The sequence below is a fragment of the Morganella sp. GD04133 genome (assembly GCF_029835375.1).
In the GTDB taxonomy this organism is placed as follows: domain Bacteria; phylum Pseudomonadota; class Gammaproteobacteria; order Enterobacterales; family Enterobacteriaceae; genus Morganella; species Morganella morganii_B.
The window spans coordinates 57672-115342 of sequence record NZ_JAODZS010000005.1 but is presented as its reverse complement, the minus strand read 5'-3'; the positions used below and the strand labels follow the sequence as shown (position 1 = coordinate 115342).

50 protein-coding genes and 1 pseudogene (2 of these 51 cut by a window edge) are annotated in these 57671 nt (G+C 50.7%); 32 read left to right on the top strand and 19 right to left on the bottom strand.

What is annotated here, in order from left to right; all coding sequences use genetic code 11:
- The 20 genes from N7387_RS03615 to N7387_RS03520 all read left to right on the top strand — a co-directional run.
- Window positions 1–55, top strand: partial view of a helix-turn-helix domain-containing protein gene (locus tag N7387_RS03615; protein ID WP_279796972.1) — the end only. It extends 416 nt beyond the left edge of the window; only the last 55 of its 471 coding nucleotides appear in the window; its start codon lies off the left edge, out of view; it ends in the stop codon at window positions 53–55.
- A complete protein-coding gene (gene sctC, locus N7387_RS03610; RefSeq protein WP_279796971.1) occupies window positions 39–1664 on the top strand; it encodes a type III secretion system outer membrane ring subunit SctC in 1626 nt (541 codons plus the stop codon). The genes N7387_RS03615 and sctC overlap by 17 nt, the downstream gene beginning before the upstream one ends.
- A gap of 1 nt (window position 1665) precedes the next feature.
- Entirely contained in the window at window positions 1666–2718 is a 1053-nt protein-coding gene (gene sctW / locus N7387_RS03605) for a type III secretion system gatekeeper subunit SctW (RefSeq protein ID WP_279796969.1), read from the top strand.
- 22 nt (window positions 2719–2740) lie between these two features.
- On the top strand, window positions 2741–4801 hold the full coding sequence (locus N7387_RS03600; protein ID WP_279796968.1) for an EscV/YscV/HrcV family type III secretion system export apparatus protein: 2061 nt from the start codon (window positions 2741–2743) through the stop codon (window positions 4799–4801).
- A gap of 22 nt (window positions 4802–4823) precedes the next feature.
- Window positions 4824–5234, top strand: coding sequence for a Type III secretion system protein BsaR (locus N7387_RS03595; RefSeq protein ID WP_279796966.1), 411 nt, complete (start codon window positions 4824–4826; stop codon window positions 5232–5234).
- Window positions 5235–5236: 2 nt separating this feature from the next.
- On the top strand, window positions 5237–6529 hold the full coding sequence (gene sctN / locus N7387_RS03590) for a type III secretion system ATPase SctN (protein WP_279796965.1): 1293 nt from the start codon (window positions 5237–5239) through the stop codon (window positions 6527–6529).
- Window positions 6510–6890 (top strand): hypothetical protein, encoded by a 381-nt coding sequence (locus N7387_RS03585; protein ID WP_279796963.1) that lies wholly within the window; start codon window positions 6510–6512, stop codon window positions 6888–6890. The genes sctN and N7387_RS03585 overlap by 20 nt, the downstream gene beginning before the upstream one ends.
- A 425-nt stretch (window positions 6891–7315) precedes the next feature.
- On the top strand, window positions 7316–7873 hold the full coding sequence (locus N7387_RS03580; protein WP_279796961.1) for a hypothetical protein: 558 nt from the start codon (window positions 7316–7318) through the stop codon (window positions 7871–7873).
- Window positions 7874–8084: 211 nt separating this feature from the next.
- Complete coding sequence (locus tag N7387_RS03575; RefSeq protein ID WP_279796959.1) at window positions 8085–8744, top strand: FliM/FliN family flagellar motor switch protein; 660 nt, start codon at window positions 8085–8087, stop codon at window positions 8742–8744.
- The gene (locus tag N7387_RS03570; RefSeq protein WP_279796957.1) at window positions 8741–9403 is read left to right on the top strand and encodes an EscR/YscR/HrcR family type III secretion system export apparatus protein; all 663 of its coding nucleotides are present in this window, start codon (window positions 8741–8743) and stop codon (window positions 9401–9403) included. The genes N7387_RS03575 and N7387_RS03570 overlap by 4 nt, the downstream gene beginning before the upstream one ends.
- Before the next feature lies 1 nt (window position 9404).
- Window positions 9405–9671, top strand: a complete 267-nt coding sequence (gene sctS, locus N7387_RS03565; RefSeq protein ID WP_108656053.1) for a type III secretion system export apparatus subunit SctS — start codon at window positions 9405–9407, stop codon at window positions 9669–9671.
- Window positions 9672–9677: 6 nt separating this feature from the next.
- Window positions 9678–10436 (top strand): type III secretion system export apparatus subunit SctT, encoded by a 759-nt coding sequence (sctT, locus tag N7387_RS03560; protein WP_279796955.1) that lies wholly within the window; start codon window positions 9678–9680, stop codon window positions 10434–10436.
- Window positions 10429–11499, top strand: coding sequence for an EscU/YscU/HrcU family type III secretion system export apparatus switch protein (locus N7387_RS03555; RefSeq protein WP_279796953.1), 1071 nt, complete (start codon window positions 10429–10431; stop codon window positions 11497–11499). Before sctT ends, N7387_RS03555 begins: the two co-directional genes overlap by 8 nt.
- Before the next feature lie 83 nt (window positions 11500–11582).
- Window positions 11583–12050, top strand: a complete 468-nt coding sequence (locus tag N7387_RS03550) for a tetratricopeptide repeat protein (protein WP_072868954.1) — start codon at window positions 11583–11585, stop codon at window positions 12048–12050.
- Complete coding sequence (locus N7387_RS03545) at window positions 12047–13330, top strand: hypothetical protein (protein ID WP_279796949.1); 1284 nt, start codon at window positions 12047–12049, stop codon at window positions 13328–13330. Before N7387_RS03550 ends, N7387_RS03545 begins: the two co-directional genes overlap by 4 nt.
- A gap of 15 nt (window positions 13331–13345) precedes the next feature.
- Complete coding sequence (sctE, locus tag N7387_RS03540) at window positions 13346–15064, top strand: type III secretion system translocon subunit SctE (protein ID WP_279796947.1); 1719 nt, start codon at window positions 13346–13348, stop codon at window positions 15062–15064.
- A gap of 267 nt (window positions 15065–15331) precedes the next feature.
- Complete coding sequence (locus N7387_RS03535) at window positions 15332–15850, top strand: hypothetical protein (protein WP_279796945.1); 519 nt, start codon at window positions 15332–15334, stop codon at window positions 15848–15850.
- Window positions 15851–16154: 304 nt separating this feature from the next.
- A complete protein-coding gene (locus N7387_RS03530; protein WP_279796943.1) occupies window positions 16155–17429 on the top strand; it encodes a bifunctional O-acetylhomoserine aminocarboxypropyltransferase/cysteine synthase in 1275 nt (424 codons plus the stop codon).
- Between the two features lie 49 nt (window positions 17430–17478).
- Window positions 17479–18282 (top strand): MetQ/NlpA family ABC transporter substrate-binding protein, encoded by an 804-nt coding sequence (locus tag N7387_RS03525; protein WP_279796941.1) that lies wholly within the window; start codon window positions 17479–17481, stop codon window positions 18280–18282.
- Between the two features lie 382 nt (window positions 18283–18664).
- Complete coding sequence (locus N7387_RS03520) at window positions 18665–19258, top strand: LemA family protein (RefSeq protein WP_262881828.1); 594 nt, start codon at window positions 18665–18667, stop codon at window positions 19256–19258.
- A gap of 51 nt (window positions 19259–19309) precedes the next feature.
- Here the strand turns inward: N7387_RS03520 and N7387_RS03515 are convergent, their stop codons facing one another.
- Window positions 19310–22402 carry a MexW/MexI family multidrug efflux RND transporter permease subunit gene (locus N7387_RS03515; protein ID WP_279796938.1) on the bottom strand — a complete coding sequence of 1031 codons (3093 nt, stop codon included), beginning with the start codon at window positions 22400–22402 and terminating at the stop codon, window positions 19310–19312.
- The gene (locus tag N7387_RS03510; protein ID WP_279796936.1) at window positions 22402–23514 is read right to left on the bottom strand and encodes an efflux RND transporter periplasmic adaptor subunit; all 1113 of its coding nucleotides are present in this window, start codon (window positions 23512–23514) and stop codon (window positions 22402–22404) included. The genes N7387_RS03515 and N7387_RS03510 overlap by 1 nt, the downstream gene beginning before the upstream one ends.
- Before the next feature lie 152 nt (window positions 23515–23666).
- Between N7387_RS03510 and soxR the strand changes: the two genes are divergently transcribed.
- The 5 genes from soxR (at window position 23667) to N7387_RS03485 (ending at window position 28950) form a co-directional block, all read left to right on the top strand.
- Window positions 23667–24158: a redox-sensitive transcriptional activator SoxR gene (soxR, locus tag N7387_RS03505; RefSeq protein WP_046894693.1), complete on the top strand. Its 492-nt coding sequence runs from the start codon at window positions 23667–23669 to the stop codon at window positions 24156–24158.
- 136 nt (window positions 24159–24294) lie between these two features.
- The gene (locus N7387_RS03500) at window positions 24295–25254 is read left to right on the top strand and encodes a mechanosensitive ion channel family protein (RefSeq protein ID WP_279797008.1); all 960 of its coding nucleotides are present in this window, start codon (window positions 24295–24297) and stop codon (window positions 25252–25254) included.
- An 82-nt stretch (window positions 25255–25336) separates the two neighbouring features.
- Complete coding sequence (locus N7387_RS03495) at window positions 25337–26194, top strand: MerR family transcriptional regulator (RefSeq protein WP_262860140.1); 858 nt, start codon at window positions 25337–25339, stop codon at window positions 26192–26194.
- Between the two features lie 296 nt (window positions 26195–26490).
- Window positions 26491–27648, top strand: a complete 1158-nt coding sequence (locus N7387_RS03490; protein WP_279796931.1) for an aminotransferase class I/II-fold pyridoxal phosphate-dependent enzyme — start codon at window positions 26491–26493, stop codon at window positions 27646–27648.
- A 30-nt stretch (window positions 27649–27678) separates the two neighbouring features.
- Complete coding sequence (locus N7387_RS03485; RefSeq protein ID WP_279796929.1) at window positions 27679–28950, top strand: MFS transporter; 1272 nt, start codon at window positions 27679–27681, stop codon at window positions 28948–28950.
- A 54-nt stretch (window positions 28951–29004) separates the two neighbouring features.
- Here the strand turns inward: N7387_RS03485 and N7387_RS03480 are convergent.
- The 6 genes and pseudogenes from N7387_RS03480 to N7387_RS03455 all read right to left on the bottom strand — a co-directional run bounded on the left by N7387_RS03480 (window position 29005) and on the right by N7387_RS03455 (window position 35554).
- A pseudogene (locus N7387_RS03480) lies at window positions 29005–30936 on the bottom strand (TonB-dependent receptor).
- Window positions 30937–31064: 128 nt separating this feature from the next.
- Window positions 31065–31910 carry a ModD protein gene (modD, locus tag N7387_RS03475; protein WP_279796927.1) on the bottom strand — a complete coding sequence of 282 codons (846 nt, stop codon included), beginning with the start codon at window positions 31908–31910 and terminating at the stop codon, window positions 31065–31067.
- The gene (locus N7387_RS03470; protein ID WP_279796925.1) at window positions 31907–32746 is read right to left on the bottom strand and encodes a class I SAM-dependent methyltransferase; all 840 of its coding nucleotides are present in this window, start codon (window positions 32744–32746) and stop codon (window positions 31907–31909) included. The genes modD and N7387_RS03470 overlap by 4 nt, the downstream gene beginning before the upstream one ends.
- Before the next feature lie 2 nt (window positions 32747–32748).
- Complete coding sequence (locus N7387_RS03465; protein ID WP_279796922.1) at window positions 32749–33516, bottom strand: ABC transporter ATP-binding protein; 768 nt, start codon at window positions 33514–33516, stop codon at window positions 32749–32751.
- The gene (locus N7387_RS03460) at window positions 33513–34526 is read right to left on the bottom strand and encodes an iron ABC transporter permease (protein ID WP_279796920.1); all 1014 of its coding nucleotides are present in this window, start codon (window positions 34524–34526) and stop codon (window positions 33513–33515) included. Before N7387_RS03460 ends, N7387_RS03465 begins: the two co-directional genes overlap by 4 nt.
- Window positions 34523–35554, bottom strand: coding sequence for an ABC transporter substrate-binding protein (locus N7387_RS03455; RefSeq protein WP_279796918.1), 1032 nt, complete (start codon window positions 35552–35554; stop codon window positions 34523–34525). The genes N7387_RS03460 and N7387_RS03455 overlap by 4 nt, the downstream gene beginning before the upstream one ends.
- A 201-nt stretch (window positions 35555–35755) precedes the next feature.
- On the opposite strand from N7387_RS03455, the gene gntR reads away from it, so the two are divergent.
- The 4 genes from gntR to N7387_RS03435 all read left to right on the top strand — a co-directional run bounded on the left by gntR (window position 35756) and on the right by N7387_RS03435 (window position 40029).
- The gene (gene gntR / locus N7387_RS03450) at window positions 35756–36751 is read left to right on the top strand and encodes a gluconate operon transcriptional repressor GntR (RefSeq protein WP_262860132.1); all 996 of its coding nucleotides are present in this window, start codon (window positions 35756–35758) and stop codon (window positions 36749–36751) included.
- A 170-nt stretch (window positions 36752–36921) separates the two neighbouring features.
- The gene (gntK, locus tag N7387_RS03445; RefSeq protein WP_262860131.1) at window positions 36922–37464 is read left to right on the top strand and encodes a gluconokinase; all 543 of its coding nucleotides are present in this window, start codon (window positions 36922–36924) and stop codon (window positions 37462–37464) included.
- The gene (gene gntU, locus N7387_RS03440) at window positions 37461–38798 is read left to right on the top strand and encodes a gluconate transporter (RefSeq protein ID WP_279796914.1); all 1338 of its coding nucleotides are present in this window, start codon (window positions 37461–37463) and stop codon (window positions 38796–38798) included. Before gntK ends, gntU begins: the two co-directional genes overlap by 4 nt.
- Before the next feature lie 169 nt (window positions 38799–38967).
- Window positions 38968–40029: a methyl-accepting chemotaxis protein gene (locus N7387_RS03435; RefSeq protein ID WP_279796912.1), complete on the top strand. Its 1062-nt coding sequence runs from the start codon at window positions 38968–38970 to the stop codon at window positions 40027–40029.
- A 2-nt stretch (window positions 40030–40031) separates the two neighbouring features.
- Here the strand turns inward: N7387_RS03435 and N7387_RS03430 are convergent, their stop codons facing one another.
- The 5 genes from N7387_RS03430 to N7387_RS03410 all read right to left on the bottom strand — a co-directional run bounded on the left by N7387_RS03430 (window position 40032) and on the right by N7387_RS03410 (window position 44743).
- Window positions 40032–40589 carry a hypothetical protein gene (locus tag N7387_RS03430; RefSeq protein WP_279796910.1) on the bottom strand — a complete coding sequence of 186 codons (558 nt, stop codon included), beginning with the start codon at window positions 40587–40589 and terminating at the stop codon, window positions 40032–40034.
- Window positions 40586–41176, bottom strand: coding sequence for a ComF family protein (locus N7387_RS03425; RefSeq protein WP_262860127.1), 591 nt, complete (start codon window positions 41174–41176; stop codon window positions 40586–40588). Before N7387_RS03425 ends, N7387_RS03430 begins: the two co-directional genes overlap by 4 nt.
- 184 nt (window positions 41177–41360) lie before the next feature.
- Window positions 41361–42317 carry a PfkB family carbohydrate kinase gene (locus N7387_RS03420; RefSeq protein WP_279796908.1) on the bottom strand — a complete coding sequence of 319 codons (957 nt, stop codon included), beginning with the start codon at window positions 42315–42317 and terminating at the stop codon, window positions 41361–41363.
- A gap of 9 nt (window positions 42318–42326) precedes the next feature.
- Window positions 42327–43727, bottom strand: coding sequence for a cytosine permease (locus N7387_RS03415; protein ID WP_279796905.1), 1401 nt, complete (start codon window positions 43725–43727; stop codon window positions 42327–42329).
- Window positions 43724–44743 (bottom strand): ADP-ribosylglycohydrolase family protein, encoded by a 1020-nt coding sequence (locus N7387_RS03410; protein ID WP_279797006.1) that lies wholly within the window; start codon window positions 44741–44743, stop codon window positions 43724–43726. Before N7387_RS03410 ends, N7387_RS03415 begins: the two co-directional genes overlap by 4 nt.
- 249 nt (window positions 44744–44992) lie before the next feature.
- Here N7387_RS03410 and N7387_RS03405 point away from each other — a divergent pair, with 249 nt between their 5' ends.
- Together N7387_RS03405 and N7387_RS03400 are read left to right on the top strand one after the other, a co-directional pair.
- On the top strand, window positions 44993–45730 hold the full coding sequence (locus tag N7387_RS03405) for a GntR family transcriptional regulator (RefSeq protein WP_279796903.1): 738 nt from the start codon (window positions 44993–44995) through the stop codon (window positions 45728–45730).
- An 846-nt stretch (window positions 45731–46576) separates the two neighbouring features.
- Window positions 46577–48178 carry a glycosyl hydrolase family 18 protein gene (locus N7387_RS03400; protein WP_279796901.1) on the top strand — a complete coding sequence of 534 codons (1602 nt, stop codon included), beginning with the start codon at window positions 46577–46579 and terminating at the stop codon, window positions 48176–48178.
- Window positions 48179–48495: 317 nt separating this feature from the next.
- Here the strand turns inward: N7387_RS03400 and hisS are convergent, their stop codons facing one another.
- From hisS to hdcC, 4 genes are all read right to left on the bottom strand, one after another.
- Entirely contained in the window at window positions 48496–49767 is a 1272-nt protein-coding gene (hisS, locus tag N7387_RS03395; protein ID WP_025152528.1) for a histidine--tRNA ligase, read from the bottom strand.
- Between the two features lie 10 nt (window positions 49768–49777).
- Window positions 49778–51220, bottom strand: a complete 1443-nt coding sequence (locus N7387_RS03390) for an amino acid permease (protein WP_274370717.1) — start codon at window positions 51218–51220, stop codon at window positions 49778–49780.
- A gap of 203 nt (window positions 51221–51423) precedes the next feature.
- A complete protein-coding gene (locus tag N7387_RS03385) occupies window positions 51424–52560 on the bottom strand; it encodes a histidine decarboxylase (protein WP_262860121.1) in 1137 nt (378 codons plus the stop codon).
- Window positions 52561–52610: 50 nt separating this feature from the next.
- Complete coding sequence (gene hdcC, locus N7387_RS03380; protein ID WP_262881809.1) at window positions 52611–53972, bottom strand: histidine-histamine antiporter; 1362 nt, start codon at window positions 53970–53972, stop codon at window positions 52611–52613.
- A gap of 423 nt (window positions 53973–54395) precedes the next feature.
- Between hdcC and N7387_RS03375 the strand changes: the two genes are divergently transcribed.
- Entirely contained in the window at window positions 54396–56297 is a 1902-nt protein-coding gene (locus N7387_RS03375; RefSeq protein WP_279796896.1) for an ATP phosphoribosyltransferase regulatory subunit, read from the top strand.
- Between the two features lie 45 nt (window positions 56298–56342).
- Here the strand turns inward: N7387_RS03375 and N7387_RS03370 are convergent, their stop codons facing one another.
- Complete coding sequence (locus tag N7387_RS03370) at window positions 56343–57569, bottom strand: SGNH/GDSL hydrolase family protein (protein WP_262881807.1); 1227 nt, start codon at window positions 57567–57569, stop codon at window positions 56343–56345.
- Window positions 57532–57671: the final stretch of an SGNH family hydrolase gene (locus tag N7387_RS03365; protein ID WP_262881806.1), read on the bottom strand. It continues 1051 nt past the right edge of the window; only the last 140 of its 1191 coding nucleotides appear in the window; its start codon lies beyond the right edge, outside the window; its stop codon occupies window positions 57532–57534. The genes N7387_RS03370 and N7387_RS03365 overlap by 38 nt, the downstream gene beginning before the upstream one ends.

Here is a 57671-nt window from a genome sequence, read left to right as displayed (position 1 = left end):
ATTTGGCATGTCTCCCCGGAAAATAAGGAATTTAAATCATGCGGTTAAAAAATAGCGCCGGGGGACTGTTTGGTCTTATTCTTTGTCTGCTTTCTCTGCCGCTCATGGCGGAGCAAACAGTGTTATACGAAAAAAAACCACCGCGTCAGGAGCAGTATGTGGCGAAAGAAACACGGCTGGATCATTTTTTTGATGCGCTGGCCGGAAAGCTGGATGTCATGATGATTTCGTCGGACGCGGTGAAAAAGAAGAAGATTTCCGGCACCTTTGATTTATCCGACCCGCAGGCCGCACTGTCACAGATGCTGAAAACGATGGCACTGGTGTCATACCGGGAAAACCGCACCCTCTATATTTACAGCAGCAATGAGATTGAATCATCGATGCTGACGCTGAATGCCATCACCCGCCATGAACTGACGGCTTTTCTGAAACAAACCGGGTTGTTTGACGCGCAATATCCGCTGACATCCGATCGTCAGCAGCGGATTTTATATGTCACTGCGCCCCCGCGCTATCTGACGCTTATCCGTTCTGCGGTGGATGCACTTGAGGCTCAGTACAGTGTGCAGGAACAGGGGATTTCACCGGAGGATGAGCATATTCAGTTGGTTAAGCTGGAAAACAGTTTTGTGCAGGACCGCGAAATCACGTCGCGGGGAAAAAGTCTGGTATTGCCGGGGGTGGCGTCAGCATTGCGGGAGTTACTGGACTCAGGGCCGGCGGCAAAAACCGGACTGGTGCCGCAGGATGCAGAACAGGGCGATATTCAGCCGGCTGAAACCGTCTGGCTGGGCGGTGAGCGGGTGCGGATTGTGCCGTTACAGGGGGAAAACAGCCTGTTGTTAAAAGGGAGCCGCAATGCCCTGCACTTAATCAATCAACTGATAAAGCAACTGGATGTTGCCAAACCGCAGATCGAATTATCATTGTGGATTATTGATGTATCAAAAAACGAAGCTGACCAACTGGGGATCAACTGGCAGGCCGATTACGGTACCGGAAAAATGAAGGTGTCATTTAATCTCAGTGAGCTTAACCAGTTCACCGGTTTTTCCTTCTTCAGCAAAATCAGGGCATTGTCTGCGAAAGGGCAGGCCAATATGGTCTCCCGGCCGATTATCCTGACTCAGGATAACACCCCGGCGGTTTTTGATAATAACACCACGTTTTACAGTAAGTTACAGGGAGAGCGCACATCATCCCTGGAAAGCATTACTTATGGTACAAAAGTGAGTGTGACGCCGCGGATCGCCAATCAGCGGAAATCCGTGGAGATGATTATCGAGCTTGAAGATGGCGCACAGAAAAAGGACGCTGACGGAGCAGGCGGAGAAGACGCATTGCCGGTGATTAACCGCACCAATATCAGCACGATAGCCAGGGTTGCTCAGGGCAATACACTGCTGATTGGCGGGTACACGCGGGAAAACAGCCACCGCCATAATGACAAAATTCCGCTGCTGGGCGATATTCCGCTGGCAGGCCGGTTGTTTCAGTTTGAATCAGTAAAGACAGAAAAAATGGTCCGGCTTTTTCTGTTACAACCCCGTATTCTGCAACAGGATTTTTTCAGCGACACAGAAATTACCGGTCATATTCCGTTTAATCATGAGAATAAACAAGGTATTAAGATGATGCAGACACTGAAACAGGGCTATTGATATGATCAATAGCGTATCCGGCGCAGCGGCGTTCCGTCCGTCAGCAGCACCACAAAAACAGGCGGGTGATGTGGCGGCGGAGCAGCGCCCGGCGGAAAATCAGGCAGAAAATCATGCCGAACAGATGATGGATGTGATGGATGACATGGCGATGGCGCTGTCACAGTTTAACCGGCGGCAGTACGGCAAAGATGACAATATCAGTCAGTTACCGGCGTCAGAGCAAAAAAACAGTGCGGAGGGGACAGAGACAATACTGGATCGGGTTGTGCAGTGGTTTGCGGCTTGCGGACGTTCTGTCCGTGAGTTTCTCGATTATGTGCGCAACCTGTTTCCGGACCCCAGTGATTATGTTATGGCACTGCGTTCCTTATTGCGTAAGTTGCCGTTTTCGGCGGAAGAAGCGGCTGAAATTGATGCGGAAATTGAGCAGTTACTTCATGGTGAGTTTGCGCAGGAAACGCGGGCCGGAATCAATATCGCACTGAAAATCCGCCTGCACGCACCGGTGACACAACTGGATTGCGCACAGCTGAGAATGGTGTACCGCAGCTACATCAGCTGGAAATTCGATATTTTGTATTTGTGGAAAGTGTGGCTGGAGCAGTACCGGAAAAGCCGGGTCAGAAGCCTGCTGAATTATGTCCGCGACTCGCTGGTGTGTGATATGGCGGCGGCGCTGCCCAGTTGCAGTCATCACAGTGAGTTCGGGGAGTTGACCGCCCGGTTGCATACCCTGAATCAGCTTATTTCCCTGAATGATATGTTTCATCAGAAAATTTCTTCTCTGAATTGTACAGAACCGGTACTGGCGGATGAGCCCCGGCTGAACCAGTTACTGATTTCCGGGCTCGGTGACGCAGAGGCATTTCAGACGGAAACCGAATCGTTGCTGGCGGCGGCAGAAGATGACAAAAACAGGCCGCTTATTTTACAGCGCCTGATTGTGATTTTTGGTGAGATACCGGATGTTCTTTTTTTGCAGGAAGCAGGGAAAGAGCAGGTGGTTTCTTTTCTGAAAGCCCTTATGAGCAAAACTATTAATATCTTATAACTTTCACCGGCAATGGATTGCTATGCTGACAACTTTTATCAATGCAGTGAAAAGCAGGCCGGAGATCGCGGTACTGCTGATTATGGTGATGGTCATTGCCATGCTGATCATTCCGCTGCCGAAAATGCTGGTCGATTTTCTCATCGGGCTGAACATCGTCATTTCTATCCTGATGTTACTGCTCTCTTTCTATATCACCCGGATTCTGGGATTTACCTCTTTTCCGGCACTTCTGCTGATCACCACGCTGTTCCGGTTGGCATTGTCGATCAGCACCAGCCGCCTGATCCTGCTGGATGCGGACGCCGGGAATATCATTCAGTCATTTGGTGAATTTGTTATCGGCGAAAATATTGTGGTGGGTTTTGTTATTTTCGCCATTGTCACCGTGGTGCAGTTTATTGTTATCACCAAGGGCTCGGAGCGGGTGGCGGAAGTGGCGGCACGTTTCTCTCTTGACGGTATGCCCGGCAAACAGATGAGTATTGATGCCGATCTGAAATCCGGCCTGATTGATAACGAAGAAGTGCGTAAACGCCGTAAAGAGCTGGAGCAGGAGAGCCAGATGTACGGCGCGTTTGACGGTGCGATGAAGTTTATCAAAGGGGATGCGATCGCCGGTATTGTCATCATTTTTGTGAATTTTGCCGGTGGAATCGGCATTGGTGTGGCGCAAATGTCGATGCCGTTCAGTGAGGCACTCAGCACTTACACGTTGCTGACGATCGGAGATGGCCTGGTGGCGCAGATCCCGGCGCTGCTGATTGCTATCAGTGCCGGGTTTATCGTCACCCGGGTCAGCGGTACCAATCAAAATTTAGGGGCCAATATTGTCAGTGAGCTGTTTTCCCACGACTTTACCCTGATTGTCACCGCGATACTGGCACTGTGTATGGGGATGCTGCCGGGATTTCCGGCGGGTGTTTTCGGCCTGCTGGCGGCCGGACTGATGTTGTTTTACGGAATGCGGCTCAGACAAAATAAGCAGAAGCAGACCTCTGATCCGGCACAAACCCGCACTGACACTCTTTCTCAGGCAGTATCTGTGTCGTCTGCGGATGATTTTTCGCCGCGCGGGCTGACGGCGGAAAATAACGAAGCTATTCCGCTTATCATCACACTTCATCACCGTTATCAGGTGTTGTTTGAAAAACAAAACATGACAGCGTGGCTGCAGGAGGAGTTTGCCTTCCGTTACGGTTTCTTTTTGCCCGCTGTCATTATCAATTACAGCCGCGAAATACCGGAACATAAAGCCGTGGTGTTAATCAATGAAATTCAATCCGGGGTTATTTACAGCTATCCGGATCGCTGTCGGATCACTGAAATCAATGGTGCTCTTGATTCACTGAATATTGAATCTGAGAGTATTGATCAGGAAGGCGGGGAAAAAACGATCTGGACGGATAAAAAGCACGATGAAGCCTGCCGGGCCGCCGGCATGGAGACAGAACACGGTATTACGGTATTTTTCAGCGAATTCAGCCGGATAATGACACAAAATATTCAGGAACTGCTGGGCATTCAGGAAACCAAAACGCTGCTGGATAATGTGGAAAATAAATATCCGGAACTGCTGAAAGAGTGTTACCGCTATTTATCTGTGCAGAGAATTGCCGATGTTTTTCAGCGGCTTATTGCTGAGCAGATATCCATCCGTAACATCAAAATTATTCTCGGCGCGCTGGTGCAGTGGGGTCAGAAAGAAAAAGATCCGCTGGTACTGGTTGAGCATGTCCGCAGCCAGCTTGCCCGTTATATTTCAGCACATTTTGCCTGTAATCAGGTATTGCAGGCGGTTGTGTTGTCAAACCCGCTGGAGGAGATGATCCGTCAGGGGGTCCGCCAGTCAGCGGGCGGCACATTTATTAATCTCGAACCGGCACAGCTGGATCATTTTTATGATGCGCTGGCGCTGGTCATGACACCGCTGCACCACCGGCGGGATATCGTGTTACTGACGGCCATGGATGTCCGTCGTTTTGTCCGGAAACTGACTGAAATGCACTATCCGGGAATAGCGGTGCTGTCATTTTCTGAAATTGTCCCGTCGGCACAGGTGTCGGTGATTGATTCTGTTTAATGTCATAAAAAGGAAACTGAAGATGGATCTTGCAACACTGGTAACAGAAGGAATGAAACTGATCGGACGCGGGGATTTGGTGCCGGAAGGCAGTTCTCTTGATAATCACTCAACCATTTCATTATCGCTGGGTGAACAGCAGGTGATTCATATTGCGGTGGTGGATGAATATCCGGTTATCTGGGCACCGCTGCCGGCGGATTTACCGGCATTGCTGCCGGAGGTCAAAGGCGGATTGCTGGATATTCTGACAGAAGAACCGGCTGCACTGTTTTATCCGGGTTCACCGGCACTGCGTCAGACGGATAACGGCGCAGAGCTGGTCGGCTGCTTCAGTCACAGTGCAGTGAGTGATGCGGAATCCTTTGTACAGGCGCTGGATCAGTTTGTCCGCCTCAGTCAGCAGTGTCATACGCTGATCCTCAGAGGCTGATCATGCTGGCGGCACTGCTTAGTCAGCGGGCATTTCCGGTGCATATCCGCGGGTATTACCTGGAAGCCCCGCTGCCGGATGTTTTTATCGGGGAAATTTGCTTGTTATGGCAGGATCTCACCTGTCGTGTCCTGCTCGGACGTGCTCAGGTGGTGGGGTTTAATGAACACTACACCCTGCTGAGCCTGATCGGGCAGGCAACCGGACTGACGCTGACAACAGTTATCGCGCCGACAGGCCGTGCAGTAACACCGACATTCACACCGCAGATCCCGGGCTCGGTGATTGATCCGTCCGGTAATATCCTGGCCCGTCTGAGTGAGATAACACAGCAGGATAACCGGACTATCACCCGCCCTGTCTGCGCGCAAGCGCCGGATGTGCTCTCCCGGCAGCGCATCACGGAGGTTCTGCCGACCGGTGTGAAAGCCATTGATGCCCTGCTGACCTGCGGAAAAGGTCAGCGGCTGGGGATCTTTGCCGGTGCAGGCTGCGGTAAAACGGTGCTGATGAATATGCTGATTGCGCATGCACAAGCCGATATTTTTGTGATAGCGCTGATTGGTGAGCGCGGCCGGGAAGTGACGGAACTGATTGATGAACTGCGCAACAGCCCGCAGGCCGCTAAGTGTATCCTGGTCTGCTCCACCTCTGATAAACCGGCTGTTGATCGCTGTAATGCGGCACTGGTGGCAACGTCACTGGCGGAATATTACCGTGATGAAGGGAAAGAGGTGGTGCTGTTTGTTGACTCTCTGACCCGCTACGGGCGGGCACTGCGGGATGTGGCGCTCAGTGCCGGGGAAGTTCCTGTCCGGCTGGGGTATCCGGCATCGGTATTTGAGCAGTTACCGGCACTGCTGGAGCGCCCCGGGGCGACAAAAAGCGGGGTGATTACGGCTTTTTATACTGTACTGCTTGACAGTGAAAATGAGCCGGACGGCTTCGGTGATGAAGTGCGTTCCATTCTCGACGGGCATATTTACCTCTCCCGGCGGCTGGCGATGCAGAATCACTATCCGGCGATCGATATCCCGGCCAGTATCAGCCGTGTGATGTCGCAGATTGTTTCACCACCGCATTTGTCGGCAGCAGGGCGTTTCCGGGCACTGCTGGCGAAACAGAATGAGCTGAAACTGCTGGTGGAGCTCGGGGAATATAAACCCGGACTGAATGCGGAGAGTGATAAAGCCGTTGAGCTCACTTTGCCGATGCGCCATTTTTTGTGTCAGTCACCGGCGGAATCCGTTGCGGCGGATGAAACAGGCAGGTTACTTGAACAGCTCACGCAATGAATTACAGCAACTGATCGCACACTTCAGCCTGAAAGAGCGCTGTGTACAGGCCGCACTGGCACAACTGCATCAGCGCTATCGGCAGGAACAGGAAAATAAAGAGAAACTGCTGTTGTTAATCAAAGGATTAGAACAGCAAATTCATGAGTTTGAATGCTGCGGATTATTATCTTATATCGCGTTGAATGAACGTCGCCGTAAACAGGCAATATATCGTAAACAAATCCCGGATATCCGCGTCCGGGTGGATGAGTCATCCCTTTTGCTGGCGAAAATCGCAGATGATATCGATAAAAGTAATAAAACGATAAACAATCTGAAGAAGAAAGTTATTAAGTTTGAACAATACAGCAAGCGATAAATTTGTTTTATAAATATAAACGAGGAGCCATGGTGAATATTGAATGTTATTACAGTGCGCCTGAGTCCGGCTTTTGTACGGAGAGGGTGAATAAACAGGTGGCCGATTTATTGTCAGTGATGATAAAAAGAAAAGAAAAAAGGCAGTGTGATAATGATTTTTTGGCAATCTGCTCATCTATTCAATATTATGATGATAAATATTACAGTGATGATTTATTATGTTTTATTCCGGGGATGAAAGACGGTGGTTATCATCTCTGTGGCAAAAATGATACTATTTTGACTTTATTTTCATCAGCAAAAAATATAAAAAATACAACATGCCGGAATACGATCCCTGACTATTTTTTATGTAAAAATCCGGCAGATAAACGCCCTGATGCGCATCCGGAAAATGTGACTTCTGCAAAAGAACCCAAAAGTATGGCAGCAGAAAGGAGTACGGCAGAAAACATCCGGGAATCCGCAGACACACCGGCGGCAGAATACATGCCGGTGGCAGAATACACACCGGGAACAGAAAACATCCCGGAGGCAGAAAGCATGCCGGAGGCAGAAAGCATGCCGGAGGCAGAAAACATCCCGGAGGCAGAAAGCATGCCGGAGGCAGAAAGCATCCCGGAGACAGAAAGCATGCCGACAGCCGATATGACACCGGCATTACCGGAATATCCGGTTTTCCGGCTTTCCGGGGGCACACCGGAGAAAAAGAGTCTCACGTTACAGTATTATGAGCAGGAAAAGGGGGCGCAGGAAAAAAACGCTCAGGTTATCGGCTATACCGGAAAAAATCAGGCTGCCCCTGAAAGTGGCAGACCTGATTATTATTGTTCTTATCATTTCAGGCAGAAATATCAGCCACCTGAACCGGTGTTTATTTACCGGGAAAAGCCGGGGCGATTTAAACTGGAAGCCGGTTCAGAAACGCTTAGCCGGCGACTGAAAACGATAAATGGAATTGATGGTGTTGATATAGTATAAACGGAAAAAAATAAATGTATTATGATGCATGTCAGGCAATGGATTACCTGAGTTGTTACCTTCCGGAAAAAAAGAGATTAATGGGCGTGTCATTCATTGTCATCTGATTAATACACAGAATACATTGGATGTTTTAATTGATGTTGAATCTCTTCTTCATTATCTGATTGGGGAAAATACCATTCCGTGGGAAATTATTCCGGAACATTATTTGTCTGAACTGATTAATGAACATAAAAAAGCGATCAGGCTGCCTTTCTTTTCACCGGAATGTTATTTCCCTGAACTTTGTACCGTCATTCCGGCGGCGAATATCACACGCAGGCTTGCATTCAGCGGGAACGGTATTGATTTCTGTCTGATCGGGGCAAAAGGCAGGTTTGATATTACCGGCATGCCGTTGACAGCAGATTTTTCTGTTCCGGTGAATGCCGGCATTTATATGGGTTCAACCCGGACATTTACCGGTGTGATTCAGCAAATCAATGAAGGCGATATCTTTTTCATTACACAAAACCAGCGGTTTCTGAGAGCAGGAGGCTATTTTCAGATGACACTGAAGCAGGAGCAGGACGAGACAGTTATCACTGAACGGGGAATAGTTCCGGAAGCGCCGGTAACCCCGCCGGAAACCACCCTTTTTGACAGTCGCAGAGTGCCGGTTCAGGTGGATTTTTTGCAGTACCGCAGGGTGTTTCCGCTATCAGAACTGATGGCGCTGCAACCGGGCGATAAACTGGCGCTGCCGGCGGCGGATCATCACCTGATCACGCTGGAAATCAGCGGGCAGCGTTTTGCACAGGGGGAACTGGTGCGTATCGGGGAGCAATACGCCGTGGAAATTCATCATATCTTTCAGAAGGGTAAATGATGACTGACAGCGCTGTTTCAATGATGCTGATGCTGGCAGCGGCATCGGTTCTGCCGTTTATTCTGGCGGCGGGAACCTGCTACCTTAAATTTTCCATTGTCTTTGTGATGGTGCGCAACGCCCTGGGAGTGCAGCAGGTGCCGTCAAATATGGTGCTCAATGCGGTTGCGTTTATTCTGGCAATGGTGGTGATGTTCCCCCTGGTCAGTCAAACCTATGCCTATGTTGCCGAAAATCCGGTGGAATTATCTCAGCCGGAATCAGTGTCGCGTTTTGCGGATGAAGGCTTACAGGATTACCGGGACTATCTGTTCCGTTATGCGGACAAGCCCCTTCTGCATTTTTTTGCGCAAACCGGCGTTGATGAAGACGCCGATCCGGAACTGACGGATGCCCGTGATATTGCATTTTTCCCTTTGCTGGCAGCCTATGCGCTGGGGGAAATTAAATCCGCATTTTTGATCAGCTTCTACCTCTATCTGCCGTTTATCGAGATCGATCTTGTGGTATCCAGTGTTCTGCTGGCGCTGGGGATGATGATGATGAGTCCGGTGACGCTCTCGGTGCCGATTAAACTGATCTTATTTATTGCTTTGGATGGCTGGTCGTTGTTATCGACCAGTCTGGTCTCTCAGTATCTCGATCTGATGGATATTTAACATGGATGCTATTTATGCTGCAGATAAAGGAATTTATCTGGTGATTATGTTATCGCTGCTGCCGGTGAGTGTGGCGACTGTCGTGGGGCTGACCGTCGGCCTGCTGCAAACCGTCACACAAATCCAGGAGCAGACATTGCCCTTCGGGCTGAAGCTGATCGCCGTGTTTGTCTGTATCTTAATGCAGCTTACCTGGCTGGGGGATTCGATGCTCAGTTATGCCCGCGAAATGTTCTCACTGGCGCTCAGCGCAACGGCGGCAGGTTAATCCACGGTGCCGTTATTCTCCTGGGCTCATGAGCTGTTTCAGGGCGCATTGCTCAGCAGTGTGCGGTTATTTGCGGCGTTCGCTTTCCTGCCGTTTCTGAATGATAAATTTATCCTCAGTCGTACCACACGGGGTATTATCGTCTTTCTCACGGCTCTGTGCCTCAGCGGAAATGAACACGGCCCGGCAGAATTTTCGGTGGTCAGCATACTGAGTGAAATGATTACCGGCACGGTGATGGGGTTGGTTTACAGTACACCGTTTTTTATTTTTGCTGCTTTCGGTGAATATATCGATAACCAGCGCGGTGCGAATATCAGTGATACCGCTGACCCGACAACCGGCACGGATGCATCTCCGTTCTCTACCTTTATGAACTTGTTTTCGGTCTCTTTTTTTCTGCTCAATGACGGCCTGGTGTTACTGATGGCGTCTGTTCAGGATAGTTTTCGTTTGTTGCCGCCGGGCACATTACTGACGGAAATCCATTATGCACCGCTGTTTCACTGGCTGACAAACAGCCTGTCGCTCTCTTTGCTGTTCTGTATGCCGGTACTGATTATCTTATTCATTTCTGAGGTCAGCCTGGGCATTCTGGCATTGTATAATTCGCAGCTTAATCCGTTTTCACTGTCGCTTTCAATAAAGAGCATTATTGCCTTTCTGCTGACGCTGCTGCTGTTTCGCAGCACAACGGTAACGGATGTTACGCTGCTGTTTGATACATTCCCTGTCACACAATTTCTGAGGGGGAACGATGGCTGAAAAAACCGAAAAACCCACCAGTAAAAAACTGAAGGATGAATCGAAAAAAGGGAATGCATTCAAATATAAAGAACTGCTCTCCACGACCGGTTATGCGGCGGGTATCGCATACCTGCTTTATGTTGCCGACTGGACCGCATTCTCCCGTTTTTATCAGACGGTATTACGCAATGTGAACCATCTGTCTCTCTCTGTTTATATACAGATGTTATCGGATATCTTTTTTCAGATGGTGTTACCGCTGATTATATTATGCGGCGTGAGTGTCAGCTTTATTTCCCTGATGCAGACCCGTTTTGCTATCGCAACGGAAGCGATTAAATTTGATTTAAAGAAAATTGATCCCATCGCCGGATTTAAACGGATCTTTACCAAAAAATCGCTGAAAAATCTGGTCAAAGCCCTGATCTCACTTATTGTATATTTATCGGCGGGCTATGTATTTATATCGCTGTATACCGGTGATATTTATCAGTTAATGACATCACCTTTTTCTGACGCCGGTAACGGTTTTTTGTATTTCACCGGCCGCTATATCGCTATTTTTATTCTGATGCTGATGCCATTACTGGTGATTGATTACATCGTTGAATATTTTTTCTTTTTTAATGACATGAAGATGGAAAAGCATGAAGTTAAACAGGAGCATAAAAACAGTGAGGGGAATCAGGAGATAAAATCTGCCCGTAAACAGCAGCACCGGGAATTGCTGAATGCGGAAACCAAAGCGCTGATAAAGAACTCGGATGTGGTGGTGGTTAACCCGACACACATTGCCGTCGCTATCTATCTTGACCCGGAAAATGGCGTTATGCCGCTGATTACAGTAAAAGAGAAGGGCACATATGCACTGGCGGTCCGCCGCTATGCTGAAAAGCACAGGGTGCCGGTAGCCCGGGATATCCGCCTGGCGCGGACGCTATTCCGGAAATACCATGTCTTTGACACCATAATTGATGATGAACTGGATAAGTTTCTCGATCTTTTATTGTGGCTGAATGACGCAGAGCAGGCGGCTCTCGCTGATACTGAACAACAGCACATGCATCAGCAGGGTGACTGAGGCGCATTTTATGAAAGTGATTATCAGTGGCGTCAGATAGTATTGTCTGACTTGATAATCGGATATTATTAAGGAAAACTATTATGGATGATAGTATTAATTCAGATATAAAGTCGCTTATGGAGCAAATTTTTTCTTACCTGGAAAATGGCTCATTTTCTGATCTTTTTAAAAATAATAAAGAGCATGATTTCAGTAATGTTTATTCTCTGGCCTGTGATTATTATGATAAAGGATTGATTGAGCAGGCTGAAAAAATTTTCCGATCTTTGTGCCTTTACGATTTCAGCAATATTGATTATTTACTCGGGCTGGCAGCGGTAAAGCAGGTTCAGAAACAATATCAGAAAGCAATTAATCTCTATTCTTTGGCTATCAGTCTGAATGAAGATAATGCATCCTGTTATTTTTACATTGGCCAGTGTTATTTGTTTTCCGGGGAGAAAGATTTGGCAATGTCGGGTTTCAGGCAATGTATCTCAATGGCATGCAATGAAAATGAAAGAGAGCAATCATTACATTATATATCAATGTTGGAGAGTGAGCGATGAATGTAAATAACTATTATAATTTTTTACCTGTGGCACAGGATACACATTCTCAGGTTTCCGGAATGCAAGAAAAATTGCAGTTGGCGGAGGTGTCAACTGATAGTGAATTGCTTTCATATTTCTATAATGAATTAAATAACATAAGTGTAATTTTGTCAAATCCGGCAACAACAGAAGAACAAGCACTCCAAGAGCTGGGTAAATATAATGAATTAATAAAAAGACCCGAATTTTCAAAACTCATGTTATCTCATGAAAGTGAAGCTTCACATAAAATAAAAGATATACAAGAATCTATGGAGTATTATTTTTTAAAAAAAGAGATGGTCACCTTTGGTTATTTTGTTGACAAAATGGATGTTGCATCTAAGTATGGACATGATTTAAGTGTTAAATGTTACCGGGATGGATTTAGTCAGTATACGGAATTTTATAAAACACTGTCGAAATTACTAAGCTCGTATGGTGAGTATTCTGCCGGTGTAATAGATGACGGTAAAAAAACAAAGTTCAGACAAAATGCATTTTACTATGATCTGCATATGGCATTAATGAAATTTTATCCCGTGACAGGTGACTTAAAAAACGATGCGGGAAAAGATTGCTCAATATATAAAGGGCGATTTGAAATAGATACAAAGAATGGGGTAAATAACTGTTCAATTTATGTTGATGGCGAACTCATTGATTCTAATGTTATTTATAGTGATGCTATAAAAAAAATGGAATATTTCTTTTCCGTAATGAGAAAACCGGTATCAGGCACCGGGGTAATAAAAAAAATAAATACAGAAACAGATCGTGATGGCAATCTGGTAAAGATAACCGGAATGGTTGACGTTATGGTAATGCCCGAGGCATTATTCAGATGGCTTGATTTTTCTATCAAAAAAGAAGATTTTGATGAAATAAATTCTTTTTTTGATCAGTCAATGGATAAATTAAAAAAGTTTAATAATATTAATGATGACTACTCATCGGTATCTTCTTTGTATGAGGATGCATTAAAAAAAACCAGTGATTACTTTAATGATAAATTAAATAACAGTTATTTTAAAACAGCCGTATCAGGAAGAAATGAAGAGTGGAATTTAGATCAGGGGAAAATTAATTCCTATAATACCATTATTGATGGGATTAAGAAAGAACTGCAAATGACCCTTGATGAATTTTCTCAGCGATATAATACGATCAATAGTAATTACGATAATATGCTCAGAGTCATTACCACCATGATCAGCGAACTGACTCAGGAATTAAAAGGTTTTTTACGGATTTAAAATAAAGGTGAATACATGGATGTATCAGGGATTAAATCAGCGCAATTAATCACTTCCGGTGCTTTATCCGGAGAAATAAATGAAACAGAAAAAAGCAAGGTTGTTAACCAATCAGAGGAGATATCTTTGTCTGAAAAAATCGTTGAGGAATTGGGTGAGAGATATAGCCGGGAAAACAGTAAAAAAACAAAGCCACAGCTTAACGGACAGCAGACAGGTAAACAAAATAGCGGTAAAACATCAGCAAAAAGGATGTCAATTAATGAACTGTTTGCCCGGTTATCTGATGACCTTTTGGGTGAGCAGGTTAAAAATTCAGGTATAAATAATAATATTAACAGTAGCATTTTAAAAAATATCTGGTCTCCGCAGCAGGAATCTGAGTTAGATAAAGATATTATAAAGTATTTTAATGTATTATCTGTCAGGGTTAATGATATATCAGAGTATTACTATAATATCATCAATGATAATAATAAAGATTATGACGATATCCGGTTGTTTTTTACCGGAGGTGAAGATGTCAATGTCAGTGATAAAAAAGAATTCCTTGTTCATTTTTACAATAAACTTGGTTTTGGTAATATTCTGAAAATTATGTCAGATAACGTAGGGGACTGCAAAGAAAAAACAAGTTTAATTAAGAAGTTGCTGAATGATATTATCAGTCTGCCAAAAGTAAAAGAACAACAGTGGATAATAGATCCTGATGAATTAGTTTTACTGAAATCAGAGTCAGTACTGTTGCATAATACAGCAGAAACGTTAGCTTCAGCAAGAGATTGCCTGTCTGCAGCACAATCACTGGTCAATATGAATAATAAAAATACGATTGAGTATAATAATTCGCTTGAAGTATTGATGGGGAAACTGGCTGATTTACGTGATCAGATGGCTCAAAAGAAGCTGGAAAATGACCGGGAGTTAGCCCGGGTACAACAGTTGGCATTGCAGACCAAAACAGATAAAGATGCCGCTGATATAGCAGAGAAAATAAAAAAAGCAGAACGGTTGCAGGCCTTGTTTAAATGGCTGGGGCCATTGCTGATTGCCATTATGTCAGTATTAACAGCACTGACCGGCGGATTACTGGCCAAAGCCCTGGCAGCCGTTATTGTTGTGATGACTCTGATCACTGAAGTTGTAAAAGCAGCCGGTGGCCCGGATATTATGGCAAAAATCATGGAGCCGGCGATGAAACTGATAGAATCGGTTCAGAAGTTTATTAAAGATGTTGCTATGTTTATTGGTAAATTAGAAGGAAAATCACCGGAAGAACTGAAAAAGCTGGAAAAAACGATGGAGATTGTCGCTATGGTACTGGCCGTTGTGGCCGTGGCTGCATTATTTATAGCGGCGGCGTCAGCGGTTGGCTCAATTGCGGGAAAAGCTATAGGTAGTTTTGCATCAGAAGCAATGCAGACAGCAATAAAGAGTGCTTTCGCTCAGATACAAACCATACTGATTAATGTCATGATGGTGTCAACATTTATAAATAGCGCCAGTTCTGTTACGAATGCATTATTGCAGGCTGATGCGGCACGGTTGCGGGCAGATATGGATCTTGATTTGGAATTTCTGGACAGAATAACAGAAATGATGAATCAGATAATGGAGACTTTTTCTGAATCACACAAAGAGCTCATCGCGCTAAATGAAAAACTAAGCAAATGCGGTAATGAATCTTTCCAGAGAATGAAATCAATAATACAGCAAGGGCAATTAGCTGTTTAATTTACAAAGGGAATTAAGATGAACATTTCAAATAATAGCGATAATATCAATATTTCATCTTCGGGTTATGTACCTGAGAATGTTGTTATTGTAAAAGAAAAATCGGCACTGCCGGTTAATCAGATTAATCAAAGAATAGTTCAGTCAGTTGCTGATAGTCAATATTTTCAGCAGGAAACGCCGGCCGGTAAAACAGCGGAAGAGGTCATCAGACCATTTTCGCAGCATGTATTACCTGTACTGTTAAATGACTATGATAGTAAACGTATGAATATTATCATTGAATTATGCTATGTTTTGTTGCTTGATGCGATTAATCAGCAGGCGCGACGGAATACGTTAGAAAAGCAGGCTGTGCAGCAGGCAGTACTCTTAAAAGATCTGAAATATAAAGAAGCCGATTATCAGGTTGCAGCGGCGGTTGCCGGGGCGTTTGTATCAGTTGCGGTTGCTGTCGTTGGCGGCAGTATGTCGATTAAAGGGATTGACGCGGCGAATCCTGGCGTATTATCGGCGAAAGGCCTTGCCGGGCAGGCTATATCCGGTTTGTCACAATCTCTCGGGCAGCTTGCTTCCCAGCCGATTGCGGCAATGGGAACCCGGTCGCAGGGGGATGCGGAAGTGGTCCGTGTCAGGAAAGATGTCCTGCTCAACGCCATGTCAACTCATAATAAAGTATCAGATGACCAGAAAGCGTTTCAGAAAAAACTGCTGGATATGCTGACCAGTGAATTGGAGAACCGCAAAAGTACAACGCAGAATCTGCTTAATAATATGAAGATCTGATTTTGCCCCGCGATAGACCAAAGCCGCTTCTGACAGCGGCTTTGATATTGCTGACAAAGCAGGATAAAACGTGGTTTTCCCTGCTTTGTGTTATCGGTCGTCGCCAACCCCTGCGGGTTTGTCAACGGCCTGAGCCGGTCAGTGATGACCGTCTTTTTTCATATTTGCTCTCATCATGAAGAAAATTCATCTTGTTTTACCACTTCCGTTTTGATCTCTGCGGGGAATACCGGTATAAGAAAGGAATGTCTAAACGTCTGGACGTCTAAATAAAAATATTCACCTGTGCGGTAAGGAAGAACACATGAAACTTGAAACGCTCTCTGTCCATGCCGGTTACTCACCGGATCCGACCACCAAATCTGTCGCGGTTCCTATCTATCAGACCACATCCTATGCCTTTGATGACACGCAGCACGGCGCGGATCTGTTTGATCTGAAAGTCGCGGGGAATATCTACTCACGCATCATGAACCCGACCAATGATGTGCTGGAGCAGCGCGTGGCAGCACTGGAGGGCGGAGTTGCCGGGCTGGCGGTAGCATCGGGCATGGCGGCGATCACCTATGCTATCCAGACCCTGGCCGGGGTGGGTGACAATATTATCAGTGTCTCCAAACTCTACGGTGGTACGTATAATTTGTTTGCGCATAATTTTCCGCGCATCGGCATCGATGTCCGTTTTGCTGACCATGACGATTTCGCACAACTGGAATCGCTGATTGATGACAATACCAAAGCGGTTTTCTGCGAAACCATTTCCAACCCGGCGGGGCATATCGCGGATATTGAAAAACTGGCGGACATCGCCCACCGCCACGGTGTTCCGCTGATTGTGGATAACACCGTTGCTTCTCCGGCGCTGTGCCGCCCGATTGAGTTTGGTGCGGATATCGTGGTGCATTCACTGACCAAATATATCGGCGGACACGGCTCATCGCTCGGCGGAATTGTTATCGACTCCGGCAAATTCCCGTGGCAGCAACATGCGGAGCGCTTTGCGGTACTGAACACCCCTGATCCTTCCTATCACGGTGTGAACTACAGCGAACACTTCGGTGCGGCGGCATTTATCGCCCGCTGCCGTGTGGCGCCGCTGCGTAATACCGGCGCGGCATTGTCGCCGTTTAACAGCTTCCTGATTTTACAGGGACTTGAAACACTGGCGCTGCGCATGGAGCGCCATACCGAAAACGCCCTGCGTGTGGCGGAATACCTGCAACAACACCCGCAGGTGGCCTGGGTGAAATACGCGGGTCTGGCGGATAGTCCGGAACATGCACTGGCGAAAAAATACGTGAAAGGCACGCCGGCATCCATTATGTCTTTCGGTATCAAAGGCGGGGCAGAAGCAGGAGCGAAGTTTATCGATGCCCTGAAACTGATTGTCCGCCTGGTCAATATCGGTGATGCAAAATCCCTGGCCTGCCATCCGGCGACCACCACTCACCGTCAGCTGAATGAAGCCGAACTGGCCCGTGCCGGGGTATCACAGGACATGATCCGGCTATCTATCGGTATTGAGCACATTGATGACATCCTGGCGGATATCAGTGCGGCACTGGACAGTGCGAAATAATATTATTAGTCAATAAAATATAACCATAACAATATGTTCCGGAGATAGTATGAGAAAAATTATTGTATCGGCACTGCTCGCCTGCACGACATTACTGACGGTGTCCTGCTCGCAGAATGATGATGAAAAACCACTGAAAGTAGCGATTAACACCGGGCCGGATCAGGCTATCTGGGAAGAAGTGGTCAAAGTGGCCAAAGAGAAGCAGGGGCTGGATGTTGATGTTATCGCCTTCAATGACTATGTCCTGCCGAATGAAGCACTGCGCAACAATGATGTGGATGCCAATGCGTTCCAGACCGTGCCGTACTATGAGGCACAAAGCAAAGAACGCGGCTATCAGTTTGAAGTCATTGGTAAAACCTTTATTTTCCCTATAGCGGCATACTCGAAAAAAATCAAATCCGCAGCCGAACTGCCGGACGGCGCAACAGTGGCTATCTCCAACGAAGCCACCACTCTCGGCCGCAGTCTCCTGCTGTTGCAGGCTCAGGGGCTGATTAAACTGAAAGACGGTGTCGGTTATCTGCCGACCACGCTGGATATCATCGAAAATCCGAAGAAACTGAAGTTTGCGGAAATCGATACCCCGCAACTGACACGTACACTGGATGATCCGGATGTGTATCTTTCCATTATCAACAATAACTTCTCATCTCAGGTCGGATTATCCGCCGCCCGTGACGGACTGTTTATGGAAGGTGCAGATTCCCCGTATGTGAACCTGATTGTGGTCAGAGCAGCAGATAAAGACAATGAGAAGCTGAAAAAACTGGTCGCGGCATTCCAGAGTGATGAGGTGCTGAAAAAGGCCGATGAGGTTTATAAGGGCGATGCTGTCCGGGCCTGGTAAATACGCGTCATCCTTCCGCCCATAGCGGCGTTGACTTCGTTCGCCCATCCGGGTCACATACTGATGTATGCTCCCCGGATGTTCTCACTTTGCTGCCTGGCTCTGAGCGGAATGATTTAACGTATACGCGTCATCCTTCCGTCCATAGCCGCGTTGGTCGCACTCAGTGTCCCGGGTCACATACTGATGTATGCTCCCCGTGCCCCTTCATTTGCCGCCTTGCTCTGAACGGAATGATTTAGCGTATTGAGATCTGCAGGCACCGTAATCCCCGGCTCTGTCTGTTTCAGATACCGGAACTCCGGTTTTTACCTTTCATCCTTATCTTGAATCCCCGGCGGATTGCCTGAATAATAGTCGCCACTGAGATAAGGAAAATACGATGAAACAACTGATTATCGGATTACTGGGTGTGGTGGTGCTGGTCGGCGTACTGCTGGTCTCCAATTACAACAGCATCCAGACACAGGACGAAGCGGTGACCGCCTCCGCCTCTGAAATGCTCAACCAGTACAAACGCCGCGCGGATCTGATCCCGAACCTGGTGAAAACCGTGCAGGCTTCCTCTGACTTTGAACGTCAGGTCTTGCAGGATGTGGTGAATGCACGGGCAAAAGTCGGACAGATGAATATCAATGTCACTGACCTGAATGACCCGGCACTGCTCGCCAAATTCCAGCAGGCGCAGACTGAACTCGGCTCCTCGCTCTCCCGTCTGCTGGCAGTATCAGAACGCTATCCGGATCTGAAAAGTAACGCACTCTACAGCGACTTAATGGTACAACTGGAAGGCAGCGAAAACCGGATCGCCGTTGCGCGCGGCCGCTATATCGAAAGCGTCCGTGAATACAACACCACTATCCGGAAATTCCCGGCCGTGATTATTGCAAACTATATGGGATACACCGCTAAACCCAACTTCAGCGTCGAAAACGAAGCAGAAGTCACAACAGTTCCGGATGTGCAGTTTAAATAAATAAAAAGGGATAACCGTTCAGTTATCCCTTTTCTGTATTAATCAGCCGGTTTACAGGCCTTGTTTCAGCGCTTTCTCTGCGGCCTGTAATGCCCGGCTGCGTTCCGTGGCATTCATACCGGAATGATCACGGGCGAGCCGGGTGTAGACGGCCGGCAGAACAAACAGAGTAAAGAGTGTTCCGACCATCATCCCTGATACAATTACCACACCCAGACCGAAACGGCTGTTGGCACCGGCACCGGAAGCAAACAGCAGCGGGATAAGCCCTATCACCATGGCGGCCGTGGTCATCAGTACCGGACGCAGACGTATCTGTGCGGCGCGGATAATGGCCTGACGGCGATCAAGCTTTTCATGCATCTGGAGTTCATTGGCAAATTCCACCATCAGAATACCGTGCTTACTGATAAGCCCGATCAATGTCACCAATCCTATCTGTGTATAAATATTGAGTGTCGCATAGCCGAGTGCCAGCGGCAGCAGGGCACCGCAAACCGACAACGGCACGGTGATCAGAATAATCAGCGGATCTGTCAGGCTCTCATACTGTGCAGCCAGCACCAGATAAATAATGATAAGTGCCGCCGCGAAAGCAAACATCAGCGTATTTCCTTCCTGTCTGAACTGCCGGGCGTCTGACTGCCAGTCATAACTGAACCCGGCCGGCAGCGCCTGTCCGGCCTGCTCCAGGAAATTCACCGCCTCACCCAGCGTGACACCGGGGGCCGGTATTGCCTGAAAAACAGCCGCATTCTGCTGATCAAACTGGGTCAGTTTATTCGGTTCGACCGTGGTGCTGATTGTCACAATGGCAGAAAGCGGGATCAGCTGATTATCCCGGGTACGCACATACTGGCGCTCCAGTGCCTGCGGTGTCAGGCGCTGTTCGCGGGTGCTCTGCGGAATGACATCATAGGAACGGCCATCCATCGCGAAGCGGTTAATATAGTTCTCCCCGACCAGCAGATTCAGTGATTCGCCGATATCACTCATGCGGATCCCCAGACTATTCGCTTTTTCACGGTTGATCTTCACCTGCACGACCGGGTTGTTGTAATCGAGATCACTGTCAACTACCATAAATAAACCACTCTCCCGAGCCTGCTGTTTGATGTCCTCCATCGCCTGATACAGTACCGGATAACCCAGCGGGCTGCGCAGTACCATCTGCACCGGCAGGCCACCGGCTGACCCCGGCAGCGGCGGCAGCTGGAAGACAAATATCTGACTGCCTTCTATTTCACTGACCGCCTGTTGCAGTGACTGCTGAACCTGTGCTGCGGATGTGGTACGGGCTGACCAGTCAGACAGGTTGATCCCGCCGAAACTGGCAGACGGGCCATCCGTGCCGTTGATAATCCACGTGCTGTCACTTTCCGGCAGTGTCATCATGACCTCATGCAGCCGCTGGTTAAAACGCTCGGCATAGGCGAGATTGGCATGCTGCGGTGCTTTGACGGCGGTCAGAATACTGGCCTGATCTTCTGCCGGTGCCAGCTCCTGCTGTGCCTGCTGGTAAAGCAGCGGCAGGCTGATACAGACGGCGACAGCAAACAGGCCGGTGATCCGGCGGTGATCGAGTAAAAAATTCAGGAGCCGGCCGTAGCCCGCAGCCAGTGAGCTGAAAACATACTCTGCACCCGCCGCCATCCGGCCTTCATTCTGTCCGGCGTTCAGCATAAAGGAACTCATGACCGGTGACAGCGTCAGCGCGACAATACCGGAAACAATCACAGCACCGGCAAGTGTCAGGGCAAACTCTCTGAACAGTGCGCCGGTCAGTCCGGACATCAGACCGATTGGCGCATAGACTGCCGCGAGAGTAATGGTCATGGCAATGACCGGTCCCGCAACTTCACGGGCACCGATCAGCGCCGCCAGCACCGGTGATTTACCTTCCTCAATATGGCGGTGGACGTTTTCCACCACCACGATGGCATCATCCACCACAAGGCCGATAGCAAGCACCATCGCCAGCAATGTCAGCAGGTTAATACTGAAACCGGCCGCCAGCATGATAATTGCCGCGCCCAGCATGGAGAGCGGGATCGCCAGTACCGGGATCAGCACACTGCGCAGGGAGCCGAGACACAGGAAGATCACCGCGATCACGATCGCCAGCGCTTCCAGCAGTGTCTGCATTACCTGATCAATGGAGGCTTCAATAAAACGGGCGGTTTCAAAGGCCATCTCTGCCTTTACACCCGGCGGCAGCGTTTTTTCGATCCCCGGCAGTAACTTTTTCATACCGTCAACAATGACCAGCGGGTTACCGGACGGCGTGGAGAAAAGACCCAGATAAATCGCAGATTCGCCGTTCATCAGGCCGCTGGTTTCGGCTGATGCCGCACCGAGTTCGACGGTTGCCACATCTTTCAGCCGGACCAGACCGTTGCCGTCACTGTGGATCACCATGTCGCGGAACTCATCGACGCTGGTCAGATCGGTATTCACATATACGTTGGCTATCACAAACTCGCCTTTGACCTTGCCGGGAGCCGCCTGGTAGTTATTGCGCCGTACGGCATCCGCAACATCAGCCGCTGTCAGGCCGCGTCCGGCAAGGCGTTCCGCATCCAGCCACAGCCGCATTGCCAGCGTCTGTCCGCCGAAAACCTGTACTTTGGATACTCCCTCAATCGCAGAGAACTGCGGTTCAACCACACGGGAAAGATAGTCAGTCAGCGCCGGCAGTCCGATATCACCGCCGGAAAAACCGATATAGGCGACCGCCGTGGATTCCCCGGATGATAATTCAATCACCGGATCATATGCCTGCTCCGGCAGTTTATAGCGTACCTGGTTTACCTTGGCCATTGCCTGGGCAAGGGCTGCCGTCGGATCACGGTTCAGTTCCATCCGTACGGTCACGGTACTTTGCCCCTGTACAGAAGAGGAGGTGAGGTAGTCCACCCCCTCCACGGAAGAGACAGACTGAGCAATCGGCTGGGTAACGAAACCCTGTATCAGCTCAGCGGATGCTCCCGGATAGCTGGTGGTGATGGTGATAGCCGAGCTTTGCAGCATCGGATACTGACGGATCGGCAATTTACTTAATGCAAACAGCCCGAGCAGCACAATCAGGGCGCTGACAACCAGCGCCAGCACCGGACGTCTGACAAAAATATCAGTAAAAGTCATCACTTCCTCCGGGATGCGGTTGTCTGCGCGGCAGCCAGCGTGTCGTTGTCACTCTGTATAATGGGGCTGCCGTCAGATAACCGGAGCTGGCCGGATGTCACTACCTGCATACCGGCGGTCAGCCCTTCCGTAATTTCTGTTTTGCCGTCCCAGCGTTTCCCGGTTTTGACCGCAGTACGGCGGGCAATCAGCCGGTTATCCTCACTTTTCTGAGCCACAAACACCGTATCGCCGTAGGCACTGTAAGTTACCGCAGTTTCCGGCACCGCAAGTACCCTGGAGGCTTCTTTCTGCGAAACCTGCACGCCTGCATACATACCGGCTTTCAGTCTGCCGTCATGGTTCGGCAGTTCCGCCTGAACCCGCACTGTCCGGGATTTATCGATCAGGGGATCGACGGCCACAATTTTTGCGGAGAAAGTCTCACCCGGCCAGGCATCTGCCAGCACGGTGACCGGCTGCCCGGTATAGAGCTGAGGAACAGCCTGCTCATCCAGTGAAAAGTTGATTTTCAGTGTGTCGGCGTTGATCAGACTGACGACAGGATCACCTGCCTGAACATACTGACCTTCATGAACCTGACGTATCCCGAGTGTGCCGGAGAAAGGCGCACGGATTGTTTTTTGTGCGATCTGCGCCTGTGTCTGCCGGATAGCCCCCCGTGCCATATCCCGTTCTGCGCGGGTATTATCCACCTGGGCGGCAGCCACCATATTTTTACTGAATAATTGTGTGGTCCGGTTATGAAGCTGCTCGGTATTGCGCAGCTGTGCCTGCAGTTTCGCGAGCTCTCCCTGTTCGATAGCATCATTGAGCTGCACCAGCGGCTGACCTTCTTTGACTGTATCACCGGAGACAAAACGGATAGCCGTAATACGCCCCGCAGTTTCCGGTGCCACCAGTACTTGGCGGGCGGCCTCCAGTTCTCCGACCCCGGCCAGTGTCCGGTTCAGCCCGGTTTCCTCAACCGGTGCCAGCGCAACCTGTACCGGCGGCATAACATACTGTCCGTCCGCGGTATCATCCTGCCCGGAGGCCATTACATAAGTACCGGCTGCACCGGCCAGGATCACCGCGGCAGCCGCGGAACCGATCACATACTTTTTCTTCATCACTGTCACCCCTTACAAAAAGCCATAAAACGGCATTAAAAAATAAAAAGAACCGGGATATTTGACACCGGAATGCCGTCGGACTATAAAACCTCAGGTTAAGTTGAGGTCAACACTCCGGATGCCGGAATAACACGAAAGGAACATTCACCATGAAAAATGCCGGAAAACCGATCGATTCCGCCCGGGTGCTGACGGTGGGGGAAGTGGCTAAACGGAGCGGTGTGACCGTCTCCGCGCTGCATTTTTATGAGGAAAAAGGGCTGATCACCAGTACCCGCAATCAGGGAAACCAGCGGCGTTACCCGTCGGTGGTGCTGCGCTATGTGGCGTTTATCAAGGCGGCGCAGAGTACCGGGATTCCGCTGAAAGAGATTCAGGCGGTGCTCAGCCAGTTTCCGGTCAACAGTAAGCTGACATCAGAACAGTGGCGCATTCTGTCGTCACGGGTGCGCCGTTATCTGGATGAGAAGATCACCCGCCTCACCCGGCTGCGGGATGAATTTGATAAATGTATCGGTTGCGGTTGTCTGTCTCTGACCGATTGTCCGCTGCGTAACCCGGAAGATAAGCTCGGCGCTCTGGGAGCCGGTGCCCAGATTCTGAACCGTCCGGTGGATGATGAGGAATTTACGGCGGGATAAATTGAGTTTCCGGGCAAAATCCGTTAGAAGGAGAGGATAATACTAAGGAGTTATCGTGATTACCGAAGAGTTTCTCTCCAATAATGTGCTCAGCCTGATTGTGCTGGTGCTGTGTCTGCTCGGTTCCGGCGGGCTGATGATTTATAACCGCAAACGGGAAAAGGGCGAGCATGCCACATTAGTGCATGTTTCCCAGTTTATCATGTGGGCGCTGGGGGTGATTATCCTTGGCGATTTTGTTGAGCAGGGAATTGACCATTTTCAGTGGCGCTTTATCACCGCAGATACGGTCGGGATGATCTGCACCACACTGATCGTGCTGATGCTGATCCGCAAGCTGTTCCTGATGATAAACCGCCTGGCCGCCGCGCAGATCAAACGCGGCAGCGATATCACGTCGGCGCATATTGTTTCCCGCGTGCTGAAAATCCTGATTGTGATCGTGGTGTTCCTGTTTTACGGCGAACACTTCGGCATGAGCCTGTCCGGCCTGCTGACCTTCGGCGGTATCGGCGGTATTGCTATCGGTATGGCGGGGAAAGATATTCTCAGCAACCTCTTTTCCGGCATCATGCTCTATTTTGACCGTCCGTTTAAAATCGGTGACTGGGTCAGCTCACCTGACCGGCAGATTGAGGGCACGGTGGTGGAAATCGGCTGGCGTATCACCAAAATCATTACCTTCGACCACCGTCCGCTCTATATACCGAACTCGCTGTTCTCCTCCATCAGTGTGGAAAACCCGGGACGCATGACTAACCGGCGGATCAAAACCACCATCGGGCTGCGCTATGAGGATGCGGAGAAGATTTCGCAGATTGTCAGTGAAATACGGGCTATGCTGAAAGCGGAGAGCAGTATTGATCAGCACCAGACATTACTGGTCTATTTTGATGAATTCGGTGATTCTGCCCTCAATATCATGGTGTACTGCTTTACCAAAACCACGGTCTGGGCGGAGTGGCTGGCGGCACAGCAGGCGGTGTATCTGAAGATTATTGATATCGTACACCGCAACGGTGCGGACTTTGCTTTCCCGAGCAGGACACTCTATATGGAACGCAACAGTGTCTCCCGCGAACCGCCGGGAGTGTGATCTGACGCCTTGCGTCATCCCCCTTGTTTCCGTTATTGTGCCGCCGGTTAATTCCTGAGAAGGTCATCAGAGGCGGCACAATATGGCGAAATATTTTTCCATCGGTGAGATGGCAAAGCTCCATAAAATCAGCATTCAGACACTGCGTTATTATGACCAGCTGGGGCTGTTCCGCCCGGTGTATGTCGACCAGGAAAGTAACTACCGCTATTACACGATCGATCAGTTTTCTCAGCTGGATATTATTAAATATCTGAAATATCTCGGTATGCCGCTGAAAGAGATCAAACACCGCCTGGAAGACAGTGATACGCAGATCCTCAGCCTGCTGACCCGGAAAATTTCCGTGGTGGATGAGAAAATCCGCGAGCTCGAGCTGATTAAAAAAGTCCTCTCCACCAAAAAAGAGACCCTGGAAAAAGGGATTGATACTGAGAGCATCGGCAAAATTACCCGCCGTTATATTCCGCGCCGTCATATTTTATCGATGAATTATGAGCCGGGTCTGAGCTTTGAGGAGACCATGGAATTCTCGCGGCGGCAGATTGCCAATATCCTCGAGGAAAACATTTCTATTTTCTACGGCGGCGTCAGTGGACTGGTCTCCCGTGAGGAATTTCTGGCCACACAGCAGGTGCATTATCTGAACAGTTTTGTGATTGTTGAGCGCGACCTGTTTAATCCGCAGGTGCAGGATAAAATTACAGAAATTCCCGACGGTGAATTTATCTGCCTGATGTATCAGGGGCCTTACAGCGAAAATACGGCAGCATTTAAAGCGCTGACGGACTATGCGGAATACAAACGCATTCCGGTGGATGACATGATGTATGAAATCCCGGTGATTGACCCGCTTTCCACCAATGATCAGCGTCAGCTGCTGACGGAAATCCAGATTAAAGTGAAACGGCGTGAAATTGATACCCGCTGCCTGGTATAAAACTCTCCTTCTGCTACAGGTATAAATGCTTTCAATACAGAAACAGGCTGATATTCCTCAGCCTGTTTTGCTTTTATCCACCGTATAATTACCCGTTTTGTGATGCATATCTACTATCTCTGAATTGACTCTATAGTAACTGGAGAGTCTATAGTTATCCACATTACAGCAATGGTTAAAAAGGTCGTTACCGCCACACTATTACCCCCGCTGATCCTGAATCAGCAACCCGAACTCACTAATGATAATAAATGATGACATGCGGATCAGAATGCTGATCTCATGAGGAGTCTGTTGTGCAAAAAAATACTGATTATGATTTGGAAACCAAACTGATCCACCAGGGTCATTCACCGGATCCGGCCACCGGCGCGCTGGCCAGTCCTATCTACCAGACCGCCACATTTGCGGCGCATTCTGTGGAGCATTTCGAAGAATTGTGCCGGACATGGGGCTATGTCTACAGCCGCGAGTGCAACCCGAACCTGACCGAGCTGGAAAGCAAACTGGCGATGCTGGAAGGGGCGGACAGCGCGATTGTCAGCGCATCCGGTATGGGGGCAATTGCCTCAACCCTGCTGTCACTGGTGAAAACCGGCGATCATATTGTCAGTGCTGACGGGATCTTCTCCCACACCCGCCTGCTGATGACTGAACTGCTGGCAAAATTCGGTGTGGAAATCACCTTTGTTGATGCCACGAACAGCGACAATATCCGCGCTGCCATGAAACCGGCGACAAAGATCGTGTATGTGGAAAGCCCGCTGAATCCGTCTCTGGCGCTGGTGGATATCCGCGCGGTGGCGGACATTGCCCATCAGAACAAAAGCCTGCTGATTGTTGACAGCACCTTCTGTACGCCGATCCTGCAACGCCCGCTGGAACTGGGTGCGGATCTGGTGGTTCACAGCCTGACCAAGTTTATGAACGGTCACGGCGATACGCTGGGCGGCGCGGTTATCGGCTCACGTGAGCTGATCGAGCTGATCAAATGGCCGGGATTATGCTGCTTTACCGGTGCGGCGCTGGCACCGAACAACGCCTGGATGATTATGCGCGGGATGAAAACCCTCGATATGCGCATGAAAAAACACTGTGAAAACGGCCTGGCGCTGGCGGAGTTCCTGACATCTCAGAGTGAGATTGAAGAAGTCCGCTACCCGGCACTGAAAAACCATCCGCATTATCAACTGTGTCAGTCTCAGATGAACGGCCTTGGCGGCGGTATCGTTTCTTTCCGTCTGAAAGAGGATATTCACGGCCTGACCCGCGACCAGGTGAGCCGCAAATTTGTGAACTCCCTGAAACTGACCACCATTGCCACCAGCCTGGGCGAAGAACACACCCTGGTTCAGATGAACGGCGAAAACCTGATCCGTATTGCTGTCGGACTTGAATCAGCAAAAGACATTATTGCGGATTTCCGCCAGGCCCTGGATGCAGTTCACGGCTGATAAAAAGAGATAATCATTATGGCAAATCACATGGCAAATCAATCCCGTGTCAGACGGATGCTGATTCTTTTTCTGCTGGCATTCGGTACCACCGCAATGTACAGCCTGCCTTACCTGAAGTCTTCGTTCTATGATCCGATGCAGCAGGCGCTGGGACTGACACACATTGAGATCGGTAACCTGCTCAGTCTGTATGGTTTGATCGGTATGTTTTCCTACTTCTTCGGCGGCTGGTTTGCGGATCGTTTTTCACTGCGCAACCTGATCACTTTCTCGCTGATCGCCTCCGGGTCACTGGGATTCTGGTTTGCGACCTTCCCGTCGTATAACACGATCCTGCTGATCCACATTCTGTGGGGTGTCACGACGATCCTGACGTTCTTCGCCGCATCGATCAAAGTGGTGCGGATGCAGGGTACGGAAAAAGAGCAGGGGCGGATCTTCGGGTTTTATGAAGGATTATCCGGTGTATCCGGCACGCTGATTTCGTTCGTCGGCCTCTATTTCTTCGGCAAATTCGCCGAGGCGGCTATCGGTTTCCGTTATGTGGTCTGGCTTTACTCCGGTGCTTCCGTAATGTGTGGCGTGCTGCTGTTCTTCCTGATCGCACACCGCAGCAGTGCCGCTGACAGCGGGGAACCGGAAGAGAAAACCACATTCCGTTCGCTGATGAGTGTGGTGACCATGCCGAAAGCGTGGCTGATCGGGCTGATTATTTTCTCCACCTATGTGGTGTTCTCCAGCCTGACGTATCTCAGCCCGTACCTGTCACAGGTGTATGTGGTACCGATTACCCTGGTGACGGCGCTGTCGATTATCCGTACCTATGTGATCAAAATGGTAGCCTCTCCGGTGGCGGGGATCGTGACGGATAAAGTCGGATCATCTATCAGCGTGATGTTTGTCGGCTTTATCATCATGGCGGTGAACTGTGCTCTGTTCCTCGTGATCCCGAAAGGTAATGCCTTTATGTGGTTTGCGGTGGTGAATATGGTGGTACTGAGTGCGTTACTGTTTGCCTTCCGTGGTATCTATTTTGCCTCAGTCGCAGAATCGAAAATCCCGATGAAAACCACCGGTGCGGTGGTGGGTTTTGCCTCCTTTATCGGCTTTTCCCCGGATGCATTCTATTATTCCGTGGCCGGCTACTGGCTGGATAAATACGGTGAAACCGGCTACAGCTATATCTTTATGCTCTCGGTCGCCTGTGCGCTGTTGGGTGTGGTGGCAACGTTCCTGCTGCGTCAGATCAACCGCCGGGAAGCGGCGGGCGGCGGGATGGCACTCTCTCCGTCAGTCTGAAAATACAGAAAGCCCCCCGAAACGGGGGGCTTTGCACAAAAAGCGTCCTGCTGATTAATAGCGGTATTCCACGCCCAGCCAGAAGTTACGGCCTTCTTCCATATAGCCGTTGGTGTACTCGTAGGATTTATCAAACAGGTTATTAACAGAGGCATTGACGGAAATGCCGTAACCGAAGTCATAATCCGCGCGCAGTCCGGTGAGAGCATAACCGGCCACTTTCTCATTACTGTCATTGTACTGATAGCTCCAGGCACGGAACTTTTCGGACAGGGTGATCGTCAGCGGCTCGATCGGTGTGACTTTTACCCAGGCATACATTTTATGCTTCGGCAGTCCTTCCGCATGATCAACATCTTTCGGATCACTGTGGATGTAGCTGTAGTTGATCCCGGTTTTCAGCCAGTCACTGACTTCGCCTTTCACGCCCAGATCCAGCCCGGTGTAATCCACACGGCCACTGTTCTGGTTCTGGAAGTAGCGGTCACCGTTTTTAATCACGGTGTGTGCGAGGATCGCATCATCCACGCGGTTGTGATAGATGCTGGCCTGGTAGCCCCATTTATCAGTGATATTCCCTTCATAGGTTAAATCGAAGGTCAGTGCGCGTTCGGCTTTCAGGTTCGGGTTAATGATACCCAGCGAACCGTCTTTTGGTTTTTCAGTGGTATAGCGCTCTTTCTGTGTCGGGAAGCGGCTGCGGTCAGACACGGAGAACCGCACGTTGTCTTGGTTGGCAAAGGTGTATTTTGACATCACTTCCCAGTTAAACGCGTGCTGATCATTATCATCCGCACCTTTATCTACCTGACGACTTTCTCGCCAGTCATAACCGATGGCACCGATAATATCTAAATCCTGAGTGGCAGCCCACTGATACTCTGTTGCCACGGAGTAGGTGCGGTCTTTATAACGCAGCCAGTCACCGCCTTTCTCTTTCTGAGCACGGTGAACATCATCTTTCCAGTGTGCGGAGAATGACAGCAGATCATTTTCCCGCATGTCGATCCCTAACTGGAGAGAGGCGCCGTTGCTGAAATCATCATAACGGCTGTAATCCACCTGGTTGCCCTTTTTCGGGTACATCAGCAGGGTATTTTCAAACTTGTCATGGAACAGGCGGCCCTGGAGATTTACGCCGTCTGTCAGTTGAGTGGTACTGTTGAAATAGTAGCTCTCTTTGTTGTAATCCGGCCATTCCCACCAGCTGTATTTTCCCTTGGCTCCGGGATCAGCAGATGGCGCACTGTCTTTGCTGCCGTCCTGCTTCAGATAAGTAAAGACATACTGGTCGGTTTCACGCGGGGTCCAGCCTACTTTCACCATGCCGCGTTTATCATCGGATGAGGAGTGCGTACGGCGGCCGTTGCTGCCCGCCAGGGCATTATCATCATCGGATCCCGGCAGGCCGAGGAAACGCTGTTTGTACTGGCTGCCGCTGAGCTGGATAAAACCGAGATCGTTGCGTGCGCCGACACGGGCGCTGGTGTTATAGGCATTATCCGCGCCGCGTGCGAAGCCCTGGCTGAATGCCACATTGGCCTCAAACGGTTTTTTCGGGGTGGCGGTGGTGAGGTTGATTGCACCGCCCATCAGGTTCGGGCCCTGTAACAGCGAGGTATAGCCTTTGCTCACCTCAATACTTTCCAGCTCGCTGGTCATAAAGCGACCGAGGTCAAGGTTGCCGTCATACGGGACGTAAGTCGGGATGCCGTCGAAGAATACCGGCACCTAGCGGCTGTCAAAACCACGGACTTTGACCGTCAGCTCATTACGGTTGCCTGATTTTTCGAGAACCACACCCGGCATGGTGCTGATCGCTGTCGCCGCATTGGTTTTGTTCAGCGACTGCATCTGCGGCTGTGTGATGACATCCGGATTAGAGGCCACCGGGCTGCCCCAGACGGTCAGAATATCTGTGCTTTCTGCCTGTACCGCAGGCGCGGTTGCCAGCAGAATTGCTGAGCAGAGTAGAGTTCGTTTCATTATTATTTTTCCTGTTACCGATATGTATTTATTTATATAACGACTTGCCAGACAAAAGGATAAAATGGCCGGTTCAGTGACCTGACCGGTTTATCCCTTAACTCACTATAAGGTTGTGCGGTTTTCCGTCAGCGCGGATATAACCGGACTTTAATGTCCGCAGGGGACGCATAATACGGCGCAGACGTGACAAACAGCTTCACGCCGGTATCCGCATACTGCCCGATGGTTTCTGCATTCAGTCCGCCGGCAACCGACAGTGTGCAGCCCGGTGCCAGCACCGCCGCATCTTTAACGAGACGGCGGATATCATCAGGACTGAATTTATCCAGCTGCAGCACATCCGGGCAGCCTTTCAGCGCCTGATAAGCTTCATCCGGGTTATCCGCCTCGGCAATAATGGTCTTTTCCGGCGCTTCACGGCGCAATGCGGCAATCGCCGCACACCAGTTTTCCGGCTCTGCCAGGAAACGGCGGTGATTGGCAAACAGCAGGATAGTTTCCGCGCAGCCCTGACGGTGGATGATGCCTTTTCCGGCCAGTACAGCTGCGGTTGCCAGCAGTTTGGTGCCGGGGATATTTTTACGGGTGCAGGCCAGCTGTGCGTCCGGCTGATACTGACGAAGGGTATCCACCATGCAGCGGGTCATCTGTGTCACGCCGCTGCTCCACTCAATTACATTCTGGACCATCTTCCAGCCCTGATGCAGCGCTTCCGCGCGACCGGTTGCGGTCAGTAACAGGGTACCGGCTTCGGTATGATCGCCGTCGTTCGCGTGTAATTGTGTCTGTAAGCCGAGTTTTTCCAGTAATTTCTGACCCAATGTCAGCCCGCTGACATAACCGGCCTGCTTGCGGGAAAAGTGCATTTCCCCGCTCTGTGCGCCGATGCCGAGTGCGCGGGTGGTGAGATCGCCGTAATGAATGTCTTCCAGCAGGAGGCTGTCCAGAAAGGCATCACTGTAGTAGATCACTTCCGGCCTCCCGGCAGCAGCAGGGCCGATTCCGGTACCACATTCCAGGAAACCATGGCCCAGTCGCGGGTGGCGGGTACCACCGGCAGGCCGTCTGCCGCCTGTTGGTCGTAATAGCGGCGCAGCAGCGTCATTTCATGGTCATCAAGCTGTCCCAGCGACCAGACCACCCCTTCGGCAAACTGCTCAAAGGTCATATTGTCGCGGCTCTGGCAGTTCGGGCTGCGGATAAATTCCACATCGGGATGAATACCAAGCTGGTTGAGGATATTCACCGCGTAAATATAGGTCGGCAGCGTGACCGGCGTGCGCCCGATGGCGCGGATCACGCGGATATCGACAAATGTCGGGCTGACAGTGTGAGTGGTGTAAACCCGCAGCCGTGCATGGCGGTTCAGTTTCAGCAGCGCGGCCTGTAAATCCATCACCAGCGTGGAGCGGGAGGCCACTGCGATATCGCACGGCGGCAGGGCTGACCAGTCATCTTCCCAGGCGCAGTGGCGGAAAGTGACGTGTGAACAGCCCTGAGTCTCTGCCCGCTGACGGGCAACTTTCAGCATTCCTTCGCTGTAATCAATGCCGGTGACCTGCTCAAAGCTGTCCGCCAGCTGTAACGCGACAGAGCCCGGCCCGCAGCCGACATCCAGCAGGGTTTTTGCGCCGGTGGTATCGACAATCTCTTTAAAGCGGATCAGGTACGGATCGGCGGGGTTCGCACAGTTTTGTGCCATTTTCTCCGCACGTTTATCCCAGTGTTCCGGATCTTTGCGGGTGCGTTCGGCCTGTGCGAGATGGTCGCGGTAGAGTTGTGCGAAATCGATATCATCAATAGTCATGATCATCCCTTATAAGCTGGCTGCGCAAAGTGCGCAGCAATATGTTCTGGTGTCACATGATAGAGTGCCGCCAGGGTTTCCGGTGTGAGCAGCGCAGCAGGTTTATCCTGGCAGGCGGGGCCGTCTTTGCTGAGCATTACGATACTGTCCGCCACGGCGGCCGCATGCTGCGGGTGGTGGGTGGACATCAGCACGGTGATCCCTCTCTCACGTAATTGTTCTATCTTATTCAGTAATTTTATCTGATTGCCGAAATCGAGGCTGGCCGCCGGTTCATCCATAATCAGCAGCCCCGGCTGTTGTACCAGGGCGCGGGCAATCAGCACCAGCTGTTTTTCCCCGCCGCTCAGGCGGGAATAGGCGCGTTGTGCCAGATGGGCGATCCCCAGGTGGGCCAGTTCCTGCTCTGCCATCTGCCGTTCGGCGCGTCCGGGGGCGGCAAACAGAGAGAGATGGGCGCTGCGTCCGAGAGCAACCATATCCGCCACACGGAAAGAAAACGGCATGTTGTGTGCCTGCGGTACATAGGCAACGCGGCGGGCGAGTGCGGCGGCGCTCCAGTCACGCAGCGGTGTGTTATCAATGCGGATTTCCCCGGCTTTCGGCGGTAACAGGCCGAGCAGGGTTTTCATCAGAGTGGTTTTACCGCAGCCATTGGCACCGAGCAGACAAATAATTTCTCCCTGATGCAATTGCAGATTGATGTCAGTGAGTATTAACTTCTCTCCGTAGCCGACTGCCAGGCCGCGGGTGGTCAGGACATCGCTCATCCGTTCCTCCGGGTCTGCAACAGCAGAAAAATAAAGAAAGGTGCGCCGACCGCAGAGGTCAGAATGCCGAGCGGCAGTTCAATCGGGGCAATGGTGCGTGCCAGCGTGTCTGTCAGCAGCAGCATAATGGCACCGATCAGCAGAGATACCGGCAGCTGGTGGCTGAAGTTGGCACCCACTAACAAACGGGTGATATGCGGGACAATCAGTCCGAGCCAGCCGATAATCCCCGCGACGGAGACCGCACTGGCGGTGATCAGGGTGGCTGAAGCAATAAAAATCAGCCGCGTCACGGTGACATTCAGCCCGAGAGTGCGGGCTTCCTCATCACTCAGGCTGAGCAGGTTCATGCGCCAGCGCAGCAGCAGAAGCGGCACCATTCCGGCGAAAATCAGCGGGGCGGTGGTTTTAATATCATCGGGTGAAATCGCGGACAGACCACCGAGCAGCCAGAAGGTCATGGCAGGCAGCTGGGTATAGGGATCGGCCAGAATTTTCATCAGGGAAATGGCAGAGCCGCACAGGGCGCTGACGGCGATCCCGACCAGCACCAGTGACAGTACCGGATCATGCTGACGGGCCAGCCGGGCGACAGAATAGACGAGGGCAACCACACACAGCCCGCCGGTAAAGGCGAACAGCTGGATAGTAAGCATTGACTGACCGGCAAAAATCCCGAGGATCGCACCAACCCCCGCCCCGGCGGAAACGCCCAGAATATCCGGTGAAACCAGCGGGTTACGGAACATGCCCTGATACGCTGCCCCGGCGATAGCCAGCCCGCCGCCGATGATCAGCGCGGCGGCAATGCGTGGCAGGCGGATTTGCCAGAAGACGGTCATATCGCGGCTCAGCACCGGATCATCCGCACCGCTGTTGCCGGTGATTTTCGCTGTCACCACGTCCCACAGCTGCTGCGGAGTTAGTGAGAACTTACCAACATTCAGAGCAATGCCGGTGATCAGCATCAGCAGCACCAGCAGTAACAGGGTTTTGGCGGAGGTGGTCATCGGGCAGATAACAGACTGTTAATCTGTGCCTCCGATAGCGGCGAGTGATAAAACAGGCTGAAAAATAAACCGGTGTCTGCTTTCAGATCGGCACTTTCCGGTTCAAACTGTGCCTGAAGGCGGCGCAGCCCTAATAACCGGTTCAGTCCCGGCGGGCTGTCGAGCCAGCCGGACGGCAGCCCGGCATAGTAAAAGACCTGCTTATTCTTCACCGCATCCAGGCTCTGCCAGACCTCACCCTGCATAATCGCATCATACGTCACGACATCCTGGGCGATAATAAAATCCGGGTTCCATTGCAGTAACTGCTCGAAAGAGACTTCCGCCAGCCCCTGCATATCCGGGACATCCGCGACATTCTCAAACCCCAGCAATTCCGGGGCTTCGCTGTGAATGGAGCCGCGCAGGCCGGTTTGCAGACCTTTTGCACCGCGTGCCAGATAAAAACGGCGGTTGTGTGTCTGACGATCAGCAAAAGCGGCAGCATCCCGCAGCCATTTATCTGCCAGCTGTGCCTGTTGTTCCGTGCGTTCTGCTTCCCCCAGCAATGCACCGGCCTGACGCAGCAGATCCGGCGTTTGTGTCAGATTACCGGACAACAGAATATACGGAATACCGGTCTGGCGGCTGAAACGGGCGGCCTGCGAGCGGTAAGTGTCATCGGTCAGTCCGCTGTCAACAATCACATCCGGTGCCAGTGCCAGCAGGGCTTCCGGAGAGAGGGTACTGCCGCGTCCGGAGAGGCGTCCGGTGACCGGCAGCGCGCGCCAGCGGTGCGCAAAATACGGGCTGTTTTTTACCGACAGGGAGGCGAAGCCGGGCAGTTTTTCCGGGGCGACCGCAAACAGCAGCTGATCAGTCGGCGGGCCGCTGCTGACCACACGGTGAATGGCCTCCGGCGGCGGAAGCTGACCATAAATAAAGACCTGAGAGGCAGTTTCCGGCGCGGCAGCGGCTGACAATGCCGGGAAAGTGAACAGTAGTGCGCAGCAGAAAAGAAATCCGGAACAGAGGCGGTTAAGTGTCATCGTGATCAGTCGTCGTTATCGTTATATGTATTGTTATACAGCGGGACGTTAGCGCAGAGCATGAGGTGAGTCAATAAAATCAGCGGTAAATAGGGAAGTAAGTCAAAACAAGGTAAAATTCCGGGTGGAATACGGTATAACTACGGCCTCTTTTGGCGGGATATGACGACACACAGACCAGTCTGTATTAAGATAAGCACTATGAAGAAAAAACGCCCTTCGTTACAGGACGTGGCTGACCGCGTTGGTGTAACCAAAATGACTATCAGCCGCTTTTTGCGTAACCCTGAACAGGTTTCCGAAAAACTGCGCGGCACCATTGCCCGTACCCTCGATGAACTGGGGTATATTCCGAACCGGGTGCCGGATATTTTATCCAACGCCACCAGCCGGGCTATCGGCGTGCTGCTGCCCTCGCTGACCAACCAGGTGTTTGCGGAAGTGATCCGCGGTATCGAAACCGTGACGGATGCCGCCGGGTATCAGACGATGCTGGCGCACTACGGCTATCAGGCGGAGAAAGAAGAAGATCGCCTGGTCTCCCTGTTGTCCTACAATATTGACGGCCTGATCCTGGCCGAACGTACCCATACCCCGCGCACCCTGAAAATGCTGGCTACCGCCGGCATTCCGGTGGTTGAGCTGATGGATAGCGTCTCTCCCTGCTATGATTCCGCCGTCGGGCTGGATAACCGGCTCGCTGCATTTGAAATGACACAGGCCATGATTACACGCGGCTGCCGCCGTGTGATTTACCTCGGCGCACGTCATGACGAACGGACATTCATGCGCCTTCAGGGTTATGAACAGGCCATGCGGGACGCCGGGCTTGAACCGGGCAATGTGATGACGCAGGAAAGTTCATCCTATTCGCTGGGGGCGAGACAACTGCACCAGGTCAGAGCCGATTATCCGGATGCTGACGGGCTGTTTTGTACCAACGATGACCTTGCGATCGGTGCTATTTTTGAGTGTCAGCGTCTCGGGATCCGCATTCCGCAGGATCTGGCGGTTGCCGGGTTCCACGGCCATGATGTCGGTCGTGTGATGACCCCGAAACTGGCAAGTGTTCTCACACCGCGTGACCTGATGGGCCGCCGTGCGGCAGAAGTGCTGCTGGCGCGTCTGCGCGGTGAACTGCCGCCTCAGCAGATAGTGAATGTCGGCTTCGAATTATTACCGGGAGAGAGTATTTAACGGCTCCCGGCCCTTCCTGAAGTGACAGGTATTTCGTTTGAGATAACTGTCACAATTTATTCATCTGAAAACAGTGTTTGATTGCATTGTAACCATATCCGTTGGTAATGTTACCGGTAATAGTTACCGGTAACATATCCGGTGATAATGACCGCATAAGAGGAATTGTTATGAGTGATAGCCAAAAACCACATCACGCCTTTGTTTTGATGGGGGTTTCCGGCTGCGGAAAATCCGCTGTGGCTAACGGGGTTGCAACCGGGCTGAATGCGGCCTTTCTGGACGGGGATTACCTGCATCCGCGTGCCAATATCGAAAAAATGGCGGCCGGGCACCCGCTGAATGATGCCGATCGCGAACCGTGGCTGAAAGCCATCAATGACGCGATTTTTGCTATGCAGCGGACCAATGAGCTTTCGGTGATTGTCTGTTCGGCCCTGAAAAAAAGCTACCGCGATATCCTGCGCCGTCAGAACAAAAACCTGTCATTTATCTGGCTGAAAGGGGATTTTGATCTGATCGAAAGCCGCCTGAAAGCCCGCAAAGGGCATTTCTTCAAACCGGAAATGCTGATCACTCAGTTCGATACCTTAGAAGCACCGGACACTGCCGCAGAGCCGGATGTGCAGGTGCTGGACATTCAGCCGCCGCTTGAGGATGTGATTGCGGGCGCGGTTCAGATTATCAGACAGGTTTCCGGAGGTCAGTCATGACAACATTAACTCTGGTGTTAACTGCCGCCGGGTCGGTATTACTGCTGCTGTTCCTGGTGATGGTCGCACGGCTGCACGCCTTTGTGGCGCTGATGATTGTGGCTATCGGCGCGGGGCTGTTCTCCGGCATGCCGCTGGAGCAGATCACACAGACCATGCAAAACGGTATGGGCGGCACACTTGGTTTCCTGGCGATAGTGGTCGCGCTCGGGGCGATGTTCGGCAAAATCCTGCATGAAACCGGCGCACTCGACCAGATAGCCGTGAAGCTGCTTAACGCCTTCGGTGAAAAACGGGCGCACTACGCGCTGGGGATCGCCGGGCTTATCTGTGCGCTGCCGCTGTTCTTTGATGTGGCGATTGTGCTGCTGATCGGCGTGGTTTTCGCCGTTGCCCGCCGGACCGGCGGTAATGTGGTGCGCCTGGCTATCCCGCTGTTTGCCGGTGTGGCGGCGGCGGCCTGCTTCCTGCTGCCGGGACCGACCCCGATGCTGCTGGCAGACCAGATGGATGCGGATTTCGGCTGGATGATCCTGATCGGCCTGTGTGCGGCGATCCCCGGCATGATCCTGGCAGGCCCGCTGTTCGGTAACTTTATCAGTAAGTTTGTCACCCTGGAGTTGCCGGAAGATTTGACTGAACCGAGCATCGGGCAGAGTAAAATGCCGTCGTTCGGCCTGAGCCTGGCGCTGGTACTGTTCCCGCTGGTGCTGGTCGGTCTGAAAACCATTGCCGCGCCGATGGTGGATCCGGATTCAAAACTGCACGCCTGGCTGGTGTTTATCGGACACCCGTTCCTGGCGATCCTGATTGCCTGTCTGGTGGCGATTTATGGCCTGGCAATCCGCCGTGGCATGAGCCGCAATAAAGTCATGGAAATCTGCTCTGCCGCTATTCAGCCGGCCGGGATTATCCTGCTGGTGACCGGTGCCGGTGGTGTGTTCAAACAGGTGCTGGTGGATTCCGGTGTGGGTCCGGCACTGGGTGAATCCCTGATTGGTGCGGGGCTGCCGATTGCGGCTGCCTGTTTTGTTCTCTCCGCTGCCGTCCGTGTGATCCAGGGCTCTGCAACCGTTGCCTGTCTGACCACCGTTGGTCTGGTGCTGCCGGTTATCGGTGAGCTGGGCTATTCCGGCGCACAGCTGGCTGCTCTCTCTGTTTGTATCGCGGGCGGCTCTATTGTACTGAGCCATGTGAACGACTCCGGTTTCTGGCTGTTCGGGAAATTTACCGGGGCGACGGAAGCACAAACCCTGAAAACCTGGACGCTGATGGAAACCATCCTCGGCACCACCGGTGCCATCGTCGGTATGTTATTCTTCGTCTTCCTGTAACATCGCTGTTTTCACTCTCCGGCAGCGGGTTATTAAAATCCGCTGCCGTTTTTATCACTCCCCGCCATCTGCATAAAGCCTCTGTTTTTTCCGCCGATAGTCAATGTGACCCCGGCGGCAATCCGCGCTATTTCCCTGAGTTGTATTATCTGTCTTAACCGGAATTAACATGCTGAATATAATGAAAAAATGGATGTTTTTACAAAAAAAACAGCCCGTTGTCTTCTGGGAGGAACCGGCGGTTTATCCGGCACCGTCAGAGCACGTGATAACGGGAAATACGGATGAACAGCAGCACTATCACGGTGAAATTTTGTGCCGTCATTTGCTGGATGGGATCGCGACGATAGAGATTATCCGCAACTCCCTGCTGGATTCCGGCACCCGGCTTGCCGGGGAGCAGGGCACACTGGATGAAATCGCGCTGCATAACAGCGAAACACGCCGCTATATGCAGGAGCTGTGCAGTGTGCTGGATGATATCAGTGAGCACGCGGATAAGGGGCTTGATTACACGCAAAAACTGGTCTCTGTGCTGGGACAGATTAATCAGAACATTAATAATATCGAACGCCTTGCCAACCAGACTAATCTGCTGGCGGTTAACTCGGCGATTGAAGCGTCTCATGTCGGCAGCCGGGGAGCCGGGTTTTCAGTGATTGCCCGCGAGATAAAACAGTTATCCGGTGAAATTCAGGATGAAGCTGTCAATATCACTGCCTTTACCGGCAAAATAAAATCACATGCCAAAGCGATTTATACGGATGCGGAAGATAACCAGAAGCTGGTGAGCAGCATCCGCAATATCGCGGTGCAGGCCGAGGATCGCTTACAGAATATGATCACCAGTTCCTCGCGGATGGAAGCGATCATCCGGTTTGTGGCGGTTCAGCAGTTTCTCAATACCGTCAAGCTGGATCACGTTATCTGGAAAGGGGATATCTACCGCCGCCTGCTGGACGGAAACGCGGATTTATCGGTTAACGACCACACACAGTGCCGTCTCGGCAAATGGTATTACGCGGACGACGGACAGCGGTTTACCGGCCATGATGCCTACCGGAAGCTGGAAAGGCCGCACCGGCTGGTACATCTTTCCGGGCGTCTGGCGCTGGAAGCCAGGGCTCAGGGCTCACTTCATGATGAGGAGCTGCATTTAACGGCTATGGAAGAAGCCAGCCGTGAAGTGATCGAAAATATTGATGACCTGCTGGCGTCGATCAGTTACTGATATCAGCCGAACAGCGTGATTTGCCGGTTTTTCAGTCGGGTGATTTTTTCGGATAGCTGAATTTTCTTTTCTGCGGCGGCAAAGGCATCCGGCGGCATATGACTGACCAGTTCACTGAGTTGATCCGGTGATTTTACAACAATAAACTGTTTTTTATCGCGGATAAAAACAACGGAATATTTTTTCTGATTTAATAATTCCAGCACATTACTGAGAGTGCCGGTGCTGCGGCTGTCCCAGATCATCAGTCCGTAATCCGCTTCAGCGGCCATCGCTAAGTCTTTCGCGGTAAAAAATGCCCGGCTTCCCGGCGCATAAGGGGTTTCTGTCACCTGCACCGGCCAGTTTCCGAGGTTATTTCTCGGGGTCGGTGAGCTGCTGAAGACAGTGACGTGATGATAACCGGATTGTTTCAGAAATTGCTGAATGGCTGAATCCGCACCGGCGGCATCACCGACAATAATACGGAGATGCCGGGCGGTTATTTTTTTCAGCCGTTCAGTGACCAACGGGTCTAATACTTTGATTTTAATCGATCCTGCGACGAAAATCGTCGTCATGCCGGTCTCCAGGTGAGTGTCGCCACATAAATGTTGTTCACTTTACTATAACCGCGAAGAACTTGACAGGCTGACTCCAGTGATGCACCGGTATGGTACAGGTCATCAATGACCACGACATTCCAGCACCCGTCATTTTGAATTTGATCAAAAACAGAATAGCGGTCACCGATGGCATCCAGTTTTTCCTGCTTGTCAGTCAGATTTTTGAGCGGTGTACCTCCGGATTCTTTCAGCAGCAAATGATCAAAATGCGGCAGTCGCGTCATGCCTGAAACCAGCCGGACAATTTCTGTTACCGGCTGGCGGGAACGGGCGGTGGAGGCGGGCATGGGAAGGACGAAACGGGCATCCGGAAAACGGGCTTTTATATGATCTGAGAGGCAGCGGGCGAGCGGGTCAAGCTGAGACCAATCCTGTTTATATTTCAGCCGGTACAGCGCTTCACCCACTTCTGTTCTTTTGGTATCAAACTGCATGTGCCCGGCACTGTTTTTACCCAGCGGTCTGCTCCATTCAGTGTGTTTATCCAGGGCGAACCCCGCTTTCCAGCTCCCGTAGAGTGGCTTGATATCGGTCTTCATCATCAGTCCTTTGGTAACGAATACAACACAGATATTGAGGGATGATTAAAGATTGTTCTTTTGGGGGATGCACGTTTCCGGCGGGGATTTTGTGAACAGAAAGGCAAAATGACGGGATATTACGTATAAAAAACCCCCGGAAACCGGGGGCTGAGTGAACATCGCTGTCGGGTAAACGGGCGGTGTTTCAGGGGTGATGATGTAAAAACTCACTCAATTCCGCGCGGGTGGGGGCACCGTCAGACCCCGGACGGCTGACCACAATGGCCGCCACCGCATTACCGGTCCGTACGGCATCCGTGAGCGGTTGTCCGCAGGCCAGACCGGCGAGAACACCGGCGCAGTGACTGTCTCCGGCGGCAATGGTATCAGCCACCGGCACCGTATATGCCGGGATGCTGACCGGCTGCTGCCCCGGCTGACAGACCACAGCACCTTCTTTATCAAAGCGGGCGATTAGCGGCAGACCATAGCTGTCGGCAAACGCCTGCGCATCGTCTGTCTGTATCTCAGACTGTTTTCCGCCCTGCGGATTGAGCTGTGCCAGTTCGTCACGGTTGACGGTCAGCAGCGGCTTTTTCGCCAGCAGCTTTTCAATAAAGTCCGGATCAATATCCCGCAGACGCGGACCGAAATCCGCAAACAGGGTTTTATCCGCACTCTGCGCCAGCAGCCAGTTACGCAGCGGTGCGCTTTCCGGACTGACCAGCTCGTAACCGGAAACATAAATCAGGGCATTGTCCGGCACCGGGATTTGCGCGAGCAGTTCTTCACTCCAGTGCTGTTCACAGCCTTCGATGGTGATGAATGTGCGTTCTTTGCTTTCCTCGACCAGCGCCAGGCACCAGCCGTTATCGTGCGTCGGATGGCGCAGCAGAACCGGCAGATTTTCTTTTTCCATCGCGGCAGTGACCTGTTTTCCCCAGCTGCCGTTGCCGGCGGGAATACCGTTGACCGGCACAATGCCGAGACGACTCAGGGCACGGGCGACATTAAAGGCGCAGCCGCCGATCTGCTGCCCGAGCGGCAGGGCGCTGATATCATCCCCGCTGCGCGGCAGGGCATTCACTTCCAGCATCACATCGCCGAAAGCCGCGCCGATAACCACGACCGGGCGCTGTGGTGTCAGTAACGATACATCCATCTGTTCCGTTTAACCCCGTACCGGTTTCATCATCAGTGTCAGGCGGTACGCCGCCATGCTCACCAGGAAGGAGACAAACAGCCCCAGACTGGAATTCTCAAACACACCGGTGGCAAACGGCCCGTTAATAAAGCCGGTCTTCGTGACCAGCAGCCCGGCAACCGAACCGCCGAGCCAGCACAGGAAGGTCGGCCAGATAACCCCGGTGTCGCCGTAGAGCGAAACGTCGTCGTAACCGGCGGTTTTGTGTTTGCAGTAATAATCAGTGATAAAAATCGCCGCCCAGGAGGCCAGGAACAATCCGCAGAACACCAGGAATGAAATAAACGGCCCGAGGAAATCACCGGAAACAAACAGAACATAAATCGCGATCGCCAGCACAATCACGCCATCAAGAGCAACGGCGGTGCGCTGTTTGAGTTTGATGCCCATGCTCAGCAGGTTGAGACTGGCGGAATAGAGGCTGAGGACGGCGATAGTGACAATCCCCGCCACCGCAGCAGCCAGATACGGCACCGCCATCCAGGACGGCAGCAGTCCGCCGATGGCGGCAATCGGGTTTTCTTCCGCTGCCAGATCAGGCAGTTGCGCGGTCAGCAGAATACCGGTCAGGATCAGCAGTAACAGCGGAAGCGCAGCCCCGCCGACCACAGAGCCGAAAATACGGCTGTGGGATGAGGACGGGCTCTGGTCGCGGCTGTAATCCGCCCCTGCAATCGCCCAGCTGATCCCGGTGCCGGCGGCGATAATGGACACCGCAGGCAGGAAACCGGTGATCCAGCTGCCGGAAGGACGGTTGATCAGCGCCTGCCAGTCTGCAGTCGCCAGCAGCCAGAGCACGACAAACAGGGTCATTGCCCCGAAAATCCGCGTGATCCATTTCTGCATCAGCAAAACGGTGTTCTGCCCGAGAATACTGACCAGCACCGTCAGCCCGCCGAATAATACCAGCGCAACAGCCGTCATCAGGTGTCCGCTGCCCAGCCCGATGGCGGTAAACAGCGCCGCCAGCGTCAGGGTACCGGTGATGATATTCACCGCTTCCCAGCCCATCAGGTTAAACCAGCAGAACGCCGTCGGCGCGATATTGCCGCTTTTGCCGAAGCTGGCGCGGGAAAGGGTGAGGGTGGTGGTCCGGCCGATTTTACCGGCGATACTGGTGATCCCCACTAAAATAAAGGAGGCGACACCAACCACTGCCGCTAAAACCGACTGAAAGAAGGAAAGCCCGAACGACACAATAATCGCGCCGTAGACCACGCCGAGAATACCGATATTAGCGGCACACCAGACAAAGAACAGTTCGGCGGGTTTTTTGGTCTGTCTGGAAGGGGGGATCAGGCCGATCCCCAGTTCTTCGATGGTCGGATCGGTGTTGTTCAACGCTGAAGGGACAGATTGCTGACTCATGACATCATCCTGTTCGTCGCGGCATACTCCTGTCTGAACTGTGCCAGACGGCGGGCATACGGCGTAAAATCGATATTATTTGTATGATTTATCAATGCGATACTGTCAGCATCAAAACTATCAATGCCGTGAATTGCGCCGCAGATGGCCGTCGCCATGGCACCGATGGTGTCCGTGTCGCCGCCCAGATTTGCAGCCAGTACCGCACAGCGTACGGGATTGGTGTTGGCTAAATCCGCGAGTGCAATGGCACACGGGATAGATTCAATATTATCCATACCGGCGCCGACTATCTCATAGAGATCGGTCAGTGCCTGTTCTTCGTCCGTACGCCCGCGGACCACATTGAGGGCGTACATAATCCTCCGTCCCAGCAGCGGGCTGAAGGTGGACTCAAACCGGCGCTGAACAGTGTCAGCCAGCGGTATGACAGCCTGTTTTATCGCAGACCAGTCAGTGCCCTCAACAGCCAGACTGACGGCCCGCGCAATCACGACAGCACCGGCAATGGCGATATCGGATTTGTGGGTCGGCAGACAGGAGAGCCTGACCTGCTCAATAAAACGATCTGTATTATATGATGGCATCAGGCAACCAACAGGCGCGACACGCATCGCGGAACCGTTGGTCACACCATTTGCCTCTATTTTATCTAAAGGTATTCCCTGGTGTATGGCATTCAGCGCAGCTTTTGATGTCGGCCCCAGAATATTTTTTTCAAATGCCTTTATCCGGGTGGCCCACGCCATGATGTGACGGGCGATCGTCTGCGGGACGACCGCACCGTGCTCCTCAATCATGGCATCCATCAGAGCAACACACTGACTGGTATCATCGGTAAATTCCCCGGCAACAAACTCGTTGGCGGCAATATTCTCCTCCGGGCCCGGCAGGAAGGTATCAATCCAGCCGAAGTGCTGGCGGACCCGGCTCTTCGGCCAGAGTTCCGACGGCATGCCCATGGCATCTCCGGTTGCCTGCCCGTAAAGGCAACCGAGAATACGTTTTTCTGTCACATTTAACGGGACTGCTGCTGATTGTGTCATTTATTATTATCTGGACTGGTGTTGAATGAATGAAAAACAACAAACTGTATTATTGGTATAAAACTGCTGTGGAGCCTTTATCGTTATAGAGTATATAATAGACCACAAATAAGTCCAGTTGTAGTCCAGTTGAATTGATTTTAATCAGTATGTGATAGCGGACACAAAAGTTGCTACACTGTTTTCAGCCGTTATCCGCAGCATGACAGGAACCTATTTGTGGAACATGATTTTCTCACTTTTTTACAGCACAGGCTTGATCAGCAATCAACCGTTCCGTTATATCTCCAGCTGAAACAAGGGATTGAAGAAGCCATCACACAAAAGCAGCTGACGCACGGTTGTGTTCTGCCGTCTGAGCGTCGTTTAGCGCAATCGCTGGGGGTATCCCGCGTGACGGTGGTGAAGGCACTGGACTTACTGCTGAAACAGGGGCTGGTGGTGAAACATCACGGCAAAGGCACGCAGATTAATCTGCCGGTGCAGTACAACCTGTCCGGCGGCGGTTTTTCCGCGCAGGCCGCCGGCAGCGGCAAGGTGTCCAACCGCTGGCTTATTCGTCAGCTGGACTCTGTACCGGACTCACTGGCCTCTGAACTGGAATTATCCGCAGGTGATACCATGGCGGTGATCAAACGTGTCCGGCTGGTGGATGATATTCCGGTCTCGCTGGAAACCATGTTTATCCCGGAAGCTTTTCTGCCGCGCCCTGATCTGCTGGACGGCTCTCTGTATGCGCACTGGCTGGCGCAGGGGATTGAGCCGGATGTGCAGGAGTATGCGCTCTCTATCTGTCATCCGTCAGAAGAAGAGGCGAAACTGCTTTCTATTCCGCCGACCGCCTCACTGATGAAAATTATCCTCAGAAGCCGCGACAAACAGGGCCGGGTGCTGGAATACGGCACGGCTATCTGCCGCAGTGATTTCTATCATTTCCACTTTACGGTAAAAGCCTGAAAGCAAAAAAAACCGATAATTGGTTGTCCAACTATCGGGGGAGCACTTCACCTCCGGCCTGATGCTCAAAATGGTCGGCATCATCGATCAGTAACTGATAAGATACAGCATAATCGATTATTAATATTTATACGTGGCTTATAAGGTCCTCTGGCCTTGTCCACTTAGTTTTCCGGTTTCGCATTTTCATTTTCAGGTTTTTTTAATTGTTTAACATCACTGGATTACATACCACCATACTTTTATTTCCAATTATAATAAGTGGTATGGCTGAGCCAATTGTGACAAGAAATAATTTACGCTTTCATACCAGAATCAGAAAGTTTTAAAATTCCTGAACTTTAACCAGTACTTCATGGTTCTGTATTTCAGTGGCGGAAGTATCAGTAATATAACTATTATCCTAATCAGGTCGCTGAGCAGATGAATATTTTTATCCTGATAATGTTTTTAGTATTTATTATATTATAACAGCCGGAATTCATATAAAGGCGCGTTAATTTTATTTGTGGTCTGGCCATTTTATTTTAGTATTGCAATTCTTTTGTGGCTAAATTAGCTTGATGTTAATGAGGTTTGATTTTATTTTAATACCGGAAAATAGTAAGGTGGAATATATATAAAGATCAGATTTATTTTTCCTGAATAGAACGGTTAAAACATTAAATAGATAAGTCAGGATATTAAAAAATAGTGAATGAATTTTTACGATTATATTTCCGGGACTCGTTTCCGGAGTAATTATATCGAAAAAACAATCAATGTAAGAATTGATAATAAGTGTTGGGCTGCTAGGGATATATTTATAGTTAATTAATCTATCGTTTTTGTCTCATGGAGATTGTTATGTCAGATTTTAAAAAAAAGCTCAGTAATATGGCTAAAGACCGTGAAGAAAACCCGCTTGTATTCCCGTCTGATCCCGGAACAAATGTTAACGGTACGATATGGGCCGCCGGTGCGGCAGAAAAAACCTATGAGGTAAATAATTTTGATCCTTCTGCTGAGGATAGCCTGCTGAGTTATACCCCGGGCCGGGTTGTAAGGCATCTGTTTAATGACTATAGCAAAACTGAAGGGTTTGAAGTTTTTGGCTATATGTCTGATTGGGGTATTTATGATTCCCGTTATGAACCTGATCAGTATGGTTATAAAGAAGGTGGGCGTGGTACGGATATTATGCGATTGATGCAGGGTGAAAATTCTTACTTTGATCGCCTGGTATTAGGGTTTTCGGCAATTATCGGAGATAACGGGATAAAAGCAGACACCATTAAGAGAGCGGCAGTTGATTTTGGTATTGCTGCTAACGAGGGGGATGTTGCCAATCATAAAGGGAAAGCAACCCTGACTGATTTTTGGGGAGATGTTGGTGCTTATATTAATTGTGGTTTTCCGGGATGGAAGGAGGTGAAATTTAATCCGGAAGAGGCTATGGGGGTTCTGGGTGCGCTTGTTCAGCTTAATAAAAAATTTCCCGAAATGCCAATCGGTCTGAGTCTGGGGGGATGGTCGATGAGCGAGGCTTTCCATTATATAGCAAAAGATGCGGATAAACGGGTACGTCTGGCGCAATCATTAAAATATATCTTCGATCTTTTCCCTATGTTTAAGGAACTGGACATTGACTGGGAATATCCGAATTACAAAGGGGAAGACCACAATAAATTTGGTCCGGAAGATGTGCCGAATTTTGTTGAGCTGATTAAAGAAATACGTAAGGTACTTCCTGGTGTCCCTGTCAGTATCGCAACGATAGCTACCCCGAAAGGATTAAAGGACGGGGAAATTGATAAACTTGTTGCGGCGGGTGTTGATAAAATAAACCTGATGACTTACGACTTTTTCGGCTCGCCATGGGCAGAAAAGCTAATGCATCATACGAACTTAAGAAATACTGTTGCTGATGGTACACGAAACTCAGTTGAAAAAGCAGTAGATTATCTTATTAATGATCTTCACATAGAACCGAAGAAAATTAATATCGGCTATGCGGGATATTCGCGTAATGCCAAAAATGCCACAATCGTCAATGCATCTCCGTTAGTTGGCAGCTATGACAAGGACAATAACGCTAAAACGGGTGTTTTAGGCAGCTTTGAAAAAGCAACCAGTGAATGGCCGGATCTCTTATATAACTATGTTGATGGTGATCTTAACGGCATCAATGGCTTCAAAATGTACACTGATAAAGTGTCTTCCGCCGAATTCCTTTATAACAGGTCTAAAAATATCTTTATGTCAGTAGAGACGCCATGGAGCGTGTATGAAAAAGCGAAATATGTGCGTGAAAAAGGGCTGGGGGGCATGTTTATCTGGATGATTGATCATGATAATGGTCTGCTGACTAATGCGGCACGTGAAGGCCTGGGTGCCGGGGTGGACGGAACCCCGCGAATTGATATGGCTCCGCTGCTGCGGTCTGCGGCAGACAAGGAAAATAAATAAGGATGATAATTCTGAAACCAACACAATGCTGTCACAGACTATGACAATTTGACAAAGATATAACAGCGGATGATGAGGGAATGTCAGGAAGTATTATTCTGTGGCATAACTTTCTGCATTGCCCTTATTCCATATTGCGGCCTTAAGAGAGCCGGATTTGTTCGGCACGAAATCCGGTACCGTTACTATGCGAGCTAAGCAATATGAAGATAAATCCTGCCACAGATGGATACAAAAAACTCCCGATAATGGGTTATCCGATTATCGGGAGTCACTTCAAAAAAACAGTGTTTTTATTACTGTTGCGCTATAGTTTATCAGGCCATCGCAGTGATGGTTTTATTCAGTAACGCATTGGCGAGTGTGTCTGTGGTCACCGTTTCATTGGTGTTCGCGGTAAGATCCCACAAGCCTATCTGTCCGTCACGGTTGAGCGTCACAATGTAACGGCAGCCGGATTTCAGTGCGCTGCTGTGCTGACGCTTCAGTTTGGCACGGGTGAAATCATTGAGGATTTTATATTGCGGTAACTGATGGCGCAGTGTGTTAGCCAGTAACAGCGCTTCCACATTCTGTGCCGGATCTTCATAGGTCACCACGATATCCGGTTGATTAACAATGGCTTTATCCAGGCCGAGGGTCTGGATCAGCAGTAACAGCCGTTCGATCCCGATAGCGAATCCGGAAGCCGGTAACTGTTTGCCGCTGAATAATTCAACCAGACCATCATAACGGCCGCCGCCGCAGACTGTCCCCTGTGAACCCAGCTCTTCCGTGATCCACTCAAACACCGTACGGGTGTAGTAATCCAGTCCGCGGACCAGACGCGGATTAACCACATAGGCAATGTTTTCGCTGTCCAGCAGGCGGCGCAGCTCATCAAAGTGCTGTTGTGACTCTTCGCCGAGGAAGTCCAGCAGGCGTGGTGCCGCTTCGATCATCTCCTGCATATCCGGATTTTTGCTGTCCAGGATACGCAGCGGGTTGGTTTCCAGACGGCGCAGGCTGTCCTCATCCAGCAGCGCTTTGTGCTGCATAAAGTAATTCACCAGCTGCTGACGGTGCTCTGAACGCTCTTCCGGTGTCCCGAGGGAGTTAATCTCCAGGCGGACGTGCTTATCCACACCGAGCGCCTTAAAGATATCTTTCACCATAAAGATAAGCTCGGCATCCACATCCGCCCCCGGCATGCCGAAGGTTTCCACCCCGAACTGGGTGAACTGGCGCAGACGGCCTTTCTGCGGACGCTCATAACGGAACATCGGGCCCTGATACCACAGGCGCTGCGTGGTGTTGTAGCACATGTTGTTCTCAATCACGGTCCGGACGCAACCACTGGTACCTTCCGGACGCAGGGTGATGTGCTCGCCGCTTTTATCGAGGAAGTTATACATCTCTTTTGAGACGATATCGGTGGATTCACCGACCGCGCGCTCAAACAGGGCAACCGGTTCCAGAATCGGCAGCCTGACCTCCTGATAGCCGTAGCGGGAAGTGATATTCCGGATCCGGTTTTCCAGCCACTGCCAGACCGGTGTTTCTTCCGGAAGCACGCTTCTCATCCCTCTGATTGACTGAATCTTTTCCATTTTTAGTCCTCTATATACAGTTTCTCTGTGAGAAATTCCGGCTGTCATCATTGTCAGCCGATAACGCCATCTCAGCGGTCTGCTCAGTGCAGATCCCCGGGATGTACGACAGGGCGAGCCCGGGACGGGGATCCGTAGTGTTTTTTTCACGGCGCATAATAAAAAACAGATACAGCGGAATGGTCACCATTTGCAGTACCATGCCCCAGAACAGCGGTTTGGTACCGGCGCCTGTCAGCGCGACCATAATGAATCCCAGACCAATCAGGCTCAGAGTGGCGTAAATAATAAAGGTGCGCCCGTACTGCATTTTTTTGGCGATCATGGCGATCGGCAGGGAAATCACTGCAAACGCATACGGGATCAGACTGGCGGACACCGCAAGAATAATGATGTTGCGGAACTGCTGTTCCAGGCTCGGTGAGATGGTAAGCAACAACACGGCGCTCATCATCCCGGCGGTACACATCAGCCCTTTATACGGGACACCGTGGCGGTTCACATCGGCAAAAAAACGCGGAAATGTGCCTTCTTCCGCCGCAGAGCGGGGAACTTCGGTCTGTAAAATCTGCCAGCCCGGCAGTGCGCCGAAACAGGCAATAATCGCGAGCGCAGAGATAATCTGTCCCGCATGTTCGCCCCACAGATAACGGGCGGTATCCGCAAACGGCGCGGTGGAGTTAACAAGCTGTTCATGGGGCAGGATCCCCATCATGACATTGGTGGAGCTGAGATAGCAGGTGGCGGCAATCACCAGCCCGATAATCGTAGCCAGCGGAATATTGCGGTGCGGATGAATCACCTGGGCAGATGAAACCGACGCGGATTCAATGCCCAGATAGCCCCACAGCGAAATGGCGGCGGCGGCAAAAATAGCATCTGTGTTACTGGTCTGAGTAACATTAAAACTGGTGATATAACGTGTGTAATCAAAATGGGTCCAGCCGAAAATACTGATGCTCAGAATAACGGTGAGCATACAAAGGCCGGTAAAAATCTGCGCATAGCCGACGACTTTTGCGCCCTGCAAACCCAGCAGAACGAAAGCCCAGAGAATAATAATGGCGGTAATAGCGGCGTAAAGCGGAGTGTGAAGCTGCGGAAAGAAATAAGAGAGATAACCGACACCGGAGATCAGTAAGGCACAGTTGCCTATCCAGGTCGAAAGCCAGTAAAAAAGTGATGTTTGTAACCCGATATACTGCCCGAATGTCCGGCCGATGTTGGCAATCACACCGCCTTTACAGGGGGAGATTTCACCGGTCTTGGCGAACACCAGCGCCAGTGCCAGCACGCCGCAGAAGGTCAGCAGTCCGCCCCACAGTGCGATGGAACCGATATGCGCGAGGGAGGAGGGTAACATAAACACGCCGCTTCCCATCATATTGGAAGCCGTCATAATAATCAGGGCTGTCAGGCCCATGCGGTGGGTGGATTTACCATTGGGAACCATACCATTTTGTCCTCACAGAAATACTCCAGCTGCGGATGAGGGAGCAAAAAATCTCACGATCAGAGAACTGAGCCGTGTTTTTTGGTCTTTTTTCTTGCATCATCCTGTGTCGCTGTATAGGTTAGAAAGCGTTGCCGGCAGGATTGGCGTCTGCGCCGGCAACGAACCGTAAGGGGGCAGTGGATATTTACCACTGCCTTTTTTTATGCCGCGTGTAAGTTAAAATCCGCGATAACGTCGTCGATCAGTTTGTCGATCTCTACGGTATCCAGATGGTGCGCGGTGGTGATCAGGTGAGCCACGTCGCCGGATGTTGCCAGGCAATGTTCTCTCCAGACGCGTTCTGACGGGCAAGGGAACACAACAGTGATGGAGTTCTTGTTGCGCCATGCATTGATACCGGCTTTCTGCATACGGTCAACAGCGTACTGCGCCATATCCAGACTGCGGGTGATGCGGCGTTTCCATTCCTCAGTTGAATGTGAACGGATAGCTTCCCACAGCATCAGTGGTGTGTGACCGTTACGTGAACCGGTGATGGTTTTGTCATGTGCGGAGATGTAGTCGATTTCAACAGAAATACGGTCTACGTTTTCTTTCTTCGCAACAACGATACCGCAAGGGATTGGCGAACCGATCATTTTGTGGCCGGACACACCGATGGAGTCGATACCGTCAGCAAAGGTGAACGGCTGCGCGTCATCAACGAATGGCAGGATCATGCCGCTCAGTGCCGCATCAGCATGCAGATAGTAATCTTCACGTTTGATACCGGCTGCTTTCAGGCGTTTCTGGATTTCAGCGATATCATCAATAGCACCGCGGACAGTGGTACCGATGTTAGCGAAGATAATCGGATGCGCTTCTTTATCATCAGCGATTTTTTTCATCAGATCGTCATAGTCGATTTCGCCGTTTGGCAGAGATTCAACAACCTGAGATTTGATACGCAGTAATTTAACGATTTTCGCAACGGAATAGTGAGTATCTTTTGAATAGTACAGCGTACCGTCAGGGAAGATTTCACGGCCCAGGTAGCAACCGAACATGTTACCTTCGGTACCGCCGTTGGTCACATAACCCCAGCTTTGTTCAAACGGGATTTTGAACAGGTCTGCGAAATACTCCATCACTTCTTTCTCGAAATCGAAAGAGTTCAGCAGGTAGTTGCAATATTCGCCCCAGTCACCGCAGTTGTTGATGGAGAAACGTAAGAAGCGTTCCAGATTGGTGTAATCGAAATCCGCTGATTCAGGATAACCGATGTTGAAATACTGGTTTTTTACGCAATAAGCCCAGAATGCATCAAGTTTGTTTTGATCATTGATAGACAGAGTCATACTTAATTACCTCTTGTTTTTCAAAATTGAAGACTGTGAAGCGGAGCAAATCACGCTTTGTTTTGTTCGTCATTGATGTACAGGATGTCGTTGCCTTTTTTCGCACGGCCGGCGGCCACGAAGCTGAACAGCGGAATAGTGATTGACATCATGACCAGACCCCAGAACATAGAATCAGAACCGGAACCTAACAGGGCAAAGACACAGTAGATAATGCCGATAACCACCAGGACGTTATAGAAAATGAAGGTGCTGCCGCGGTTCATTTTTTTGGAAACCATGATGATTGGCAGAGAAATCAGTGCGTACATGTATGGCAGCAGGGATGCGAAAACAGACATCAGGATGACGATTTCGAACTGTTTGGCCAGGTTTGGTGACGCGGTCATTAACAGCACCAGACTCATCAGCACACCGGTGAAAATCAGGCTTTTCATCGGAACGTCATTTTTGTTCACATCAGAGAAGAATTTAGGGAACAGACCCTGGTCGGCACCGGCACGCGGACCTTCAGACTGCAGGATTAACCAGCCGGAGATAGAACCGAAGCAGGCGATGATACTCAGGATAGACGCAACAGTACCGGCAGTTTCACCGAACATGTAACGGGCAGCATCTGCAAACGGTGCAGCAGAGTTAATCAGTTCTTCATGCGGAACCAGACCCATGATGACCGTACAGCTGCCGACGTAGCAGACTGATGCAATCAGCAGACCATACACGGTGGCACGCGGTACTGTGTATTCCGGTTTGTCCACCTGGCCGCTGGAAACCACAGCAGATTCAACACCCAGGAAGCCCCACAGCGCGATAGATGCCGCAGTGATAATGGCAGTGGTATCACTTTTACCTGTACCGTTATAGACCTGAGAGAACATCTGCGGATCGAACCAGAACCAGCCGATCACACCGACACCCAGAACAACAACCAGCATGCAGCTTGCCGTGAATGACTGCGCACGACCGGCGACACGGGCACCGAAGCTGGCTAATACCACGAAGCCCCACAGAATCGCGATAGCAACGACACTGCCGATAGCCGGGTTTTTCAGTTCAGGGAAGAAGTAGCTGAGGTAGCCGACACCGGCAACCAGCAGCGCGACGTTACCGACCCAGGCACTGATCCAGTAACAAACAGTAGTCTGGAAACCGATAAACGGACCGAAAGCATCGCTGGCGTATGCCACGATACCACCGTTACGCGGTGTGATAAGACTGGTTTTGGCGAAAACTAATGCTAATGCGATAACACCAATGATTGTAAATAACCATCCCCATAAGGAGATGTAACCGACGCCCGCGAGGTTAGTCGGCAGCATGAACACACCGGAACCCATCATATTTGATGCGGTTACCAGGGTCAGCGCGACCACCCCCATTTTATGGGCGGAACTGGCACTCATGTTTCCCATAATGCTTTTCCTGTAATGATTGTTTAATTGGAAAGGTGCACCCGATGACAATTACCGAGATAGGGAAAACTTAATTTTTAAATGTCGTTCTAAATTTGATATTGATCAAAAAAAACAGCGCTTCCATAACAGTTCCGGCTGAAAATGACTATTTTATGGGCTGTTTTTCCGTAAGTGACTCTGTCCCCCTTTTTCGGCGTGAATAATCCGACTTTGGGTGTGGTTATTATTTTACTTTTGTCATATGTGAATTAACAAAGCGGTTAAGTAAAAAATAAATATACTTTTTTCAACACGATAAAAAAGAATGGCATTCAGAAATAAAAACGGGTTTTATGATATGAGTTAAAATGACAAAACCGGTTTTATATTATATTACTCATCAGATAAATTGATTATTTTTAGCGATTGGAGCGCTGACCTATGCCAAGAAGAGAGCGCCTTTACTTTCCGGGATTACCACAGCTGATTAAACTTAACGGACACAATCATGAAAAACTCTTTCAGGAAGAGAATGATTACGCCCGTTTCCTGACCTGCGTGGACAGGTCTTTAGAATCATATGATTGCGAGCTTCACGCCTATTCACTTCAGGCCGATACGGTATTGTTGCTGCTGACACCAAAATCAAAAGAAGACTTAAGCCGTTTTATCCAGCACATCGGACGTCAGTATGTTCCTTATTACAATAATAAATATCAGCGTACCGGTGCATTATGGGATCGGCGTTATAACAGTTGCCTGATTGAAGCAAATTCCTATTTTCTTTTGGTCTCTCAATATGTTGATACGTTCACATCCGACCAGTCATCAAATAATGATAAACATAACTTAAATTATTCCAGCTACGGTCATAACACCGGGGAATGTACTATTCCGAGAATGACTGAACACCAGTGTTATTTGCAATTAGGTAAAACACCGGAAGAGCGCGGGATCCATTACCAGCATTTTTTGTATACCACCATCAGCCAGTCTGTTATTGAGCGGATTCAAATCTGTCTGAATCAGAATTGCGTGCTGGGTACCAATCAGTATTGCCAGAAACTGGAATTTGAAGTGAACCGGACAGTGCGCCCGCATCACAGCGGACGGCCGCGCAAACATTACAGTAATGATGTGGCGGACTGGATCTGGCTGGAAAACCGTGCCTCTAAACTGCTGGCACGTTATTGTTATCAGGAAATCCGCTTCCCGCTGCTGGAGTACTGGGATGACCATATGAAGAATACTGCTGCGTTTGCGGATGATAACCATAACGGGCCCAAACTTAACTGCAGCCATCCGGCACTGCTGCGCGGTGAGGGGACGATGGGCTGTCTGCGGGTGATTGCACAGCATCAGCGTTTACAGTCGAAAAGTAAGTTATGGTATATCGGTGCGATGTTCCGCAATGTCGCCGGGCAAAAACAGGATTTTGAACAATATCACCAGATCGGGGTGGAAGCGTTCGGTTACGATAATATTGATATCGAGCTGGAACATATTTTAATGCAGTATGATTTTTTCAGTTCATTGCATCTCACGCCGTATATTGAATTAAAAATAAATACCGTTGGCAGCGAAGACGAATTCAGTCATTTCCGTCAGGCACTGAGAGACTATTATCAGCCGTTTCTGCCGTTCTTTGAAGAGCTGTGGCTGGTGAAACTGAAAGAGAAACCGGAGCAGTTATTATCCACACCGCACAAGCTGCTGGATATCGTTAATAAAAAAGCCCCCCGGCTCAGTGAATTTCTCTCTGAGGCTTCCGCCGCCCGCTTCCGTCAGCTGCTGGAATCCCTCAACCGTCTGAAAATTCCGTACAGTGTGACGCCGGGGCTGTATCCGGTGAATAATTACTGCCATACCCTGTTTGAATGGCGCACCACGCATCCGGACAGCCACGATGAGTTGTTATGCCGCGGCGGGCGCTATGATGCCAGTGCGTCACATCTGCTGGATAAAGCAGTGGCGGTCAGCGGTTTTGCCTTTATGCTCGACCCGATTATTTTTCTGATCCGCAAATGCCACAAACAACTGCTGCGTCAGAACGCGACCGATGTGGTGCTGATCCCGGAAAACACCCGTGCTGCCGGTCATGCGCTGATAGTCGGTCGCCGTCTGAGAACCCTGTTCCCGCATTTCACCATTAAGAATGACTGCTCGGGGATGCGGATCAGTACCTGCCGCAAGAACGCCGAACGTAACGGCAGCCGTTTTATTATTGTGGTGCCGTCAGAGGGTGATAAAGAACTGGAACTGACCGATAAAGACAACGGCATGATTCAGTTTGTGAATGAGAATGCCATGATCGGGGTACTGGGACACAGCGTAAACGGCTGAGGAGAAAGGATCCGCAGATAATCAGCTTATCTGCGGGAGAACCGGTTACTGTTGGCTGAGGAGCGATTCCAGGGCGTTATAGAGTGCGGTGGCGCTTTTCTCATAACCCGGGCCGGAGAGGTGGACTTTGTCCGGTCGTGCCAGATCACGCAGCACCCAGCTGTTGATTGCACAATCCCCCCCCATGAACTGCTGCCAGTCCCAGTAGAGTAAGCCTTCACTTTTCGCGACAGACTGCTGGATCCGTATCACATTGTGCAAATTGGCCGGCTGTTGTGAGCGGCAGTCAGGTGCGGTTTTGTTCTTGATACTGTCGCCCGGGCCGACCAGCAGGATCACCGCGTCCGGCATAGTGCTGCGGATGCTGCGCACGGCATTAGTCAGTTGCTGGCGGTAGAGATCCAAATCCAGCGTGTCATTAAAGGCTTCATTGGTGCCGTAAGCCAGGATCACCATTTCCGGATCGGTCTGCGCCAGGGTATTCACCCACTGCGGCAGCCATTTTTCCGTCATGGCAATTGTCGCTCCATTGATACCGACAGACGAGAGCATCACGCCCGGATGGTTGCGGGTGATAAACCAGCCGCCGATATTCAGCGGGCTCTGCTCATTCGCCGTGATCTCTGCCGGGAAAGTCACCGGCACACTGTCAGAAAAACGCCATGCGGAGGACGGTGCCAGGTTCAGCGTGCCGCCTTTGCCGCCGCGTACCGCAACGGAGGCCGGGTAGCCGGTCTGGTACAGCACCTGCATGTCATACTGATAAGAGGACGGATTGCGCTCTTTCATCGTCAGGGTGCTGTGCGGGGTCAGCGGCGAAATAATAAAGCCGCCCAGCGGGAAGTTGGGGGCATCATCTTTGCGGCTGGTCAGGAATGACCACTGTTTTTTCGGCTCGGTGAAGACAAAGTTGGCCGTGCGCTGTCCGGCGATAATGCTCGGCGGCACAAAGCCGATCCCTGCATTGCCGTAACGCGCCTGGAATTTGTCACGCAGCGTGCCGGAGAAAAAATCTGCTGCGGTGTGAGAATCACCAATCTGGACAATATGAACACGCGCAGACGGATCCCGCAGGCGGTGTGCCAGGCGGCTGAGGTTCGGATCGCCGTAGTTGGTCAGATCATTACGCGACACCGGCGGCGGTGTCTGCGGCTGTATCCACTGTTTATCCGAATCGTTCTGGCAGGAGAGCAGGGAAAGCGCTGCAGCAAACAGGGCTATCGCACCGGCCGGTTTAAGGTGCCACGACGGGCGTTTTTGTTGTTTCATCATGTGTTTCTGTTTTTTCCTGCGCCGCCGGGGTTTCCTCCGGCGCAGCATTAAATTTAATCAGATCAAATACCGTGTCAGCGATCGCCTTCTGACCTTTGTAGG

What these genes read in the sequence shown, in the direction of transcription:
- sctC (WP_279796971.1), top strand. Translation starts at nt 39, where the DNA reads ATGCGGTTAAAAAATAGCGCCGGGGGACTGTTTGGTCTTATTCTTTGT.
- sctW (WP_279796969.1), top strand. Translation starts at nt 1,666, where the DNA reads ATGATCAATAGCGTATCCGGCGCAGCGGCGTTCCGTCCGTCAGCAGCA.
- N7387_RS03600 (WP_279796968.1), top strand. Translation starts at nt 2,741, where the DNA reads ATGCTGACAACTTTTATCAATGCAGTGAAAAGCAGGCCGGAGATCGCG.
- N7387_RS03595 (WP_279796966.1), top strand. Translation starts at nt 4,824, where the DNA reads ATGGATCTTGCAACACTGGTAACAGAAGGAATGAAACTGATCGGACGC.
- sctN (WP_279796965.1), top strand. Translation starts at nt 5,237, where the DNA reads ATGCTGGCGGCACTGCTTAGTCAGCGGGCATTTCCGGTGCATATCCGC.
- N7387_RS03580 (WP_279796961.1), top strand. Translation starts at nt 7,316, where the DNA reads ATGGCAGCAGAAAGGAGTACGGCAGAAAACATCCGGGAATCCGCAGAC.
- N7387_RS03570 (WP_279796957.1), top strand. Translation starts at nt 8,741, where the DNA reads ATGATGACTGACAGCGCTGTTTCAATGATGCTGATGCTGGCAGCGGCA.
- sctS (WP_108656053.1), top strand. Translation starts at nt 9,405, where the DNA reads ATGGATGCTATTTATGCTGCAGATAAAGGAATTTATCTGGTGATTATG.
- N7387_RS03555 (WP_279796953.1), top strand. Translation starts at nt 10,429, where the DNA reads ATGGCTGAAAAAACCGAAAAACCCACCAGTAAAAAACTGAAGGATGAA.
- N7387_RS03550 (WP_072868954.1), top strand. Translation starts at nt 11,583, where the DNA reads ATGGATGATAGTATTAATTCAGATATAAAGTCGCTTATGGAGCAAATT.
- N7387_RS03545 (WP_279796949.1), top strand. Translation starts at nt 12,047, where the DNA reads ATGAATGTAAATAACTATTATAATTTTTTACCTGTGGCACAGGATACA.
- sctE (WP_279796947.1), top strand. Translation starts at nt 13,346, where the DNA reads ATGGATGTATCAGGGATTAAATCAGCGCAATTAATCACTTCCGGTGCT.
- N7387_RS03535 (WP_279796945.1), top strand. Translation starts at nt 15,332, where the DNA reads ATGAATATTATCATTGAATTATGCTATGTTTTGTTGCTTGATGCGATT.
- N7387_RS03530 (WP_279796943.1), top strand. Translation starts at nt 16,155, where the DNA reads ATGAAACTTGAAACGCTCTCTGTCCATGCCGGTTACTCACCGGATCCG.
- N7387_RS03525 (WP_279796941.1), top strand. Translation starts at nt 17,479, where the DNA reads ATGAGAAAAATTATTGTATCGGCACTGCTCGCCTGCACGACATTACTG.
- N7387_RS03520 (WP_262881828.1), top strand. Translation starts at nt 18,665, where the DNA reads ATGAAACAACTGATTATCGGATTACTGGGTGTGGTGGTGCTGGTCGGC.
- N7387_RS03515 (WP_279796938.1), bottom strand. Translation starts at nt 22,402, where the DNA reads ATGACTTTTACTGATATTTTTGTCAGACGTCCGGTGCTGGCGCTGGTT.
- N7387_RS03510 (WP_279796936.1), bottom strand. Translation starts at nt 23,514, where the DNA reads ATGAAGAAAAAGTATGTGATCGGTTCCGCGGCTGCCGCGGTGATCCTG.
- soxR (WP_046894693.1), top strand. Translation starts at nt 23,667, where the DNA reads ATGAAAAATGCCGGAAAACCGATCGATTCCGCCCGGGTGCTGACGGTG.
- N7387_RS03500 (WP_279797008.1), top strand. Translation starts at nt 24,295, where the DNA reads ATGATTTATAACCGCAAACGGGAAAAGGGCGAGCATGCCACATTAGTG.
- N7387_RS03495 (WP_262860140.1), top strand. Translation starts at nt 25,337, where the DNA reads ATGGCGAAATATTTTTCCATCGGTGAGATGGCAAAGCTCCATAAAATC.
- N7387_RS03485 (WP_279796929.1), top strand. Translation starts at nt 27,679, where the DNA reads ATGGCAAATCAATCCCGTGTCAGACGGATGCTGATTCTTTTTCTGCTG.
- N7387_RS03470 (WP_279796925.1), bottom strand. Translation starts at nt 32,746, where the DNA reads ATGACTATTGATGATATCGATTTCGCACAACTCTACCGCGACCATCTC.
- N7387_RS03465 (WP_279796922.1), bottom strand. Translation starts at nt 33,516, where the DNA reads ATGAGCGATGTCCTGACCACCCGCGGCCTGGCAGTCGGCTACGGAGAG.
- N7387_RS03460 (WP_279796920.1), bottom strand. Translation starts at nt 34,526, where the DNA reads ATGACCACCTCCGCCAAAACCCTGTTACTGCTGGTGCTGCTGATGCTG.
- N7387_RS03455 (WP_279796918.1), bottom strand. Translation starts at nt 35,554, where the DNA reads ATGACACTTAACCGCCTCTGTTCCGGATTTCTTTTCTGCTGCGCACTA.
- gntR (WP_262860132.1), top strand. Translation starts at nt 35,756, where the DNA reads ATGAAGAAAAAACGCCCTTCGTTACAGGACGTGGCTGACCGCGTTGGT.
- gntK (WP_262860131.1), top strand. Translation starts at nt 36,922, where the DNA reads ATGAGTGATAGCCAAAAACCACATCACGCCTTTGTTTTGATGGGGGTT.
- gntU (WP_279796914.1), top strand. Translation starts at nt 37,461, where the DNA reads ATGACAACATTAACTCTGGTGTTAACTGCCGCCGGGTCGGTATTACTG.
- N7387_RS03435 (WP_279796912.1), top strand. Translation starts at nt 38,968, where the DNA reads ATGCTGAATATAATGAAAAAATGGATGTTTTTACAAAAAAAACAGCCC.
- N7387_RS03430 (WP_279796910.1), bottom strand. Translation starts at nt 40,589, where the DNA reads ATGACGACGATTTTCGTCGCAGGATCGATTAAAATCAAAGTATTAGAC.
- N7387_RS03425 (WP_262860127.1), bottom strand. Translation starts at nt 41,176, where the DNA reads ATGATGAAGACCGATATCAAGCCACTCTACGGGAGCTGGAAAGCGGGG.
- N7387_RS03420 (WP_279796908.1), bottom strand. Translation starts at nt 42,317, where the DNA reads ATGGATGTATCGTTACTGACACCACAGCGCCCGGTCGTGGTTATCGGC.
- N7387_RS03415 (WP_279796905.1), bottom strand. Translation starts at nt 43,727, where the DNA reads ATGAGTCAGCAATCTGTCCCTTCAGCGTTGAACAACACCGATCCGACC.
- N7387_RS03400 (WP_279796901.1), top strand. Translation starts at nt 46,577, where the DNA reads ATGTCAGATTTTAAAAAAAAGCTCAGTAATATGGCTAAAGACCGTGAA.
- hisS (WP_025152528.1), bottom strand. Translation starts at nt 49,767, where the DNA reads ATGGAAAAGATTCAGTCAATCAGAGGGATGAGAAGCGTGCTTCCGGAA.
- N7387_RS03390 (WP_274370717.1), bottom strand. Translation starts at nt 51,220, where the DNA reads ATGGTTCCCAATGGTAAATCCACCCACCGCATGGGCCTGACAGCCCTG.
- N7387_RS03385 (WP_262860121.1), bottom strand. Translation starts at nt 52,560, where the DNA reads ATGACTCTGTCTATCAATGATCAAAACAAACTTGATGCATTCTGGGCT.
- hdcC (WP_262881809.1), bottom strand. Translation starts at nt 53,972, where the DNA reads ATGGGAAACATGAGTGCCAGTTCCGCCCATAAAATGGGGGTGGTCGCG.
- N7387_RS03375 (WP_279796896.1), top strand. Translation starts at nt 54,396, where the DNA reads ATGCCAAGAAGAGAGCGCCTTTACTTTCCGGGATTACCACAGCTGATT.
- N7387_RS03370 (WP_262881807.1), bottom strand. Translation starts at nt 57,569, where the DNA reads ATGATGAAACAACAAAAACGCCCGTCGTGGCACCTTAAACCGGCCGGT.